The following is a 56,985-nucleotide window of genomic DNA, read 5'->3' on the forward strand; positions in this document are numbered from 1 at the left end:
GCATCGACAACGCCCTCAAGAACACCGACGGCACCCCCGCCCTCACCATCCACGCCACCACCGCCTACGGCGACATCACCGCCCGCAGCCTCTGATCCCGCAGCCTTCGAAGGAGAACCCCTCATGACCAACCTGGCCATCGTGGCGAACGGGCTGCGCAAGTCCTACGGCGACAAGACCGTCCTCGACGGCGTCGACCTGGCCGTCCCCGAAGGAACGATCTTCTCCCTGCTCGGCCCGAACGGCGCCGGCAAGACCACCGCCGTCAAGATCCTCTCGACCCTCATCACGGCCGACGGCGGACAGGCCCAGGTCGCGGGCCACACCCTCGCCGTCGACCCGCAGGCGGTCCGCGCCGCGATCGGCGTCACCGGCCAGTTCTCCGCCGTCGACGGCCTGATCACCGGCGAGGAGAACATGCTCCTCATGGCGGACCTGCACCACCTCTCCAGGCGCGAGGGCCGCCGCGTCGCCGCCGAGCTGCTGGAACGCTTCGACCTCACCGACGCCGCGAAGAAGCCCGCCTCCACCTACTCCGGCGGCATGAAGCGCCGTCTGGACATCGCCATGACCCTGGTCGGCAACCCGCGGATCATCTTCCTCGACGAGCCGACCACCGGCCTCGACCCGCGCTCCCGCCACACCATGTGGGGGATCATCCGCGAGCTCGTCGCCGACGGCGTCACCGTCTTCCTCACCACCCAGTACCTGGACGAGGCCGACGAACTCGCCGACCGGATCGCCGTACTCAACAACGGCAAGATCGCCGCCGAAGGCACCGCCGAGGAGCTCAAGCGGCTGATCCCCGGCGGACACGTCCGGCTCCGCTTCACCGACCCGGCCACCTACCGCGGCGCCGCCACCGCCCTGCCCGACGCCACCCACGACGACCAGGCACTGACCCTGCGAATCCCCAGCGACGGCAGCCAGCGCGACCTGCGCACCATCCTCGACTCGCTGGACTCCGCCGGCATCGAGGCCGACGAACTCACCGTCCACACCCCCGACCTCGACGACGTGTTCTTCGCCCTCACGGACGCCGGCACCAACGCCGGCACCGACGCCGGCACCATCCCCCACCAGACCGAGGAGACCGTCCGATGAGCACCCTCTCCCTCGCCGTGCGCGACTCCACCACGATGCTGCGCCGCAACCTCCTGCACGCCCGGCGCTACCCCTCCCTCACGCTGAACCTGCTGCTCACCCCGATCATGCTGCTGCTGCTCTTCGTCTACGTCTTCGGCGACACGATGAGCGCCGGCATCGGCGACGGCAGTGCGGGCCGCTCCGCCTACATCGCGTACCTCGTCCCGGGCCTGCTGCTGATGACCATCGGCAGCACCACGATCGGCACCGCGGTGTCCGTCTCCAACGACATGACCGAGGGCATCATCGCCCGCTTCCGCACCATGGCGATCCACCGCCCCTCGGTGCTCATCGGACACGTCGTCGGCAGCGTGCTGCAGTCGGTCGTGAGCGTGGTCCTCGTCGGCGCCGTCGGCGTGGCGATCGGCTTCCGCTCCACGGACGCCACCGCCCTGGAATGGCTGGCGGCGTTCGGACTGCTCGTGCTCTTCGCCCTGGCGCTCACCTGGATCGCGGTCGGCATGGGCCTGATCAGCCCGAACGCCGAGGCCGCCAGCAACAACGCGATGCCGCTGATCTTCCTGCCGCTGATCTCCAGCGCCTTCGTCCCGGTCCACTCCATGCCGGGCTGGTTCCAGCCGATCGCCGAGTACCAGCCCTTCACCCCCGCCATCGAGACCCTGCGGGGCCTGCTGCTCGGCACCGGCATCGGCCACAACGGCTGGCTGGCCGTCGCCTGGTGCCTGGGCCTCGCGGTGCTCGGCTACTTCTGGTCGACCTCCACGTTCAACCGCGACCCGAAGTAACCGCCGTGACCGCGCGGGCAGCGGCCCGCAACCCGCCCTGGGGCGGCGTGACTCCGACACCGTGTCGGTCCACGCCGCCCCGTCGGCGTTCCCGGCCCCCGCGGGCGAGCGCTCAGCGCACGCGACGGACCCACAGGGCGCAGAACCCGACCAGGAGGACGGTGACCGCCAGGCTCAGACCGGTCTGCGTCCAGTGCATCACCCACTCGTCGGCCGGCGGGTGGTACGTCGCGTAGGCCTGCACGACGGTGTCGTGGTGGGCCAGGCACTCGGGCGACGGGCACTGACCCGTGCCGTCCGGAAACCGGCTCATCCAGTCGCCCGGCAGCGGGATCCGCAGGCCGTCGCTGGTGAGCAGGCCGTTCCCCACCACGTCCGATTCGATCGGCGTGTTCGTCGGCAGGTGCCCGGTGGAGACCGTGCGCATCTGATCCATCGACAGCGGCCCGGCCATCTTGACGTCGGCGAACACCTCCCGCGCCGGCGCGAACAGGTACCGCCCGGCGTCCACCGCGAACCGCACCGCGAGGGTGAGGACGGCCGTGACGACGATCGAGGCCACGACCCGGCGCACCACCAGCCCGACCGCCGCCCCCAGCGCGACGGAGAGCAGGCAGAACCCGACCATCGACGGCCCCGAGGCGGTACGGCTCATCCAGGTGAACCAGTGGTAGTAGCCGGGGACGGCGAACCGCCCCTCGACCACCCCGGTCCACCAGGTGGCGACGGCCGCGAGAACGGACGACCCCAGCAGGGTGAGGAGCAGCGGCGCCCCCAGCCGGGCGGCCAGCCACCGCTGCCGCGACACGGACTGCGTCCAGGCCAGGGCGTACGTCCCGGTCTCGAACTCGCGCGCCAGCAGGGGCGCGGCGAAGAAGACGCCGAAGGCGACCGGCAGGGCCGCCAGCAGCCAGCCGGTGACCAGGACGGCGACGCCCCACCGCTCATCCAGGGCGATCGCCTGCCGGCTCAGCGTCTCGCACTCCGGGGGGAAGTAGACGACGTTGCAGCCCTGGATGTGCTCGGCCTCCACGATGCCCTGGAGCTGACCGCCCAGGATGAGCATCCAGCCGCAGAGCAGCACGAGGACGGCACCGGCGGTCAGGAGCGGGGTCCGCTCCTGGCGCAGGCCCAGCCAGACGGCGCCGCGCACGATGCGCCGCTTCGACGGCCGCGAACCCGACCGGGCGGACAGCTGGTTCACCTCCGCGACGCTCATCGGGCCGCCACCTGCCCACGTCCGGCGGTGCGCTCGCCGACTCCGGCCAGGGGCCGGTCCTGCGGGGCGGGGGTCCGTAGGTACGCCATCAGAATGTCCTCCAGGTTCGGCCGGCTGACGTCCCAGTCCGGGTCGATCTCGCCCAAGGGCTTGAGCAGCGCCGTCGCCTGACGGCCGGTGCGCCGCAGCTCGACGATCTCGTGGTGCGCCAGCGAGGCCGGCGAGGAGTCACCGGCATCGGCGGCACCGACCACCAGGCGGTGGTCGTCCAGCAGTTCCTCGACGTCGCCGGAGAGCCGGATCCGCCCGTCCCGCAGCACGGTGACGTGGTCGCAGACCCCGTCCAGCTCCGCGAGGACGTGGGAGGAGATGAGGATGGTGGTGCCGTGCTCCGCCGCCTCGGCCATCAGGATGCCGGTGAGCTCCTGGCGGGCCACCGGGTCCACGTCGGCGAGCGGCTCGTCGAGCATCAGCAGGTCGGGGCGCTTGCCCAGGACCAGCGCGAGGGCGACCCGGGTGCGCTGGCCGGCGGTGAGCGTGCCCACCCGGGCGTCCGACGGGAGGTCGCCCAGCCGCACGATCCGCTCCGCGACCTCCTGGTCCCAGCCCGGGTTGAGCTCCCGGCCGGCCCGCAGGGTCTCCGCGACGGTGAACCGCGGGTAGAGGGGCTTGTCCTGCCGCAGGTAGGCCGTGCGCCGGAGGGCACCGGGCTCCTGCGGCCCGCTTCCGAAGACCGTGACGGCGCCCTCGGTCGGCGTGAGCAGTCCGGCGGCGAGCGCCATCAGCGTGCTCTTGCCGGCGCCGTTCGGGCCGACGAGCGCGCAGACGCGGCCGGCCGGGAGCCGGAGTTCGCAGTCGCGCAGGGCCCAGCGCCGGCGGTACTTCAGGCCGAGCCCGACCACCTCCAGGGCGGGGGCGTCGTCGGTCGGTCGGTGCTGCACTGCGGGGTGGTTCACCCGGACTCCTCGGGGGCCTCGGTGCTGACGGGGTAGGCGCGGTCCAGGGCGGTGTCGACGAGCGCGGCGACGTCCTCGCGTTCCAGACCGGCCTCCCGGGCTCGGGTGATCCACGCGGTCAGGTCCGCGTGGATCGCCGAGGCCTCGACGGTCTGTGGTTTCGCCAGGGACTTCCGGACGAAGGTCCCGACGCCTCTTCGGCTCTCGACCAGGCCCTCGCGTTCGAGCTCCCGGTAGGCCTTGAGCACGGTGTTCGGGTTGATCGCCGTCGCCTCCACCACCGCGCGGGCGGTGGGGAGTTGGTCGCCGGGCTGGAGCACTCCGAGCCGGAGCGCCCGCTTCGTCTGCTCGATGATCTGCAGATACGGCGACAGCCCGCCGCGACGGTCGATGAGGTATTCGACGATGAGATCCCTCATTCCACTAGTTAACTAGTGGAATGGTGCCCCGATCATGACCTGCCGTCAACTCCGCCGATCGTGGGCCGCGGCGGCGGCCGTCGGCCTGGCGCTCGGGGCGCCCCGGGGCATCGCCCCGGCGGCGGGGGCAACCTCCACCGCTTCCGAGCCCGCCCGACCGACCGACGCCGACCCCGACCCCGGCACCGACCGCGCCGCACGGGAAGTCGGCCGGTCCGACTTCCCACTCCTGCGCAGGCGAACCTCCGGGGCGCCCCCGAGGGAAACCCCGAGGTCGGGTCCTCCTCACCACCGAGAAAGGCCGGGGTCGGGATCGCCGTCGAGGCTGAGGATTCGGGGGCCGACGCGGCGGAGCATGGAAGTACGCCCACCGGAGAGCCCGGCCCGGGCCGCCAGGAACACGGAGACCGCCATGAGCCGCCTCGCCCGCCCCCGCCACAACCGCGTCATCGCCGGCGTCTGCGCCGGGATCGCCGAGCGCTTCGGCCTGACCCCGTGGACCGTCCGGATCATCTTCCTCGCCTCCTGCCTGCTCCCCGGCCCGCAGTTCCTGATCTACCTGGCGCTCTGGCTGCTGCTCCCGCAGGAGCCGTGAGCCCTGAGGCGCAAGCCGTGAACCCTGAGCTGTGAGCCGTGAGCCCCCGAGGCGTGAACCCCGGGCCGTGAACAACGCGGCACGGATACCGGCCCGGACGCTCCTGAACGCCGAAACGGGCCGCCCGCGCCCCCGGGATCACCGGGGTGCGGGCGGCCCGTCGGCCGTGGCGGGGAGCGTCAGCCGCCGAGGCCGGGCAGCGGGAGGGCACCGGTCAGGCCGCCGAGCGGGGTGCTGCCCAGGCCCGGGACGCTCGGCACGCCGGCGCGGGGGGCGCCGTCCGCCGCCGGGGCCACGGCCTGGCCGGCGCTCGGGGCCAGGGTGCCGAGGGTGCCGGCGACCTTGTCACCGCCGGGCAGCTTGCTCGCGGTGTCGGTGACGGCGCCGGTCACGGCGGGGTTGGTCACCGCACCGGTGGGAAGGCCGAGGCCACCGGCGGCGACCGGGTCGGCGGACGCACTGCCGGCGCCGATCGCCGCGATGGCGATGCCGAGCGCGGCGGTGCCGGCGGCCTTGAGAGTGGCCTGCTTCATGTTCGTCCCCTTGGATCCTCGTCGGTGGCCGACATTCACGGCAGGGCAGCGGGTTCCGCCACCTCCGCCGGTCGGCGTTGACTGCCACACCGTAGTGATCGGATCGCACGAGGATCAAAAGCCGTTAACCCACAAGAGTGGGTAGTCAGATGAACGCCAACACCCAGGGGTGACAAGGGCGTTCATCCGACCGTCCACTGCCTCAGGAGCCGGCGCTGAACAGCCACTCCGCCTTGAGCTCGGCGTAGCCCGGCTTGATCACGTCGTTGATCATCGCCAGCCGCTCGTCGAACGGCAGGAACGCCGACTTCATCGCGTTCACGGTGAACCACTCCATGTCGCCCAGCGTGTAGCCGAACGCCTCCACCAGGTGCCCGAACTCGCGGCTCATGCTGGTGCCGCTCATCAGCCGGTTGTCGGTGTTCACCGTCACCCGGAACTTCAGCCGGCTGAGCAGCCCGATCGGGTGCTCGGCGTACGAAGTGGCCGCCGCCGTCTGGAGGTTGGAGGTCGGGCACATCTCCAGCGGGACGCGCTTGTCGCGCACGTACGCGGCCAGCCGGCCGAGCTCGACGCTGCCGTCCTCGTTCACCGTGATGTCGTCGACGATCCGCACGCCGTGGCCGAGCCGGTCGGCGCCGCAGCACTGCAGGGCCTCCCAGATCGACGGCAGGCCGAAGGCCTCGCCCGCGTGGATGGTGAAGTGGTTGTTCTCGCCCTTGAGGTAGTCGAAGGCGGCCTGGTGGCGGGTGGGGGGGTACCCCGCCTCGGCGCCGGCGATGTCGAAGCCGACCACGCCGCGGTCGCGGTGGCGGTTGGCCAGCTCGGCGATCTCGGAGGAGCGGGCCGCGTGCCGCATCGCGGTGATCAGGGTGCCGACGCGGATGCGGTGACCGGCCGTGCGGGCGTTCGCCTCGCCGAGGCGGAAGCCCTCGTTGACGGCCTCGACGACCTCGTCGAGGGTGAGGCCGGCCTCCAGGTGCTGCTCCGGGGCGTAGCGGACCTCGGCGTACACGACGCCGTCGGCGGCCAGGTCCTCGGCGCAGTCCGCGGCGACCTTGATCAGGGCCTCGCGGGTCTGCATCACGGCGCAGGTGTGCGCGAAGGTCTCCAGGTAGCGGACCAGCGAGCCGGAGTCGGCGGCCTCGCGGAACCACTCGCCGAGTTCCTTCGGGTCCGTGGTGGGCAGGCCCTCGTAGCCGACCGCGGCGGCCAGCTCGACGATGGTCTCGGGCCGCAGCCCGCCGTCGAGGTGGTCGTGCAGGAGCACCTTCGGGGCGCGGGCGATCTGCTCGGGGGTGGGGATCCGGGGGCCGGTGCCCGCGGTGGTGACAGGGATCTGGTTCTCCATTGCGGGAGTGTAGCTCCTACGCGCGTAGACAGGCCACACCCACGCGACCGGTTCGGCCAATGTGCACCGGGAATTCCCCCGAAGGGCCGAGCGGCGCGCCGCGGGCGGTGGCCGCACGGGTCACCGGCACGCCCCGGCACCGGCGCGCGCCGTCAGTCGTGCTGCAACAGCCGCCCCCGGCGCGCCAGCACGAAGTCCCGGAACGCCGCCACCGGCGGGGTCGGCGGCCGGCCCGCCGCCCAGGCCAGACCGATCGCCCGCCGGGTGCGCGGCGCCGTCACCTCCAGCTCGACCACCCCCGGCCGGGGCACCAGCGCGGGCGGCAGCAGTGCCACGCCCAGCCCGGCCGCGACCAGGCCGCGCAGGGTCTCCGCGTCCTCCCCCTCGAAGGCGATCCGCGGCGCGAAGCCGGCCTCCGCGCAGAAGCCGTCGGTGATCGCGCGCAGCCCGTACCCGCGCTCCAGCCCGACGAACGGCTCCCGGGCCACCTCCGCCAGCCGGATCCGGCGCCGCCCGGCCAGCCGGTGGTCGGCCGGCACCACCAGGTGCAGCCGCTGCTCGTCCAGCGGGCGGGCCACCAGGGCGGGGTGGTCCGGCATCGGCGAGACCAGGCAGAGGTCCAGTTCACCGGCCAGCAGCCGCTCCAGCATCGCGCCGACGTAGTCCTGCACCAGCTGGAACCGCACCTGCGTGTGCGCCGCCCGGAACCCCCGCAGCAGCGCCGGCACCGCGTCCGTCCCCATGGTGTGGAGGAACCCGAAGACCACCCGCCCGGCCGCCGGGTCCGCCTCCGCACGGGCCGCCTCCGCGCCGCGTTCGACCTCGGCCAGCGCCCGCTCCACCGAGGCCAGCAGCAGCCGGCCGGCCCTGGTCAGCCGGACGGTCCGGCCCTGACGGGCCAGCAGGTCCACCCCCAGCTCCGCCTCCAGCCGGGCCACCGCCCGGGACAGCGTCGGCTGCGGCACGCCCAGCAGCGCGGCCGCCTGCGTCATGTGCTCCAGCCGGGCGACCGCCGCGAACTGCGCCAGCCGGGGCGCCAGTTGGACGGCCGGCAAGTCCGGCCCCAACTCGGCCGGCCGATGCGGGCGATCGACGCCCTCCGTGCTGTCCACCACTCCCGTACCGCCCTCACCGCTTCGACCTCGGCTCATACCCTGAGGTATCGATTGTCCGCCAATCATGCATTGGACGCATCAGCGCGACCACCCCTAACGTCGACGCCATGCAGCCCGCCAGTACCGGGGCATCCGCGACCGTGCCGGATGCCCTCACCCAGCCGTCCCCGCTCGCCGCCGCCGACTCCCGCCACCGCCCCGGACAGCGCGCCTTCCGCCGCGCCAACCTGGCCCTGTTCGCCGCCGGCATCGCGACCTTCGTCCTCCTCTACTCCACCCAGGGCCTGCTGCCGGTCCTCTCGACCGACCTCGACCTCACCCCCGGCCAGGCCAGTTGGACGGCCTCCGCCGCCACCCTCGGCCTGGCCCTCGCCCTGCTCCCGGCCAGCGCCCTGTCCGACCGGTACGGGCGCACCGCGGTGATGACGGCCTCCGTGCTCGCCGCCTCCGCACTCGCGCTGGTCCTGCCGTTCGCCCCGGACCTCACCACCCTGGTCGTACTGCGCGTCCTCCAGGGCGCCGCCCTCGCCGGACTGCCCGCCACCGCGATGGCGTACCTCGCCGAGGAGGTCCACCCCAGCGCCCTGGCCTCCGCGATGGGCCTGTACGTGGCCGGCAACAGCATCGGCGGCATGGGCGGGCGGCTGATCTCCGGCTGGACGGCCGCCGGCTTCGGCTGGCGCTGGGGCCTGGCCGCCTCCGCCGCCCTCGCCCTGCTGGCCGCCCTCGCCTTCCGGCTGCTGATCCCGGCCGCCCGCCACTTCACGCCCACCCCGGTGGACGCCCGCGCGCTGGCCCGTACCGTCGGCCGCCACCTGGGCAACCCGCTGCTGGTCCGGCTGTACGCGCTCGGACTGCTGTTCATGGCCGTGTTCGGCGCGGTCTACAACACCGTCGGCTACCGCCTGATCGCCGCGCCGTTCCACCTGCCGGAGTCGGTGGCCGCCTCGATCTTCGTGGTCTACCTGGTCGGCACCGGCACCTCGGCCGCCGCCGGGCGCCTCTCCGGCCGCCTCGGCCGGCGCGGCGCGCTGTACGTGTCGATCGGGGTGACCGCCACGGGGCTGCTGCTGTCGCTCGCCGACTCGCTGCTCTGCGCCCTGCTCGGCCTGGTCCTGATCACCGCCGGCTTCTTCGCCGGCCACGCCACCGCGTCCTCGGCCGTCGGCCGCACCGCCACCGAGGGCCGCGCCCAGGCCTCCGCGCTCTACCTGATCGCCTACTACCTGGGCAACAGCCTCGGCGGCACGATCGGCGCCGACGCCTACCACTCCACCGGCTGGCCCGGCGCGGCCGCCGTCGGCCTCACCGCCATGGCCCTCGCCGCCGGCGTCACCCTCTACGCCACCCGCCGGGCCCTGAGCGCCCGCCGGGCCGGAAGCGGTCTGCCGGGTGGGCTCTCCGCCCGATAGGTTCCGCGCGGCAGACCCCGAGCGCCGCCGCCCCCAGGCCGAGGAGGCCGTTGCCCCGAAGCGAGCACGGCAAGGATTCCGAGAACGCCGGGGATTCCCGCGGTCCCTCGTCGACATCGCGAGGAGTCGGCCGGCCCGCGCAGGAAGTCGGCTCGGCCGACTTCCTGCGCGGGGGTGCGGTCGGCTCGGGTGCCCGGTGACCGGGTCAGCACGGCAGGACCTCCCGACCTACTTGGACTTCACCCAGTCCTGGCACCCCTGCGTCTTGAACACCTTGTCCGTGCTCTTGATCGTGACGACGCCCTGGCCGGTCAGGTTCTCGTTGGCGATGATCGACTCGAAGCCTCCGGTGGCATCCTTGCCCCGCTCCCAGTAGCAGAGGCCGCCGCGCGCCGGCCCGGCCGTCTTGTAGGTGCCGGCCTTGATGTCGTCGCCCACCAGATACGTTCCGCTCCCCGGGACGGTGTCGCCGGGGGCGGCAACAGGGGTCTCCTTGGGTGAGAGCGGGGTCTCGGCGGGCTGCGTCACGACCACCGTGGCAGTCACGGCGGGCGCCGCCGGAGCGGGCGGTGCGGCGGCGGCCGTCACGGTCCGGGTGACGGTGACCGTGGTGGTGGGTGCCGGGGCCGACGTGCGGTCGGTGTCCTTCCCCCCGGCGATGAGGGCATTGCACCCACCGACGAGGATCAGGCCGCCGAGGACCCCTCCCGCGATCTTCACACCCTTCGGCAGGCCCGGCTTCGGGGCTGCGGGCTGCTTCCACTCGGGCGGCACGGCGGAGTTCGGCGGCACCCAGGAGGGGCCGAGGGGCTGCTGCTGGTCGGGGCTGCTCATACGCGGGGAATCCTCCGGATCGTGGTGTCAAGAGGCTGGTCTACCGGCGTACTTGTGGGTATGTCGGCCGTTTGCGGAATTGTTGTCCAGCCGGCCCGGAGCCCGACGGCGGGAACGGACCGGGCGGGAGGTGTGTGGCCGCAGCCGCACCGACCCGACGCGGCGGATCCGGGCGATGACCGCCTTCTCCCGCACCGCACCCAGGCGGTCCGGACCTCGCGGCGGATACCTGACGCAGGCTGTCAGGTATCCGCCGTAGCTTTCCTCTCGTCCCGCCCGCGCGACCAGAGGAAGACGCCATGGCCACCTTCGTTCTCATCCCCGGCATGCTGCACGGCGCCTGGTGGTACCGGCCGCTCACCGAGGGGCTCCGCGCCGCCGGGCACGAGGTGTACCCGGTGACGCTGACCGGGGTCTCCGAGCGCGGGCACCTGAACAACGCGGCGGTCAACCTGGACACCCACGTCCAGGACGTGATCGGGCTGCTGGAGGCCGAGCGGCTCACCGACGTGGTGCTGGTCGGGCACAGCTACGGCGGGATGGTCCTCTCCGGGGTCGCCGACCGGGCGCCGGAGCGGATCGGGGCGCTGGTGTACGCGGACGCCTTCGTGCCCCGTGACGGCGAGTCGGCCTACCGGATCGTCAACGAGGTCTGGAAGCAGCGCTACCTGGCCGGCGCCGCCGCGGGCGGCGGCCTCGCGGTGGTCGGCTCGAACCCCGCCCTCGACCCGCGCGCCACCGTCCACCCGACGGCCAGCCTGCTCCAGCCGATCGCCCTCACCGGCGCGGCCGACGCCGTCACCCGCCGCGTCTACATCCACGCCGAGCGCTTCGAGGACAGCCCGCTCCTGGAGACCTTCGACCGCCTGCGCGACGACCCGGCGTGGACCGTGCACACCCTCCCGGTCGGCCACGACCTGATCCACGAGGCCCCGGAGGAGTTCCTGAAGATCGCGCTCACCGCGGCCTCCTGACCGCCGTCCGGGCGTCGGCGGTCGCCGATACACTCCGGACTATGAGCATCGATCCTGCTGTGTACGCCCGGTTGCGCGAGATCGCCGATCAGCTACCGCAGGTGCCGGGGATAGGGAAGATCGAGATCGCCGGCGGCGAGATCGTCATGATGATGTCGCCGGTGAAACGGCACGAGCTGGCCGTGATCCGCCTTGCCCGGCAACTGAACGCCCAACTCCCGAACACCCACCCCGGCTACATCGCTCACGGTGGCGCGGATCTGGAGGACGTCGGATTGGGGCGGCTGCGCAATCCCGACCTGATGGTGTTCCCCGAAGCCGCTCTGGATGACGAGGAACGAGCTCTACTCCCTCACGAAATCCTCCTCGTGGTGGAGATCGTGTCCAAGTCGAACCCCGAGAACGACTACCACGACAAGGTCCGCGACTACGCGGCCATGGGCATCCCGCTCTACCTGCTGGTCGATCCCCGCAAGGGCACCGGCATCGTGCACGACGAGCCCGGCTACCCGTCCCGCAAGGAGTTCGCCTTCGGTGACACGATCACCGTCGGCCCGTGGTCGATCGACACCGGCGTCCTGCGCACGTACGCCTGACCGGCCGTACGTGCGCAGGACCGGTGGTCACGCGATGCGGTCCAGCACGATCGGGTTCGGGGTGAACGCGGTGCCCGCCGGGGAGACCTCGATGCCGCCGGCCAGGGCCTCGATCGCGTACTCGTAGCGCTCGGGGGTGTCGGTGTGCAGGGTCAGCAGGGGCTGGCCGGCCACCACGGTGTCGCCGGGCTTGGCGTGCATCTCGACGCCGGCGCCCGCCTGCACCGGGTCCTCCTTGCGGGCCCGGCCGGCGCCGAGGCGCCAGGCGCAGACGCCCACCGCGTACGCGTCCAGCGTGGTGAGCACGCCGGAGGCCGGGGCCGGGATGACGTGCTGCTCGCGGGCGACGGGCAGCGGGGCGTCGACGTCGCCGCCCTGGGCGGAGATCATGCGGCGCCAGTGGTCCATCGCGGAGCCGTCGCGCAGCGCGTCGGCCGGGTCCTTGCCGTGCACGCCGGCCGCGGCGAGCATCTCGCGGGCCAGCGCGAGGGTCAGCTCGACGACGTCGGCCGGGCCGCCGCCGGCCAGCACCTCGACCGACTCGCGGACCTCCAGCGCGTTGCCGGCGGTGAGGCCGAGCGGGGTGGACATGTCGGTGAGCAGCGCGACGGTGTTGACGCCGGCCGAGGTGCCCAGGCCGACCATGGTGCGGGCCAGCTCGCGGGCGTCGTCCAGGTTCTTCATGAAGGCGCCGGAGCCGACCTTCACGTCGAGGACGAGGGCGCCGGTGCCCTCGGCGATCTTCTTGGACATGATCGAGGAGGCGATCAGCGGGATCGCCTCGACCGTGCCGGTGACGTCGCGCAGCGCGTACAGCTTCTTGTCGGCGGGGGCGAGGCCGTCGCCGGCCGCACAGATCACCGCGCCGGCGTCGTGCAGCACCTTCATCATCTCGTCGTTGGAGAGCAGGGCGCGCCAGCCGGGGATGGACTCCAGCTTGTCCAGGGTGCCGCCGGTGTGGCCGAGGCCACGGCCGGAGAGCTGCGGCACGGAGGCGCCGCAGGCGGCGACCAGCGGGGCGAGCGGCAGGGTGATCTTGTCGCCGACGCCGCCGGTGGAGTGCTTGTCGCTGGTGGGCTGCGCGAGCGAGGAGAAGTCCATCCGGACGCCGGAGCGGATCATCGCGTCGGTCCAGCGGCTGATCTCGCGCGCCTTCATGCCGTTCAGCAGGATGGCCATGGCCAGGGCGGACATCTGCTCGTCGGCGACGTCGCCGCGGGTGTAGGCGTCGATGACCCAGTCGATCTGAGCGTCGCTCAGCTCTCCGCGGTCGCGCTTGGTCCTGATGACGGAGATGGCGTCCATGGCTGCTCCAAGAGGGGTTCAAAATGCGAAGAGTGTCGCGAGCTGGCCGGATTGCGGCCCCACTCGCGACACTCTACGCGCGTAACAGAAACAAAGACTAGAGCCGCTCCGGCCCGAACGCGTCGGGGAGGACCTCGCTCATCGGCTTCACGCCGGACGGCAGCTCGACCAGCAGGTCGGGCCCGCCGTGCTCGTAGAGCAGCTGGCGACAGCGCCCGCACGGCATCAGCAGACCGCCGTCCCCGTCCACACAGGTGAACGCGGTCAGCCGGCCGCCACCGGTCGCGTACAGCGCGGAGACCAGGCCGCACTCGGCGCAGAGCGCGAGCCCGTACGAGGCGTTCTCCACGTTGCAGCCGGTGACCACCCGCCCGTCGTCCACCAGCGCGGCCGCGCCGACCCGGAAGCGGCTGTACGGGGCGTAGGCGTGGGTCATCGCCTCCCGCGCCGCCGCGCGCAGTGCCTCCCAGTCGATCGCCGCCGCCGGGGCCGTCACTTGCCCTGGCCCTTGCGGTAGATCTGGCCGTCGGCCTTCGGCGGCCGCAGCCGCTGCGAGGCCAGCGAGAGCACCACCAGGGTGATCACGTACGGCGTCGCCACGATCAGCGGACGCTGCACCTCCTCGGTGGTGGCGTACCAGGTCGCCAGGCCGCCGGCCACCACGAAGGTGATCAGCGCGGCCGGGATCTTGCGGCGGTAGAGGTTCCAGAGCGCCAGCAGGAACATCGCGATGGCGACCACCAGGATCAGCACGTGCACCGACCCCGGGTCACGCAGCTGGAGGCTGTCGGTGAAGCCGAACAGGCCGGCGCCCATGGCGAGGCCGCCCGGCATCCAGTTGCCGAAGATCATCGCCGCGAGGCCGATGAAGCCTCGGCCGTTGGTCTGGCCGTCCTTGTAGAAGTGCGCCGCGACCAGCGAGAGGTACGCGCCGCCGAGGCCCGCGAAGGCGCCGGAGGTGATGACCGCGAGGTACTTGTACTTGTAGACGTTGACGCCCAGCGACTCGGCCGCGGTCGGGTTCTCACCGCAGGAGCGCAGACGCAGGCCGAACACCGTGCGCCACAGGGCGAAGTAGCTGACCACGATCAGCGCGCCGGCCAGCAGCACGACCACCGAGATGTTGGTGACCAGGCCGCCGAGCACGCCCGCGACGTCGGAGACCAGGAACCAGTGGTGGAGCTCGATGTCCTTCAGTCCGGAGGACAGGCCCGGGATGGTGATGTACGGCAGCGGATCGGCCGGCGGGGACTGGTTCGCCCCGGCACCGACGGAGATGTAGTCCTTGTAGTAGATCCGGTTGACGTAGGCGCAGATGCCGGGGATCAGCAGGTTGACGCCGACACCGGAGACGATGTGGTCGACGCCGAAGGTCACCGTGATGACGGCGTGCAGCAGACCGCCGAGCGCGCCACCGAGCATGCCGGCCACCAGGCCGAACCAGGGGCTGACCAGGTAGCCGCCCCAGGCACCGGCGAAGGTGCCGGCGACCATCATGCCTTCGAGGCCGATGTTGACCACGCCGGCCCGCTCGGACCAGAGACCGCCCAGACCGGCCATGCCGATCGGCACGGCGGCGCTGAGCGCGGCGGTGACCTGGCCGGAGGAGGTCAGCGAGTGGTTGCCGGTGGCCATGCCCACGGCGGAGAAGAGGACCAGGGCGCCCGCGATCAGCAGCAGCACCACCGGCCAGGACAACTTGCGCTTCTTGGCGGGAGCGCCCGGCGCCTTCGCGCGGGCAGCGGTGGCCGTGCTCATGCGGACACCTCCTTCTTCTCGTTGGCGGCCGCGGCCTGGGCGGCGAGCTGGGCGCCGACCTTCTGCTGCTGGCGCTTGAGGCCGTAGCGGCGCACCAGCTCGTAGGCGACGACGACGCAGATGACGATGGTGCCCTGCATGACCGGGACGATCTCGAACGGGAAGCCGCCCTGGAGCGGCAGCTGGGAGCCCGTGGCGTCCAGGAAGGCGAACAGCACGGCGGCGAAGGCCATGCCGATCGGGCTGTTGCGGCCCAGCAGGGCGACCGAGATGCCCAGGAAGCCGAGGCCGCCCTGGAAGCTCTGGCCGAAGTTGTACGAGTTCTGCAGCAGCTCGGGCATGCCGATCAGGCCGGCCAGCGCACCGGAGACCACCATCGAGGTGACGACCATGCGCTTGACGTTCACACCGGACGCGGTGGCGGCGGTCTCCGAGCGGCCGGTGGCGCGCAGGTCGAAGCCGAAGCGGGTGCGGGTCAGGGTGAACTGGAAGGCCACGCCGACCAGGATCGCGATGAAGAGGAAGCCGTAGAGCGGGCCGCCGTCGGTGTTGATCGCGAAGAAGTGGCTGGACTCCGAGACCGGAGAGGTCTGGATGGAGTTGCTGGTGGAGCTCTTCTCCGGCGCGAAGATGCCGGGGACGAGCAGCAGACCGACGATGGCGACCGCGATGGCGTTCAGCATGATGGTCGAGATGACCTCGCTGACGCCGCGGAAGACCTTCAGCAGACCGGCGATGCTCGCGTACAGGCCACCGACCAGCATGGCGGTGATCAGCAGCAGCGGGATCTGGATGAACGACGGCAGGTCGAGCCGGCTGCCGACGAAGGCCGCGAACAGCGCCGCGACCTTGTACTGGCCCTCGACACCGATGTTGAAGAGGTTCATCCGGAAGCCGAAGGCGGCGGCCGCGGCGGCCAGGTAGTACGTGGTGGACCGGTTGAGGATGGCCACCTGGCCGTCCGACTTGGTGGCGTACGTGATCATCACGTTCCAGGCGTCGAACGGGTTCTTGCCCGAGGTCGCCAGGAGCACCGAACAGATCGCGACGGAGAGCAGCACCGCGAGCACCGGCGCTGCCAGTGCGAGCACGATCTTCTCGATGTCGAACCGCTGCGCCAGCTTGCTCTTGGCGGCGGGGGTGGGACTGGTCATGTGGCTACTCCCCCGCCTGCGGGTCGGCGGTGTCGGTGGGGGTGTCGGACGAGGGGGCGTCCCCGGTCCCGGCGGCCTCGGCCTCGGTGCCCTCCGCGCTGACCGCGTGGAACTCCTCCACGGCCTCCGCGTCGGACTCGATGTGGCCGCGGGCGGCACCGGTCATCGCGGTACCCAGGTCCTCGGCGGTGACGGTCGCCGGATCGGCGTCGGCCACCAGACGGCCGCGGTAGATCACCCGGATGGTGTCGGAGAGGCCGATCAGCTCGTCCAGGTCGGCGGAGATCAGCAGCACGGCGAGGCCGGCCCGCTGGGCCACCCGGATGTGCTCCCAGATCTGCGCCTGCGCGCCGACGTCGACGCCGCGGGTGGGGTGGGCGGCGATCAGCAGCTTGGGATCGTGGCTCATCTCGCGGCCGATGATCAGCTTCTGCTGGTTGCCGCCGGAGAGGGAGGCCGCGGTGACCTCGATCCCGGGGGTGCGGACGTCGTACTGCTCGACGATCCGCTCGGTGTCCTTGCGGGCGCCGGCCGGGTCGAGCAGCACGCCCTTGGAGTTCGGGCTCTCGGTGACGTGACCGAGGATCCGGTTCTCCCAGAGCGGGGCCTCCAGCAGCAGGCCGTGGCGGTGGCGGTCCTCGGGGATGTAGCCGATGCCGGCCTCGCGGCGGCTGCGGGTGAGCGAGCCGGAGAGGTCCTTGCCGTCCAGGGTGATGACGCCGCCGTCCAGCGGCAGCATGCCCATGATGGCCTCGACCAGCTCGGCCTGGCCGTTGCCCTCGACGCCGGCGATGCCGAGGATCTCGCCCTTGTGGATGCGCAGCGAGATGTCGTCGAGCACCACGCGCTCGATGCCCTCGGCGTCGGTCTTGGCGATCCGCAGGTCCCGGACGTCGAGCATCTCGTCGGTGGTGACGGTCGACTCGCGGCTCTCCGGGGAGGGCAGCTCGGCGCCGACCATCAGCTCGGCCAGCTGGCGCGCGGTGACGTGCGCCGGGTCGGCGTCGCCGACCGTGGTGCCGCGCCGGATGACGCTGATCGCGTCGGCCACCGACAGCACCTCGTGCAGCTTGTGCGAGATGAAGATGACGGTGACGCCCTCGGCCTTGAGCTCGCGCAGGTTGTCGAAGAGCGCCTCGACCTCCTGCGGGACGAGCACGGCGGTCGGCTCGTCGAGGATCAGGATCTTGGCGCCGCGGTAGAGCACCTTGAGGATCTCGACCCGCTGACGGTCGGCGACGCCGAGGTCCTCGACCAGCGCGTCCGGTCGCACGCCCAGGCCGTACTGGTCGGAGATCTCCTTGATCTTCGCCTTGGCCTTGGTGCCGATGCCGTGGAGCTTCTCGCCGCCGAGGACGACGTTCTCCCAGACGGTCAGGTTGTCGGCGAGCATGAAGTGCTGGTGCACCATGCCGATGCCGCGCGCGATCGCGTCGCCCGGGGTGTTGAACTCGCAGCTCTCACCGTTGATCGCGATGGTGCCCTCGTCCGGCTTCTGCATGCCGTAGAGGATCTTCATCAGCGTCGACTTGCCGGCGCCGTTCTCGCCCATGAGGGCGTGCACGGTGCCGGTGCGGACGGTGAGGTTGATGTCGTGATTGGCCACGACGCCGGGAAAGCGCTTGGTGATTCCGCGCAGTTCGACGGCCGGTGTCGCCGTCCCCGCGCTGGGGGTACCGCCCTTGCTGAGGGCGGGGTCGGATGCGGTGATGGCGATCTCCTGGTGGTCTGGAGGCGCGTCGTTGCGCTGGAGGGCCAAGAAAAAACGGTGGGGTACGGGACGGGGCCCGGGGGTACGCACTGAGCGCACCCTTCCGGGCCCCTCCCTGATGCTGCGTCAATCATTGCGCTGCCGGGCAGACGGCAGCGGCAGCGACGTCCGGGCGCGCCTTACGGAGCGGTCGGGACGGTGGTGGCGCCGCTCTTGATGGCGGTGGCCGCGTCGTTGAGCTTGCCCTGGATGTCGTCGATCTTGCCGCCGGTGGTGGCGAGCGAGACGCCGTCCGCCTTCAGGTCGAAGTTCTTCACACCGGTGAAGACACTGCCCTTCTTGGCGGAGTCGATGTAGGCGAAGACGGCCTTGTCGACGTTCTTCACCATCGAGGTGAGGATGCTGTTCTTGTACTTCGCCAGGGCCGGCTGGGCGGCCTGGTCGGAGTCGACGCCGATGGCCAGCTTGCCGGCGTTGGCGACGGCCTCGATGGCACCGTTGCCGGAGGAACCGGCGGCGGTGTAGATGACGTCCGCGCCCTTGTCGAGCTGGCCCTGCGCGGCCTCCTTGCCCTTGTCGGGCGAGTTGAAGCCGGAGAAGTCCGGGGGCGTGGTCAGGTAGGTGGTCTCGACCGCGATGCTCGGGTCGACCGACTTCACACCCGCCTTGTAACCGGCCTCGAACTTCTTGATCAGCTCGGACTGCACACCGCCGATGAAGCCGACGTGCTTGCTCTTCGACTTGTTGGCGGCGGCCACACCGGCGAGGTACGAGCCCTCCTGCTCCGAGAACGTCAGCGAGGTGACGTTGCTCGGCTGGGTGTCGGACGCCGAGTCGATGATCGCGAACTTGGTGTTCGGGTTCTCCTTGGCGACCTTCTCGACCGCGCCCTGGTAGACGAAGCCCACCGCGATGATCGGGTTGTAGCCGGCGGTGACCAGGTTCTTGAGCCGGGTCTCCTTGTCGGCCTCGGCCTCACCGGTCTTGGCGTCGGCCTCGGTGACGGCGACGCCCAGGTCGGCCTTGGCCTTGTCCAGGCCACGGGCGGCGGAGTCGTTGAACGACTGGTCGCCACGGCCGCCGATGTCGTAGGCCATACCGACCTTGAGGCCGCCCTCGGAGGAGCCGGAGGAAGCAGTGTCGTTGCTCTTTGCGCCGCAAGCGGCGAGCGAGGCGATGCCCAGGGAACCCGAGAGCACAACCGCAGCGAGCTTAGTAGAACGGCGCAAGGGAATATCTCCTTCTCACACGCACCCGTTTAGCGTGGTCGGACGCCACCGTAACGCGCGTAGAACACGGTTGGGTCACAGGCTGCCGGAGCAATCGGGTTGTTATCAAACCGTGGTCTCACGGCCTTCCCGAGGCTCCTTCCCCGTACGCGGAGGGTGGTCGGAACTGGTGCCGCCCAGTGTACGTAACCGAGCAAAGACCCCCGAAGCCGACAACTCGGGCACGACGCCTACTGGGCCCCCTCGGCCTCCAGTGCCAGCGCCGCGAACAGCTCCACGCCGATCCCGATCGCCCGCTCGTCCACGTCGAAGCGACCCTGGTGCAGATCGCGGACGGTGGTGTCACCGGGGGTGCGGACGCCGAGCCGGGCCAGCGCGCCCGGGGCGTGCTCCAGGTACCAGGAGAAGTCCTCACCGCCGAGGCTCTGCTCGGTGTCCTCCACCACCTGGCGGCCGTCCTGGCCGAACCGGGCCGTCATGGCGGCCTCCAGCAGGCTCACCGAGACCGCCTCGTTGACCACCGGCGGCACCCCGCGGTGGTAGTCGAGCGTCCACTTCGCCCGGTAGGTCTCGGCCAGCTTGGCGATCAGCTCGTGCAGCAGGTCCGGCGCCTCGCGCCAGCCCGCCGGCTCCAGGCAGCGGACGGTGCCCTCCAGCTCGGCGTGCTGCGGGATGACGTTGGGGGCCGAGCCGGAGGCGATCCGGCCCCAGACCAGGCTGACGCCCCAGCGCGGGTCCATCCGGCGCGACAGCGCGGCCGGGAGATCGGCGGCCATCCGGGCGATCGCGGTCACCAGGTCGGTGGTCAGGTGCGGGCGGGCGGTGTGGCCGCCGGGGCCGTCCAGGTGCAGCACCAGCCGGTCGCAGGCCGAGGTGATCGCCCCGGTGCGCAGCGCGATCCGGCCGGCCTCCACCTTCGGGTCGCAGTGCACCGCGAAGATCCGGCCCACGCCGTCCATCCCGCCGGCCTTGATCACGTCCAGCGCCCCGCCCGGCATGACCTCCTCGGCGGGCTGGAAGACCAGCCGGACCGGGCGGCGCAGCTCGCCGGCGGCGGCCGCCTCGGCCAGCACCAGGGCGGTGCCCAGCACCACCGAGGTGTGCACGTCGTGACCGCAGGCGTGGGCCCGGCCGGGGACGGTCGAGCGGTAGGGCACGTCCGTCTTGGCGTCGTCGATCGGCAGCGCGTCGATGTCGGCGCGGAAGGCCAGGAACTCGGCGCCGCGCGGGGCGGCGTCCGGGACGATGTCGACGATCATCCCGGTGCCGCCGGGCAGCACCCGGGGGGCCAGACCGGCCGCCGTCAGCCGGTCGCGCAGCAGGCCGGTGGTGCGGAACTCCTGGCGGCCCAGCTCCGGGTGGCGGTGCAGATCACGGCGGAAGGCGATCAGCTCTGGCTCCAACGCCGCGACCCGGTCACGCAGACCGGCGACGGGGCGGGCAGCGGTGAGCGTGATGGCCGGCTGGGCGGACTCAGGACGGTTCATCTCAACAAGGGTAGGCCTGTTGGGGGGATTTGGCCCGACTTCCGGAAAAGAAGTCCCCGTATGGGCGCATAGTGGCCGAGCAGGTGGGTATGACATCTCGTTCACTCGCCTTCCCCGGGGTGCGTGCCCTGTGCAACGACCGCCCGGGCCGGCGGTCACGGGCCACTCCGACGGCGGATCGACGGTGGATTTGACGGTGGATTGACGGGCGCTCAGAACCGCTCGGTGGGCGTGTACGTCCCCCACACCCCGCGCAGCGCGTCGCACACCTCTCCCACCGTGGCGCGGGCGGCCAGCGCCTCCCTCATCGGGTACAGCACGTTGTCCCGGCCCTCGGCCGCCCGGCGCAGGTCGCCGAGCGCGCGGCCCACCGCCGAGGAGTCGCGCCCGGCCCGCAGCGCGGCGAGCCGCTCGGCCTGCCGCGCCTCGATCGCCGGATCCACCCGCAGCGGCTCGTAGCGCTCCTCCGCGTCCAGCCGGAAGCGGTTGACGCCGACCACCGTGCGCTCGCCGGAGTCGGTCTCCTGCTGGACGCGGTAGGCGGTGCGCTCGATCTCGGCCTTCTGGTGCCCCGCCTCGATCGCCGCCACCGCCCCGCCCAACTCCTCGATCCGGTCCATCAGTTCCAGGGCCGCGGCCTCCACCCCGTCGGTCAGCGCCTCGACCGCGTACGAGCCGGCGAACGGGTCGACGGTGGCGGTGACGTCGGTCTCGTGGGCGAGCACCTGCTGGGTGCGCAGCGCCAGCCGGGCGGACTTCTCGGTGGGCAGCGCGAGCGCCTCGTCGAAGCTGTTGGTGTGCAGCGACTGGGTGCCGCCGAGCACCGCCGCCAGCGCCTGCACCGAGACCCGGACCAGGTTGACCTCGGGCTGCTGCGCGGTGAGCTGCACCCCGGCGGTCTGGGTGTGGAAGCGCAGCATCTGTGACCTGGGGTCGCGCGCGCCGAACTCCTCGCGCATCACGCGGGCCCAGATCCGCCGGGCGGCCCGGAACTTCGCCACCTCCTCCAGCAGGGTGGTGCGGGCCACGAAGAAGAAGGAGAGCCGCGGCGCGAAGTCGTCCACCGCCATGCCCGCGGCGATCGCGGTGCGCACGTACTCGATGCCGTTGGCCAGGGTGAAGGCGATCTCCTGCGCGGGGTTCGCCCCGGCCTCGGCCATGTGGTAGCCGGAGATCGAGATGGTGTTCCAGCGGGGGATCTCGGCCCGGCAGTACCGGAACACGTCCGCGACCAGCCGCAGCGAGGGCTTCGGCGGGAAGATGTAGGTGCCGCGGGCGATGTACTCCTTCAGCACGTCGTTCTGGACGGTGCCGGTCAGCCGGGCCGCCGGTACGCCCTGGGCCTCGCCGACCAGTTGGTAGAGGAGCAGCAGCAGTCCGGCCGGCGCGTTGATGGTCATCGAGGTGGAGACCTCGCCCAGCGGGATGCCGTCGAACAGGACGCCCATGTCCTCCACGCTGTCGATCGCCACGCCGACCTTGCCGACCTCGCCGGCCGCGATCCGGGCGTCCGAGTCGTAGCCCATCTGGGTGGGCAGGTCGAAGGCGACGGAGAGGCCGGTGGTGCCGTTGGCGATCAGCTGCCGGTAGCGGGCGTTGGACTCGGCGGCCGTCCCGAAGCCGGCGTACTGGCGCATCGTCCAGGGCCGGCCGGTGTACATCGACGGATAGACGCCCCGGGTGTACGGGTACTCCCCCGGGCCGCCGCCCAGGCGCTCGCGCGGATCCCAGCCGTCCAGCGTCTCGGGGCCGTACAGCGGCTCGACGGGGAAGCCCGACTCGGTGCGGCGCGGCTCGACTGCCATGGGTCCCTCCACGGGATCGGCGGGCGGGTGCACTCCCTTCGCAATGTAACGGCGCCGGGACCGGCTTGGGCGGAGCACCGGCCCTCGCGCTGCACCGGCCTTGGCGCTGCAGCGGTTCTCGCGGGGCCGCGCACTTTGCAAAGTCATCAGCCTTCGCCGACGCGCCCGCTTTCGCCGACCCACCGGCCCTCGCCGCCGCGCCCGCTTTCACGAAGGGCCGCGCACTTTGCAAAGGTCACTTCTTTGCAAAGTGCACCCGGCGCCCGACCCCGCGTGGGCGGAGCCGGCGCCATTGAGATGATCGGGTGAGCGACCGAAGTACTTCCCAGCCGACGCGTTCCTCCAGGGAGTGGCAATGACCGAGCAGAAGGTGGCCGTGGTCACCGGAGCCAGCAGTGGAATCGGCGCGGCGACCGCCCGCCGACTCGCGGCCGAGGGCTTCGAGGTGGTGCTGACCGCCCGCCGCACCGAGCGGATCGAGGAGCTCGCCAAGGAGCTCGGCGGCCGCGCCCACACCCTCGACGTCACCGACCGGGCGGCCGTGGACGCCTTCGCGGCCGAGGTCGGCCGGGTGGACGTCCTGGTCAACAACGCCGGCGGGGCGATCGGCGCGGAGTCGGTCGAGGCCGGCGACCCGGCCGACTGGCTGGCGATGTACCAGGTGAACGTGCTCGGCGTGCTGCACATGACGCAGGCGCTGCTGCCCGCGCTGCGGGCGAGCGGCGACGGCACCGTGCTGGTGCTCTCCTCCACCGCGGCGCTGACCGCGTACGAGGGCGGCGGCGGCTACGTGGCGGCCAAGCACGCGGCGCACACCATCGCGGCCACGCTGCGGCTGGAGCTCTGCGGGGAGCCGATCCGGGTGATCGAGATCGCCCCGGGCATGGTGAAGTCCGAGGGCTTCGCCGTCACCCGCTTCCGGGGTGACGAGGAGAAGGCCGCGGCCGTGTACGCGGGCGTCGCCGAGCCGCTGACCTCCCAGGACGTGGCGGACACCGTCGCCTGGGCGGTCACCCGGCCCTCGCACGTCAACATCGACCTGCTGGTGGTGCGCCCGCGCGCCCAGGCCGCCAACCACAAGGTGCACCGGGCCTGACACCGGCCGCGCGGGGCGGGCGGCCCCCCGGCCGGGGGGCATGATCGAACGTGTCACCCAATAGTGATACATACGTGCGATGAGATCTCTTCGGGCCGCCCGCCCGCGCTTTCTGCTGACCGCGTTCGCGGCCGGCACCCTGCTCCTCGGTTCCGCCTGCGACGACAGCACCAAGCCCGCCCAGGACCAGGCCGTCGCGACCCCGCCGGCCGCCCCGGCCGCTCCGACGGCCACCGCGACGCCGACGCCGACCCCCAAGCCCACCGGCGCCGACGACCCGGCCCTCAAGCCGTTCTACGGCCAGCAGATCGCCTGGGCCGCCTGCCCGGCCGACCCGCAGGCCGCCAAGGCCAAGATCGACATATCCGGGCTGCTCTGCGGCAAGCTGCACGTCCCGCTCGACTACGCCAACCCCGCCACCGACGCCCTCGACATCGCGCTGATCAAGCTGCCGGCCGCCAAGCCGGACCAGCGGATCGGCTCGCTCATGGTCAACCCGGGCGGCCCGGGCGCCTCCGGCATCGAGATGGTCAAGTACGGCGCCAAGCAGTACGACGGCACCCTGCACAACCGCTTCGACGTGGTCGGCTTCGACCCCCGCGGCACCGGCGAGAGCTCCCCGGTGGTCTGCTACGACGACAAGCAGCACGACGAGGCCAACCAGCGCGACTCCTCGCTGGATCCGGCGACCCGCAAGGCCGAGCACGTCAAGTTCGCCACCGAGCACGCCGCCGCCTGCCAGGCGAAGTCCGGCAAGCTGCTGCCCTTCGTCGGCACCCGCAACACCGCCCGTGACCTGGACGTGCTGCGCGCCGCCGTCGGCGACAAGAAGCTCAACTACCTCGGCATCTCCTACGGCACCTACCTCGGCGCGCTCTACGCCGAGCAGTTCCCGCAGAACACCGGCCGGCTGATCCTGGACGGCGCCGTCGACCCCGCCCAGGACGGGCTGGACCACGGCATCGACCAGCAGGTGGGCTTCGAGAAGTCCTTCGAGCGTTTCGCCGCGGACTGCGTGCAGAACCACGCGGCCGAGTGCCCGCTCGGCAAGGACCCGGCCAAGGCCGCCCAGAAGGCCGCCGACTTCCTCGACGGGCTGCGCGACCACCCGATGACCACCAAGGACGGCCGCAAGCTCGGCGCCGACCTCGCCTGGACCGGCACCACCGAGATGCTCTACGGCGACGAGAAGACGACCTGGACGCCACTGCGCAACGCGCTCGGCTGGGCGATGCTCGGCAAGAAGGCCGACTACCTGCTGGCCTTCGCCGACGAGTACAACGGCCGCGACGAGAACGGCCACTACAGCCCGATGGAGGAGGCCAACAGCGCGATCAGCTGCGCCGACCGCGTCCGGCCGGCGCCGACCCCCGAGCGCGCCCAGCAGGCGGTGGCCAGGCTCCAGGCCGAGGCCCCGCTGCTGTCCAAGGGCGTCTCGGTGGAGGACTACAGCGAGCCGTCCTGCGCCTACTGGCCGTTCAAGACGACCGAGCAGCCGCACACCATCCGCGCCGAGGGCAGCGCGCCGATCCTGGTGGTCGGCAGCACCGGCGACCCGGCCACCCCGTACGCCTCCTCCGAGGCGCTCGCCAAGGGCTTCGCCAACGCCGGCCTGCTGACCCGGGTCGGCGAGGGCCACGGCGCGTTCGGCAAGGGCAACGCCTGCGTCGACGCCGCGCTGGAGGCGTACCTCGTCGAGGGCACGATGCCGGCGGCCGGGACGCGCTGCTCCTGAAGGGCACCGCCCCCGAAGGCCTGGACCATTAGCAGATGAGCGTGGGGAGGGCGCTGACACCGAGGTGTCAACGTCACAACTTGATAGCTCGATCGGATGAATTCCGCGTGCGCCCTCCCCAACTGATGACTGCTCAACTACCGTTGAGCCGCTGCCCGGCGGGTCTCGCGACACCGCCCCGCAGCCTCATACTTCACCTGCTTCACCACCCCCCTTCACCGGCATCTTCCCGCCCTCACGAGGAGGACCCGCTGGCCAGCGACATCCCGTCACCGCGGCTCGATCCCAGCTCCGAGCCGACCCTCCTCGGGTTGCACCGCTTCAACGAAGCCGACGCCGGCGCGGCCGAGGAGGCCCTCCTGGCCTGCTGCGGCAGCCACCGCTGGGCCCTGCGGCTCACCGCCCACCGGCCCTACCCCGACATAGAGTCCCTGCTGGCCGCGGCCAGCGAGGCCTCCTACGACCTGCGACCGGCCGACCTGGCCGAGGCGCTGGCGGACGAGAGCTGGATGCCGCAGCCCCTCCTGGGCATGCGCGCACCCGGCAGCCAGGCGGCACACACCGCCCTGCGCGCCGCCCACGCCGCGTACGAGGCCCGGTTCGGGCACGTCTTCGTGGTCTGCCTGGAAGGCGTGGCCCCCGAGGAGATGCTCGACACCGTGCTCAGCTCGATCCGCACGCGACTGGCGCACGACCCGGACGAGGAGCGGCTGATCGCCTCGGACGAGCTGCGCCGGATCGCCCTGACCCGCCTGGAGCACCTGGTCGCCACCCATTCCGAGGCCGGAGCACGCTGAGCCGACCCCGCCCTCACCCGCGCGCCTGCGCGGCGCGGAGCTTCGCCACCTGCTGCCGGACGATCCGATCGTCCGGCGCGGGGGCGGGCTCCGCGCCGACGCCGACCGTGGTCAGGACCGCCAGCACCGGGCCGACCCGGGCCACCACGGCACGCTGGGCGAGCACCACGCTGCCCGACTCACTCGTCAGGGTGAACCCGGTCACCGCGTCGGCTCCCCCGGGCGTGGGCGTGTCGTCCCGGATCAGCCGGTGCCTGGTCCGCACCGGCTTGCGGCCCTTCTCCGCCGGCGGCGGCGGTGCGCTGGAGACGAACGAGGCGCACGGACCGAACAGCTTCTCCAGCTCCGACTGCAGCTGCGCCGCCCGCCCGGCCCGGTAGCCGAGCAGCCCTCCGTACACGCCGCCCTTGGGGTCGGCCGCCCGCGCCACGCTCAGATCGGTCTCCGCGTACGGATCCCCCGGGCCCGGCGAGGGCGTGGTGCCGCCCGCCGCCACCGCCGGGGTGACCGCGTCCAGCAGCGGCTGGCAGGCGGGCAGGTCGGAGACCTCCCGGCCGCCGCCCGAGCCCGTCTCGCCGTGACCGGGCGTCATCACCGTCACCGTGTACCCGGCCCCCAGATCGCCGTCGGCCACGGCGGCCGCCCGCAGCTCCGCGGCGGACAGCTCGCGGGCCGGCGCGGCCCGGTCGGCGGAGCCGCCGACCGTGGTGCAGCCCGCGGCGAACAGCAGGGCGCAGACCGCGGCGGCGGCGGACGGGCGGGGCGGGCTGAGCGGCACGGGGGCCTCGGCAGGGTGTCGGCGACGGAGCGGGCCGCCACGGTAGCGCAATCGAGCCGTCACCCTGAGTGGCGAACGGCGCCCGGGTTCCCGTCGCACTAGGCCAGTCGTGCCTGATTGATCACACCTCGGGCCCCCGGAGGCGGTTCGCAATAACGCGTCGATAGGATGCTGGCGGCCGGTGGACCGTACCCGGCCGGGCTGACCGACACCGAAGCCGGCCGAGCCCCCAATCGCTTCCGGAGGGTTTTTCCGTGCCGGCTGGAACGCTGTACCGCGGCCGGGAAGGCATGTGGAGCTGGGTGGCTCATCGAGTCACCGGCGTCCTCATCTTCTTCTTCCTGTTCGCTCATGTCCTGGACACCGCACTGGTGCGAGTGTCGCCCGAGGCGTACGACTCTGTGATTCAGACGTACAAGACGCCCCTGGTGAACCTGATGGAGTACGGCCTGGTGGCCGCCATCCTGTTCCACGCCCTCAACGGCCTTCGGGTCGTCGCCGTCGACTTCTGGTCGAAGGGTCCGAAGTTCCAGAAGCAGATGCTCTGGACCGTGGTCGGGGTGTGGGTCGTCCTGATGGCGGGCGCCTTCTACCCGATCCTTCAGCACACGCTGACCTCTTGGTTCGGGAAGTGATCTGAGACATGACCACGGAATACTCCGACGCCCTGGTGGTCCCCTCCGCCCAGGCGCACACCGGCAAGGGTCTCGGCACCGGTAACCCGGCCGACGCCTTTGTGGTCGAGCCGGCCCGCCAGCGGACCAAGAAGACCCCGCGCCGCACCCGGACCAACTTCGAGATGCTGGCCTGGCTCTTCATGCGCCTGTCCGGCATCGTCCTGGTGGTCCTGATCCTCGGCCACCTGCTGATCATGCTGGTGCTCGACGGCGGCGTCTCCAAGATCGGCTTCGCCTTCGTGGCCGGCCGCTGGGCCTCGCCGTTCTGGCAGGGCTGGGACCTCCTGATGCTCTGGCTCGCCATGCTCCACGGCGCCAACGGCATGCGGACGGTCATCAACGACTACGCCGAGAAGGACTCCACCCGGCTCTGGCTGAAGGGCCTCATGGGCGCCGCCACGGTCTTCACCGTGCTGCTCGGCACCCTGGTGATCTTCACCTTCGACCCCAACATCTGACGACTCAGCATTTAATCGGCAATCGGCAGAGGCCAGAGGCGAGTTAACCCCCCATGCAGATTCACCAGTACGACACCGTCATCGTCGGCGCCGGTGGCGCCGGCATGCGCGCGGCCATCGAGTCGACCCAGCGCAGCCGCACCGCGGTGCTCACCAAGCTCTACCCCACCCGGTCCCACACCGGCGCGGCCCAGGGCGGCATGTGCGCCGCCCTCGCCAACGTCGAGGAGGACAACTGGGAGTGGCACACCTTCGACACGGTCAAGGGTGGTGACTACCTGGTCGACCAGGACGCCGCCGAGATCATGTGCAAGGAGGCCATCGACGCCGTCCTCGACCTGGAGAAGATGGGCCTGCCCTTCTCCCGCACCGAGCAGGGCCGGATCGACCAGCGCCGCTTCGGCGGCCACTCCCGCAACCACGGCGAGGCCCCGGTCCGCCGGTCCTGCTACGCGGCGGACCGCACCGGTCACATGATCCTCCAGACGCTGTTCCAGAACTGCGTCAAGCACGGCGTCGAGTTCTTCAACGAGTTCTACGTCCTCGACCTGCTGATCAACGAGGGCAAGACGGCCGGCGTCGTCGCCTACGAGCTGGCCACCGGCGAGATCCATGTCTTCCAGGCCAAGTCGGTCGTGTTCGCCTCCGGCGGCACCGGCAAGTTCTTCAAGGTCTCCTCCAACGCCCACACCCTCACCGGTGACGGCCAGGCCCTGGTGTACCGCCGCGGCCTGCCGCTGGAGGACATGGAGTTCTTCCAGTTCCACCCGACGGGCATCTGGCGCATGGGCATCCTGCTCACCGAGGGCGCCCGCGGCGAGGGCGGCATCCTGCGCAACAAGGACGGCGAGCGCTTCATGGAGCGCTACGCCCCCGTCATGAAGGACCTCGCGTCCCGTGACGTCTGCTCCCGCGCGATCTACACCGAGATCCGCGAAGGCCGCGGCTGCGGTCCGGACGGCGACCACGTCTACCTGGACCTCACCCACCTGCCGCCGGAGCAGCTGGACGCCAAGCTCCCGGACATCACCGAGTTCGCGCGCACCTACCTCGGCATCGAGCCCTACACGGACCCGATCCCGATCCAGCCCACCGCGCACTACGCCATGGGCGGCATCCCGACCAACGTCGAGGGTGAGGTCCTGCGCAACAACACGGACGTCGTCCCGGGCCTGTACGCGGCCGGCGAGGTCGCCTGCGTCTCGGTCCACGGCGCCAACCGCCTGGGCACCAACTCGCTGCTGGACATCAACGTGTTCGGCAAGCGCGCGGGCATCGCCGCCGCCGACTACGCGCAGACGGTGGACTACACCGAGCTGCCCGAGAACCCGGCCGAGAAGGTGCAGGCGCTGGTCGACGGCCTGCGCGAGTCCACCGGCACCGAGTCCGTGGCGCAGATCCGCAAGGAGCTGCAGGAGACCATGGACACCAACGCCATGGTCTACCGCACCGGCGCGACCCTGAAGCAGGCGGTCGAGGACATCGCCGGCCTGCGCGAGCGCTACAAGCACGTCGCCATCCAGGACAAGGGCTACCGCTACAACACGGACCTCCTGGAGGCCGTCGAGCTGGGCAACCTGCTCGACCTGGCCGAGGTGCTGGCCGTCTCCGCGCTCGCCCGCGAGGAGTCGCGCGGCGGTCACTACCGCGAGGACTTCCCGACCCGTGACGACGTGAAGTTCATGCAGCACACCATGGCGTACCAGGAGGTTGCCGAGGACGGCACCACCTCCATCCGCCTCGACTACAAGCCGGTCGTCACGACCCGCTACCAGCCGATGGAGCGTAAGTACTGATGAGCACTCCTACCGTGGAGAAGCACTCGGCCGCTCTGGACGCGGTCGAGGCGGGCGGCGTCGAGCTGATCACCGTCACCTTCCGGATCCGCCGGTTCAACCCGGAGGAGCACCCGGACCCGGTGTGGGTCGACTACCAGCTGACCCTGGACCCGAAGGAGCGCGTCCTGGACGCGCTCAACAAGATCAAGTGGGAGCAGGACGGCACCCTCACCTACCGCCGTTCCTGCGCGCACGGCATCTGCGGCTCCGACGCGATGCGGATCAACGGCCGCAACCGGCTGGCGTGCAAGACCCTGATCAAGGACGTCAACCCGGAGAAGCCGATCACGATCGAGGCCATCAAGGGCCTCACGGTCCTCAAGGACCTGGTCGTGGACATGGACCCGTTCTTCCAGGCGTACAAGGACGTCATGCCGTTCCTCATCACCAAGGGGAACGACCCGACCCGCGAGCGCCTGCAGTCCGCCGAGGACCGCGAGCGGTTCGACGACACCACCAAGTGCATCCTGTGCGCCGCGTGCACGTCGTCCTGCCCGGTCTTCTGGAACGACGGCCAGTACTTCGGCCCGGCCGCGATCGTCAACGCGCACCGCTTCATCTTCGACTCGCGCGACGAGGGTGCGGAGCAGCGGCTGGAGATCCTGAACGACCGTGAGGGCGTCTGGCGCTGCCGGACCACCTTCAACTGCTCGGAGGCCTGCCCGCGTGGCATCGAGGTCACCAAGGCGATCCAGGAAGTGAAGCGGGCGCTGGTCACCCGCCGCTTCTGAGCCCTGCCGCACGACGGAGGCCCCGCCCGATCCGATGATCGGGCGGGGCCTCCTCGCATGCCGTTCGGCAACAGGAGCGGCCGATCAGTCGGCGACGGGCTCGCGGCGGGTCGCGCGCAGGCCGCGGACGCCCACCGCGCCGACGGCGACGCCGAGGACGAAGGAGGTCACGGCGAGCAGGAGGTGGATCCAGAAGAAGGCGGTCGGCTGCGCGTGGTCGCCGTCGGTGAAGGCCTGGCCGCCCGAGTCCTTCCAGAGGTTCTTGACGAAGGTGATCCAGATGATCATGGACCAGACGCCGAAGGCGGTCAGGAACCAGGAGGTGCGGCGGCTGAGCTTCATGGACGGTCCTCGGCGGCTGACGTGAAGATGGTGTGCGGCTCCAGTATGCGCGGGCGTCCGTTCGGCGTACGGCGGCCCCCTCCTGCGGAGGACGGGCCCGGAGGGGCGGACGGCGGAGCCCCGGACTGGGTACGGTCTGCTGGTGCCCACACGCCGTAAGCTCGCACACCTGCTCGCCGCGTACGCCGCGGCGCTCCCCGTCCTCCTCGCCGCCCCGGCGGCCGTCGCGGCCCCGCACGAGCCGCCTCCCCCGCCGGCCGCGATCGGCGGCGAGCGGCTGGGGCTCTCGGGTGTCCAGGTGGCCCCGCTGGCCGGTGCGCCGGCCCTGCCGGGGGATCTCACCGGGCAGTCCTGGATAGTCGCCGACGCGGCGTCGGGGGAGGTGCTGGCGGCCAGCAATCCGCATCGCCGGCTCGCGCCGGCCAGCACCCTGAAGATCCTCTTCGCGGACACCGTGCTGCCCAAGTTCGACCGCAACCTGGTGCACAAGGTCGCGGACGCCGAGATCCAGGGGATCGGTGCCGGCAGCAGCCTGGTCGGCATCAAGGAGGACCTGGAGTACAAGGTCGAGGACCTCTGGCGCGGGGTGTTCCTCAGCTCCGGCAACGACGCGGTGCACGTCCTGTCGCACATGAACGGCGGGATCCAGCAGACCGTCACCGAGATGCAGGCCCGCGCGAACGCGCTGCAGGCCCGGGACACCACGGTGATCTCGCCGGACGGCTACGACATGGACGGCCAGGTCTCCTCGGCCTACGACCTGACCCTGTTCGCCCGGGCCGGGCTGCGCAATCCCGACTTCCGGATGTACTGCGCCACCCGGGACGCCGTGTTCCCCGGCGCGGTGGACAAGAACACCGGCCAGCGGGGCAGCTTCGGGATCGCCAACACCGACCGGCTGCTCGGCAAGTACCCGGGCCTGATCGGCGTGAAGAACGGTTTCACCACCGAGGCCGGCTCGACCTTCGTCGGCGCCGCCGAACGGAACGGCCGCACGCTGCTGGTGACGGTGATGCACCCGTCGACGTACCAGAAGGTCTACGACGAGACGGCGGCGTTGCTGGACTGGGGGTTCGCGGCCGCCGACAAGGTCACGCCGGTGGGCCGGCTGGTGGACGAGGCACCGGCCGGTGAGCCGACGCCGACCGGGCAGGCGGGCGGCACCGCCGGTGCGCCCGCGCCGCCGCCCCACCCGTCGCCGGCCGCCACGGCGCCCGCCCAGGCCGCACCGGGCGGCGACGGCGGCGAGGGCGACGGGCTCGGCCCGGTCGGCTGGGTGGGGATCGGGCTCGCCCTCGCGGTGGGCGGCGCCGGTGCGCTGTTCCTGCTGCGGCGGCGCCGGCCCTCCTGAACCGGCACCGCCCCGCCCGCCGGGCCCGGCCTCACTCCTGGGGCCGGGCCTTCCGCTCGCCGTCCCCGCCGTCCTCGCCGTTGCCACCATTGCCGCCCTTGCCGCCCTTGCCGCCCTTGCCGCCCTTGCCGCCCGCGTCGCCGACGCGCTCCGCCGCCTCCTCCGCCGCCTCGGCCTCGTCCGCGGCCTCCACCATGGCCGCGGCGCGCTCGCGGGCCCGGTCCCGGGCGGCGGCCGGATCGGCCGTCGCCGTCCAGGCGACGCAGTACATCAGCAGCCGGGAGACGAAGTTGATCCAGAGCAGCAGCGCCACCGGGACGCCGAAGGCCCCGTAGAGGCTCTTCCCGGCGACCGAGCCGAGGTAGGAGGCGAGCAGGATCTTCAGCAGCTCGAAGCCGACCCCGCCGATCAGCGCGCCCCGCAGCACGTCCCGCCGGTGCTGGCCGCCGATCCGGGGGAAGGGCGCCAGCAGGTAGGCGAAGAGCACCATGTCGGAGGCGACCGCGATCAGCAGGCCGACGCCGGTCAGCAGATAGCCGCCGGGCCCGCCCGTCCCGAGGCCGATCCAGCCGGCGATCCGGCCGGCCAGCGTCGTCCCGGCGGCCGAGGCCGCCAGCGAGAAGAGCGAGACCAGGCCGAGGCCGCCCAGCACCACGCAGTCCCAGACCTTGCGCAGGACGGGGTTGCCCTCCTCCTCGGGCAGCTGCCAGACGTCCCGGATCGAGGTGCGCATGGTGTCCACCCAGCCGAGGCCGGAGATCAGCAGCAGCACGCCGCTGACCAGTCCGACGGCCCCGGCGTTGGCCACCAGCGAGGGCAGGTTGAGCGCGTCCGAGATCCCCGGCAGCTGGTCGGAGATGTGCTTCTGGATCTCGTCGACCCGGGAGTCGGTCAGGGTGGCGACCGCGATCGCCAGCGCCACGGTGAGCAGCGGGAAGAGCGCCAGGAAGCCGAAGAAGGTGACCGCGCCGGCCAGCCGGTTGCCGCGCGCGGCGGTGAAGTGCTCGTAGGCGCGGTACGGGCGGCTGCGCAGGACCCACGCCACGAGCGGGCCGATGACCGGGAGGCGGGTGAGGAAGTCCACCTGTCCGGTTATACCGGCCGTTCGCCCGAACGGCCGTCAGGCTCGGCGGGCGGCAAGGGGGTCGGGGGCGCCGTCGGGGCCTGCGGGGCCGGCCGTGCGACGGGCCGGCGGCGGGGTCAGCGCTTCAGCAGCCGACGGGCCCGGGCCAGCACGCGCACGGTCCGGTAGGCGCCGTAGCGGCCGTGGCTCAGCAGCTCGGTGCGCACGCCCTGCGCCCCGGCGGGCGGCGTGTAGCCGGCCGGGCGCAGCCGGGCGCAGTGCTCGGCGGCCCGGCGGAAGTACGCGCGGCGGTCGGCGGGCGGAACCCGGCCGGGCTTGGAGACCACGGTGTTGAGGTGGTGCAGCATCCGGCCGTAGACCACCGGGCGCCAGCGGTCGAGGTCGGGGCGGCCGTCCAGGAAGGCGAAGACCAGGTCGTACTGGGCGAAGACGTCGAAGTGCTTGCGGGAGGCGGTGGCGAGGATGTTGCCGCCCTCCTGGCGCTGGCGGTAGTGCACGCCGACCTGGTCGAGCAGGGTGATGCTCGCCGCGGCGAGCAGCGCCGGGTAGGTCCAGGGGGTGTCCTCGTAGTAGCCCGCGGGGAAGGTGAGGCCCTGCTCGGCGATGAAGCCGCGGCGGTAGGCCTTGTTCCAGACCACCTGCAGCAGGTCCAGCAGGTCGGGGCGGCGGTCGAGGTCGAAGACGTCCGGGGAGTCGGCGCCGAAGACGTGCGCCGAGGCGGCCCGGGTGATCCGGCCGTCGGCGTAGGTGCGGGCGTAGTCGTAGACCAGGACGTCCGGGTCGCCGCCGGTCGCCAGCCGGTCGTCGACGGCCTTGAGCAGGCCGGGGGTCAGTGTGTCGTCGCTGTCCAGGAAGATCACGTAGTCGCCGGTGGCGACCGCCAGGCCGGCGTTGCGGGCCCGGCCGAGGCCGACGTTCTCCGCCAGGTGCAGCACCCGTACCCGCGGGTCGCGGGCGGCGGCCTGGTCGAGGATCGCGCCGCAGCCGTCCGGGGAGCGGTCGTCCACCGCGATCAGTTCGAAGTCCGGGCCGCTCTGGCCGAGCACCGAGTCGAGGCACTCGGGGAGGTACTCCTCGACCTTGTGAACGGGGACGATGACGCTGAAGCGGGGCATGGGCACAGAGTAGTGGCCCCCCGCCCGGCCGGACCCACCGTGCCCGGGGCGGCCGCGGCGGCCCGGAGACCCCGGGGACCCCCCGGAGCCGGACGGTAGGATCGTCGGGCACGTGCGCACCGGTTCAAAGTGCGGCCAGACCCCACCGGGCTGCCACGCTCCTTCCCAAGAAAGGCCTGCGTAGCCGATGGCTCCCCGCCTCTCCATCGTCGTTCCGATCTACAACGTCGAGCGTTACCTCGTGGAATGCCTCGACTCGATCGCCGCCCAGACCTTCACGGACTTCGAGTGCGTCATGGTCGACGACGGTTCGAAGGACGGCAGCGCGGCGCTCGCCGAGGCGTACGCCGCCAAGGACTCCCGGTTCCGGCTGGTCCGCCAGGTGAACAAGGGCCTCGGCGCGGCCCGCAACACCGGCATCCGGCACATCGACCCGGACGCCGAGTTCCTCTGCTTCGTCGACTCCGACGACTCGATGCCGCCGAGCGCCTACGAGCTGATGATCAACACGCTCGACGAGACCGGCTCGGACTTCGCCACCGGCAACGTGCTGCGGTTCCGCGCGGTGGGCTACTACCAGTCCGGCGGGCACTCGCGGCCGTTCAAGGAGACCAGGCTCAAGACCCACATCACCGAGATCCCCGCGCTGGTCACCGACCGCACGGCGTGGAACAAGGTGTACCGCCGCTCCTTCTTCGACGCGGCCGGCATCCTCTACCCCGAGGGCATCCTGTACGAGGACGCCCCGGTCAGCGTGCCGCACCACTACCTCGCCACGAGCGTGGACGTGCTCTCCGAGCCGATCTACCACTGGCGCGAGCGCGAGGTCGGCGAGATGTCGATCACGCAGATGCGCACCAACCCCAAGGGCCTGGTCGACCGCGTCACCTCGGTGGAGCTGGTCCGCACCTGGCTGAAGAAGCAGACCGACCCGCGCTTCGCCGAGTACCTGCACTCCTACGACGAGAACACCCTCGTCGAGGAGATCCCGATGTTCTTCTGGTCCGTCGTGGACGGCGACAAGGAGTACCGGGACGCCTACCAGAAGAACGTCAGCCGGCTGCTCCGGGCGATCGGCCCCGAGCAGGTCCGCAAGCTGCGCGCGCCGCTGCGGCTGAAGTACCACCTGACCCTGGCGGGCCGGATCGACGAGTTCGTCGAGCAGATCAAGTACGAGGGCGAGAGCAACGGCGGCGTCGCCGCCCGCGGCCTGCTGCGCCCGTACGCCGACTACCCGTTCCTGCGCGGCGGGCGCAAGAGCGTGCCGGCCGGCATCCTCAAGCTCGACAACTCGCTGGTGATGCGCAGCCGGCTGTACGAGTCGGCCTGGGAGGGCGGCAAGCTCCACCTGACCGGGCACGCGTACCCGGAGCAGATGGGTGCCGAGAACCGGCACGACATGGTCCGGGTGCTGGTGCTGCGCGAGGCCAAGGGCCGCCGCGTGCTGGCCGTGCCGACCAGGACGCAGTACAGCCCGGAGGCCACCGCCAGCTGCCACCACGACCTCTACAACTGCGACTGGGCCGGCTTCACCGCCGCCATCGACCCCAAGCGGCTCAAGCACCGGGGCCAGTGGAAGGACGGCAACTGGCGCGTCCTGGTGGCCGGCGCCGGCAAGGGCGGCGTCTACAAGGGCCGGATCTGGGCGGGCTGGAGCGACACCGCCCAGTACCTCCCCGCGCACTGGGTCGAGCCGGACGTCCGGATCGTGCCGTGGGTCCGCGACGGCAGCGTCTACCTGCGGGTGGAGACGGTCCGGACCCGGGTGACCGGGCTGGCCGTGCGGGACGGCCGGCTGGAGGTCTCCGGCGCGGCCCGTTCCGGCCCGAACCTCGCCGGGGCCCGCTTCAAGCTGACCCACGTCGAGTCGGACCGCGAGCTGGTGTACCCGCTTGAGCTCACCGCCCCGGTCGGCACGCTCCAGCCGTTCACCGTGTCCTGCCCGGTCGACGAGCTGACCGCCGTCCGCGAGGCCTGGGCCGAGCTCGACCCGATCGCCCCGGAGCGGGCCCGGGACCGCTGGGACACCGCCATACTGCTCGCCGACGGCAGCACCGTGTCGGTGGCCTGGGACGACCGCAACGCGCCCGAGCAGCTGCACCTGGCGCTGAACCCGGACGCCCCGGTCGACGAGCGCCGCGCGCTGTACTCGAAGCCCTCCCCCGGCGGCTACCTCCAGCTCTCCGACCAGCTGCTGCAGCCGGTGGTCACCGAGGTCGCCTCGCGCGGCGCGGACGGCTTCCTGCTCACCGGCACCTTCCCGCTGGCCGGCACGCACCGCTGGGAGCTGGTCGTGCGGCACAACTGGCGCGAGGAGGAGCACGTCTACCCCGTGGAGATCGCGGACGGCGGGTTCCGGGCCGCGCTGCCGGCGGTGCCGACGGCCTCCTTCGCCGGCCGGGTGCCGCTCGCGCAGGGCACCTGGGACGTCTTCTTCCGCCCGCTCGGCGAGCCGGTCGACACGCTCGCGACCCGGTACGCGCTGATCGCGCCGGGGTGCTTCGGCGCCCTGCCGCTGGAGGTGGAGTCGCGCGGCAAGCGGATCGTGCTGGAGCGCCGCCACTACGACGGCCTCTCGCTGGAGTCGCACTCCGCGCTGCTGCCCGAGGAGCGCAGCGGCTACCGCCAGCGCCAGCTGCGCACCACCGACTACCCGTCGGCCCGCCGGCTCCCGCTGCGCGACACCGTGCTCTACAACGTCGCGCTCGGCGGCCTCTACGCGGACTCGCCGCGGGCGATCCACGAGGAGCTGGTCCGCCGCGGCCTGCCGCTGGAGCACCTGTGGGGCAGCGACGACCTGCAGGCCGAACTGCCGCAGACGGCGGGCGCGATCCGGCTCTGGAGCCCCGAGTGGTTCGAGACGCTGGCCACCGCCAAGTACATCGTGACCAGCGCGCACCTGCCGGACTTCTTCGTCCGCCGCCCCGGCCAGGTGGTCGTGCAGACCTGGCACGGCACCCCCCTGAAGCAGATCGGGTACGACTTCGAGAAGGTCTGGTTCACCGACGCCAACTACCTGAAGGGCGTCGCCAAGGAGGTCCCGAACTGGAGCATGCTGGTGGCCGGCAACAGCTGGTCGGCACCGGTGCTGCGCCGCGCGTTCGATTTCAAGGGCGAGATCCTGGAGAGCGGCGCGCCGCGCAACGACCTGCTGTTCGCCCCGGACCGGGAGAAGACCGCCGAGCAGGTCCGCGAGCGGCTCGGCCTGCCCGAGGGCAAGAAGGTCGTGCTCTACGCGCCGACCTTCCGTGAGGACCGCCGCCGGCCGAACGGCGGCTACCAGATCGACCTGCGGATCGACCTGGAGGCGGCCAAGGCGGCGCTCGGCGACGACCAGGTGCTGCTGGTCCGCCGGCACAGCGTGATGTGCGGCCAGATCCCCGACGCCGGCAACGGCTACGTCTGGGACGTCGGCAGCTACCCCGACATGGCCGAGCTGCTGCTGATCGCGGACGTCCTGGTCACCGACTACTCGGCGACCCTGTTCGACTTCGCCGCGACCGGCAAGCCCGTGCTGTTCTTCACGCACGACCTGGAGCACTACCGAGACAACCTGCGCGGCTTCAGCTTCGACTACGAGGCGGAGGTGCCCGGCCCGCTGCTGGCCACCTCCGAGGAGCTCGTCGCCGCCCTGGGCCGGGTGGACGAGCTGACCGGTGAGTACGCCGAGAAGTACACGGCGTTCCGCGAGGCGTACTGCGACCTGGACGACGGCCAGGCCGCGGCCCGCGTGGTGGACGGGATGCTCCGCCAGCAGTGACCGGCGCCGCCCGAAGGCGCCCGACGCGAATTCCGCGTCGGGCGCCTTCGCGTTTTCTGGGAGTTGTCCGAGCGGAATCTGTCCTTTGCGTGAACATTGCAGTCGAACGCATGTTTCGCGAACGAATTTCTCATCAATTTCACCAGACCGTTCAGTTGACCCCGGGTGTCATTTCGGTATTCGATATCGAATCGGCCCCCGTCCGCTCCCCCTCGGCACGAAGGGCCCCCGGACCACCGCCATGGATCGGGATCCCGTTCCGAAGGGCCACCCCATGCCTGTCCTCACGCGGTTCGTCCTCCCGCACGCCGCCCCCGACACGCACGACCACCTGCCGTCCGCCGACGAGGGCGTCGCCTTCGGCCTGCTGCGCGCCCGCTGGACGGCCCGCGGCCTCGAACTCACCGGTTTCGCCCGCCCCGACGACCTGGACACCGCCCGCCCCGGGTCCGCCTGGACCTGGCTGACCCTGCTCCGCGACGACGACGAACCGCCCGTCCATCTGCGGTCCCGGCCGCGCCGGCTGCCCGAGGTCACCGACGACAGCGCCCAGCCCGACCACAACCACGACTGGTCCGGCTTCACCGCCCTGGTCGAACCGCGCCGGCTCCGGCGCGGCGAACAGTGGCTGCTCGGCGACTGGCGGATCGGGGCGACCCTCTTCACCCGCCCCCGGCCCACCCGGCTGCGCCGCCAGTACGGCGCCCTCGCCCCGCACTGGTGCGGCTCCGGCGAGTACCCGCCGGCCCGCTGGGTCGACCACGACGTCCGCCTCCAACCGCACTTCGCCGACGGCCGGCTGCGGCTGCGGCTCGAACGCCCCGGCGTCCGGCTCACCCACGCCGCCCCCGCCCCGGACGGCCTCGACCTGCGCGGCACCGCCGAGCACTGCCCGCCCGGCACCGCGCTGCGGCTGCGCCACCGGGAGAGCGACGCCGTCCTGCTGCGGCCGGTCGCCCGGACCGGCAACACCTTCGCCCTCCACCTGCCGTACCGGCCGTTCACCGCCAACGGGCGCGGCACCGGACACCTGGAGCACTGGGACGCCGAACTGCTGCGCCCGGACGGCTCCACCGAGCAGCTCACCCTGGACGAGCGGGGCGGCCCGGTGGCCGGCCAGCACGCCCTGCCCGGCGCCCCGGACCGGGCGCTCTACCTGAAGCACCTGGCCGACGGCCGGCTCCAGCTCTGCGTCCAGCCCGCCGCCGGCTACGTCGAGCGGATCGCCGTCCGGGCCGGCGGCTTCGAACTCACCGGACACTGCCCGGGCAGCGGTCCGCTCGAACTCGTCCTGCGGCACACCGGGACCGCCGGCGAGGTCCGCCACCCGGTCGACCGCGGTGCGGACGGCCGCTTCCTGGTCCGGCTGCCCGCCACCCGCACCGGCTCCGACGGCACCGCACTGCCCCTGCGCAAGGGCGTCTGGGAGGCCTCGCTGCACCCGGCCGGCCGGTCCGGACCGCCGCGGCCGCTGATCGCCGCCCCCGCGGCGCTCCCCGCGCTGCCCGCCGCCACCGGGGCCGGCGGAAAGCGGATCCTGCTCCAACGGCGCTGGCACGACACCCTGCTGGTGGACTCCACCCCCGTCCTCTCCCCCGCCGAGCGCAGCGCCTGGACGCAGGCCCGCCAGCGCGCCGGCGCCTACCCGGCCGCCCGCCGGGAGCCGCTGCGCGAGGCCGTGCTGTACGACGTGTTCGGCGGCCGCGGGTACGCCGACTCACCGCGCGCCCTGCATGCCGAACTCGCCCGGCGCGGTGAGCCGTTGGAGCACCTCTGGGTGGTCGACGACGCCCAGGCGGAGCTGCCCGCCGGAGTCCGCGCGGTGCGGATCTGGAGCCCCGAGTGGTACCGCGCGCTGGCCACCAGCCGCTACCTGGTCGGCAACACGCACTTCCCCGACTTCCTGGCCCGCCGGGCCGGCCAGGTGGTCGTCCAGACCTGGCACGGCTCGCTGCTCAAGCGGATCGCGCACGACGTCGAGAACCCCTGGCTCGCCGACCACGGCTACCTGGAGGCGCTCGACCGGGAGACCCCGCAGTGGAGCCTGCTGCTCTCCCCCAGCCCGTTCGCGACCCCGATCCTGCGCCGGGCGTTCCGCTACGGCGGCGAGATCCTGGAGTCCGGCTACCCCCGCAACGACGTGCTGGCCCGGCCGGACACCGGGCGGGCCGCGGCCGTCCGCCGCCGGCTCGGCATCCCCGACGGCCGGCGCGTCGTGCTCTACGCCCCGACCTGGCGCGAGGACCAGCAGCGCGGCGGCGGCGACGGGTTCCGGCTCGACCTGCGGATCGACCTCGCCCACGCCCGGCGCGCCCTCGGCCGCGACCACGTCCTGCTGATCCGCCCGCACGCGCACGTCCGCGAGCCGCTGCCCGGCGCCGGGGACGGCTTCGTGGTCGACTGCGGGGACTACCCCGACGTGCAGGAACTGCTCCTGATCGCGGACGTGTTGGTCACCGACTACTCGTCGATCATGTTCGACTTCGCGATCACCGGCCGCCCGGTGCTCTTCTTCACCTACGACCTGGAGCACTACCGCGACACGCTGCGCGGCTTCTCCTTCGACTTCGAGGCGCAGGCCCCCGGCCCGCTCGTCCGCACCTCGGCCGCACTGCTCGACGCACTGCGCGGTCTCGCCGACGACGGCGCCGGCCCGCCGGCCGGGCACCGGGAGCGCTACCGCGCCTTCCGTGCGACGCACTGCGGGCTGGAGGACGGCGGCGCCGCCCGCCGGGTGGTCGACCGGATGCTCGACCTCGGCCTGGCGGGCGCCCGGGAGACGACGTGACCCGGCGGCGGCGCGGGGCCCGGTGCTCCGGCGCGGGTCAGGCGAAGGTGTAGGAGCGCCAGGGGCGCCAGACCTCGTCGACGTCGAACCGGGAGAGGCCGAAGCCCGGCACCGCGAAGGACGCCCGGAAGCCGCGGGACTGCTCGTACGCCTGGTCCAGCGCGTCCTCGGACAGCCCGTGCGCCACCGTGACGTGCGGGTGGTACGGGAAGGCCAGCTCCCGGGCCAGCGGGCCGGAGCGAATGTCCGCCTCCAGCAGCCGGCACTCCTGGGCGCCCTCCTCGACCCGGACGAAGACCACCGGCGAGACCGGGCGGAACGTACCGCTGCCGCGCAGCAGCATCCGGAACGGGCGGTGCGTCCGGGCCACCGCCGCCAGGTGCTCCTCGATCTTCGGCAGTTCGGCCGCCGCCACCTCGGTCGGCGGCAGCAGGGTGACGTGCGTGGGTATCGACCGGGCCAGCGGATCGCCGTACCCGGCCCGCGCGTCCTGGATCGCCGAGCCGTACGGATCCGGAACGCTCACGGACACGCCGATGGTGACGACCTCGCCGCCCCCGGCCGAGGAGCGCGCCGGGGCCGGGCGCCCGGAGGCGAAGGGCGAGTCGCTGCCGCCACCATCGGGCAGGCTCGTCGGCGGCGTCACCGCTTGGCGGCCTGGAGGAAGCCGATCCGGTCGTACACCGTCTCCAGCGTCTGCGACGCCACCGCGCGGGCCTTCTCCGCACCGATCGCCAGCACCCGGTCCAGCTCGGCCGGGTCGTCCAGGAAGGTGCGGGTGCGCTCCTGGAAGGGCGTCACCCACTCGGTGAACAGCTCGGCCAGCTCGGTCTTCAGGGCGCCGTACATCCGGCCCTCGAAGTGCGCGACCAGCTGCTCGATCGACTGACCGCTGAGCGCGGAGTGGATGCGCAGCAGGTTGGAGACGCCGGCCTTCTCCTCCTCGTCGTAGGAGACGACGGTGCCGGTGTCGGTGACGGCGCTCTTGAACTTCTTGGCGCTCGCCTTCGGCTCGTCGAGCAGGTTGACCAGACCCTTGGCCGAGGAGGCGGATTTGCTCATCTTGGCGGACGGGTCCTGGAGGTCCAGGATCTTCGCCGTCTCCTTGAGGATGTACGGCTTGGGCATGGTGAAGGTCGGGCTGTACCGGGTGTTGAACCGCTCCGCGAGGTCCCGGGTGAGCTCCAGGTGCTGGCGCTGGTCCTCGCCGACCGGCACCGCGTCCGCCTGGTAGAGCAGGATGTCGGCGATCTGCAGGACCGGGTAGGTGAACAGGCCGACCGAGGTGCGGTCACTGCCCTGCTTGGCGGACTTGTCCTTGAACTGGGTCATCCGGGCGGCCTCGCCGAAGCCGGTGAGGCAGTTCATCACCCAGCCGAGCTGCGCGTGCTCGGGCACGTGGGACTGGATGAACAGGGTGCAGCGCTCCGGGTCCAGGCCCGCACCGAGCAGCTGGGCGGCGGAGATCCGGGTGTTCTGGCGCAGCGTCGCCGGATCCTGCTCCACGGTGATCGCGTGCAGGTCGACCACCATGTAGAAGGCGTCGTTGGCCTCCTGGAGATCGACCCACTGGCGGACGGCACCGAGGTAGTTGCCGAGGTGGAACGAGCCGGAGGTGGGCTGGATGCCGGAGAGCACCCGGGGACGGTCCTTGACCGGACCAGTGACCGCTGCGTTGACCATGCGGGCCATTGTTCCAGTTCCACCGACCGGTCAGGAAACCTCTTCCCCCGCAGGTTCCGCCAGTGTGACCGCACTCACCCCGACCCGGGCGATCCGCCGGCCCTCCAGCTTCGTCACCGTCAGCCGCACCTCCTCGGCCCCGATCGGGATCCTGACCTGGTCACCGTCGACGGGCAGCCGGCCGAGCGCCGCCACCAGACAGCCGGCCACCGTCTCGTACGGGCCCTCCGGCAGGGTGACGCCGGTCTCCTCGGTGAAGTCGCCGAGGTTCAGCAGGCCGTCCAGCTCCATGCCGCCGCCGGCCAGCCGGCGGGTGGTGCTCGGCTCCTGGGAGTCGTACTCGTCGCGGATCTCGCCGATCACCTCCTCGACCAGGTCCTCCAGGGTGACGATGCCGGCGGTGCCGCCGTACTCGTCCACCACGATGGCCAGGTGGTGGCCCTCGCGGCGCATCTCGCCCATCGCCGCCAGCACCCGCAGGGTGGCGGGCAGCAGCTTGATCGGGCGGGCCAGGTCGCGCACCTTCACCGCCTGCTCGCCGCGGGCGCCGTACAGGTCGCGGACGTGGACGAAGCCGGTGACCGCGTCGTAGCTGCCCTCGACCACCGGATAGCGCGAGTGCGGCGAGGAGTCCGCCTGCTCGCGGACCTCGGCGAGCGGGCGTTCGGCGTCGAGGAAGGTCACCTCGGTGCGCGGGACCATCACCTCGCGCAGCTGGCGCTCCCCGGCGGCGAACACATCGGCGATCAACGCCCGTTCGTCACTGCCGAGTTCGGTGTTGGTCGCGACCAGGCCGCGGAGCTCCTCGGAGCTCATCGAGCCGCGCCCGGCCGCCGGGTCGCCGCCGAGCAGGCGGACCATCAGGTTGGTGGAGTGGCCGAGCAGCCAGATCACCGGCCGCAGCGCCACCGACATCACGTCCACCACGGGGGCGGCGAGGACGGCGATGGAGTCGGCGCGCTGGAGGCCGATCCGCTTGGGGGTGAGTTCGCCGAGCACCAGCGAGGCGTAGCTGATCAGCAGGGTGAGGCCGACCAGGGCGAGCGCGTCGGCGACGCCCTCGGAGAGTCCGGCCCGGACGAACAGCGGCGCCGCCTTGCCGGCCAGGGTGTCCGCGCCGAAGGCGGCGGAGAGGAAGCCCATGCAGGTCACCCCGACCTGCACGGCGGCCAGGAAGCGGTTCGGGTCGGCGGCCAGGTGTGCGGCCCGCGCCGCGCGCCGGGTACCGCGCGCCTCCAGCGACCTGATCTGGCCCTCGCGCAGCGAGATCAGCGAGATCTCGGCGACGTTGAACAGGCCACCCAACATGATGAAGACGAGGACGAGGGCCGCGTCCTCCAGGGTTTCGTTCACAGCGGGTCAGTGTAGGGCGACGGCCCGCCGCCTCCGGTGAAGGAGGCGGCGGGCCGTCGAAGGTCCTGCCGGGGTCGGGCCCGGACGTCGGGCCCGGACGGCTCAGATGAGGCCGAGCTCGGTGACCGCGTCGCGCTCCTCGACCAGCTCCTGGACCGAGGCGTCGATGCGGCCGCGGGAGAAGTCGGAGATCTCCAGGCCCTGGACGATCTCGAACTTGCCGTCCTTGGTGGTGACCGGGAAGGAGGAGATCAGGCCGGCCGGGACGCCGTAGGAGCCGTCGGAGACGACGCCCATGGAGGTCCAGTCGCCCTCGGCGGTGCCGTTGACCCAGGTGTACACGTGGTCGATGGCGGCGTTGGCGGCCGAGGCGGCCGAGGACGCGCCACGGGCCTCGATGATCGCCGCGCCGCGCTTGGCGACGGTCGGGATGAAGTCGCCCTCCAGCCAGGACTGGTCGGCGCCGACGGCCTCGAAGGCCGGCTTGCCGGCGATCTCGGCCTGGAAGATGTCCGGGTACTGGGTCGCCGAGTGGTTGCCCCAGATGGTGACCTTCTTGATCTCCGACACGGCGGCGCCGGTCTTGAGGGCCAGCTGGCCGAGCGCGCGGTTGTGGTCCAGGCGGGTCATCGCGGTGAAGCGCTCGGCCGGCACGTCCGGGGCGTTGCGCTGGGCGATCAGGGCGTTGGTGTTGGCCGGGTTGCCGACGACCAGGACCTTGATGTCGTCCGCGGCGTGGTCGTTGATGGCCTTGCCCTGCGGACCGAAGATGCCGCCGTTGGCCTGCAGCAGGTCACCGCGCTCCATGCCCGCGGTGCGCGGACGGGCGCCGACCAGCAGGGCGACGTTGGCGCCGTCGAAGGCCTCGTCGGCGTTGGCGGTGATCTTGATGTCGCGCAGCAGCGGGAAGGCGCAGTCGACAAGCTCCATCGCGGTGCCCTCGGCGGCCTTCAGGCCCTGCGGGATCTCCAGGAGGCGCAGGTTCACCGGCACGTCGGCGCCGAGCAGGTGGCCCGAGGCGATGCGGAAGAGCAGCGCGTAGCCGATCTGGCCGGCCGCTCCGGTGATGGTGACGTTGACGGGGGTGCGGGTCATTTCTACCTTCTCCAGCAAATCGCCAGGTGCCCCAGGCACACCGGCGCACTGGAGCCGAGGATGATCTCTCGACGTCGAGAGACCGGCGTCAGGTTATCGCAAAGCGAAGCGTACGCCGCGGGTTCGGTCGTGGCTGATTGGTCACAGACGATGACGGCCCCCGCCCGGTGCGGGGCGGGGGCCGGTCGGACGGCTCGGACGGTCGGGTGCCGGGCGGTCAGTGCTTCGGTCGCCCGATCAGCTGGCCGACGTTGTCCAGCAGCGGGAACTCCAGCCACGGATTGGGCTGGGCCACCAGGGTCAGCAGCACGATCGAGAGGCCCAGGAAGGTCAGCACGATCACGTCGGTGAACCGGCTGCGCACCGCCAGCATGCCGACCTCGGGCAGGACCAGCCGCAGCACCGCGCCGAGCAGGACGCCGCCGCCGAGGATCAGCAGCCCGTACTTGAAGCCGTCCTTGAAGTCGGCGAACCAGGTGACGGCGAGCCCGGCGCCGACCACCAGCAGGACGAGCGTTATCGGCCACTGGCGCACCGGCAGGGCGTGCTCACGCCCCAGCGCCGCCGCCGACCCCTCGGGGGGCAGCGTCCCGGTGGTCTTCACCGGCCTGCGCCGGGAACGCGCCGGCCGCGGGCCGCTCATGCGCCCACCCCGCCGCACTCGGCCGCCGCTCCGCGAAACGCGCAGCTGCCCGCCGTTCGCTCGGTCCGCCCGTTCATAGCTCGCCGTCCCTCTGGTGTCGGATCGCTGGTGCTCAGATGCCGGCGCGGCGCTCGGCCGCCTCGACGATGTTGTTCAGCAGCATGGCGCGGGTCATCGGGCCGACGCCGCCCGGGTTCGGGGAGATCCAGCCGGCCACCTCGGCCACGCCCGGGTGCACGTCGCCGACGATCTTGCCCTCGCTGCGGCTGACACCGACGTCCAGCACGGCCGCGCCGGGCTTGATGTCCTCCGGCTTGACCAGGTGCGGCACTCCGGCGGCGGCCACCACGATGTCGGCCTTGCGCAGGTGGTAGGCGAGGTCCCGGGTGCCGGTGTGGCAGAGGGTCACGGTGGCGTTCTCGCTGCGGCGGGTGAGCAGCAGGCCGATCGAGCGGCCGACGGTGACGCCGCGGCCGATCACGACGACCTCGGCGCCGTTGATCTCGACGCCGTGGCGGCGCAGCAGCTCGACGATGCCGAGCGGGGTGCAGGGCAGCGGGCCCTCGATGCCCAGCGCGAGGCGGCCGAGCGAGGTGGGGTGCAGGCCGTCGGCGTCCTTGTCCGGGTCCATCAGCTCCAGGACGGGGTTCTGGTCGAGGCCCTTGGGCAGCGGGAGCTGGACGATGTAGCCGGTGCAGGCCGGGTCGGCGTTGAGCTCGCGGACGACGTTCTCGACGTCCTCCTGGGTGGCGGTGGCGGGCAGTTCGCGCTGGATCGAGGCGATGCCGACCTCGGCGCAGTCCTTGTGCTTGCCGTTGACGTACCAGCGGCTGCCCGGGTCGTCGCCGACCAGGACAGTGCCGAGACCGGGCGTGACGCCCTTGGCGCGAAGGGCCGCGACGCGGGCGGCGAGTTCGGACTTGATCGCGGCGGCGGTGGCCTTGCCATCGAGAATCTGCGCAGTCATGACCCCATTCTCCCGGATCCCGGAGGCGGACCGCGCCAGCCCCCGTGGTACCGGTCCCGGGATCCGGGGCCGGTCCGGAATCGTTCGGACCACGTTGCGGTTGCGCCACAGTCCGGTCCGCCACGCGGGCGCGGCTGGACAGCGCCGGGCAGTCCGGTTGACGATAAGCGGGCATTCCCTGCCGCCCCCGGCCCGGTGACGGGCCGACGGACACCCCGGCGGGGGCGTACCCGGGGGAAGAACAGAGTGAGCCGACCACACCACACCGTGCCGCCCGACCGCCACGGCCGCGTGCTGCCAGGACCGCAGCCGTCGATGCTCCCGTTCGCGCCGGACCGGCGCCACCCACGTTCCTGAGCCGTACCGGCGGGCGCCGGATCGTTCGCGCCCCCGTTGTCACCGCGCTCCGCTATCGTCCCGTCCGTCCGGTGGCCCGACCCGCCGGTGCGTTCCGGGCCCTGCGCTGACCCGTCCCATGTCCCCACATCCTGCCCGGAGGCATCGATGAGCTACCCGCCCGACCCGAACAACCCGTACGGCCAGCAGCCCCCGCCGCAGGGGTACGGCTACCCGCAGCAGGCCCCGCCGGCCGCCGGGTACGGCTACCCGCAGCAGCCGCCGCAGGCCCCGCAGTACGGCGTGCCGCAGCAGCCGGCGTACGGGTACGCGCCGATGCCGGGCACCATCCAGGCCAACAACGGCTACATCAACATCGCCCAGCTGGGCACGGTGAAGATCGCCACCATGGGTCAGCGGTTCCTGGCCCGCCTGATCGACGGCGCCGCGATCGGCGCGGTCGTCGCCCTGGTGATGGCGCTCGGCCTGGCCAGCGCGCTCGGCATCGCCAAGGACAGCCAGGACTGCAGCGCCAAGTACACCTACGGCGGCTCCAACTCCGCGTACTACGACTGCCTGAACGCCAACAACGACGCCGCCGCCGGCTTCTTCGTCACCATGATGATCATGGTCGGCGTGCTGTCGGTGTTCAACCTGCTCTACGAGTGGCTGATGGTCTCCTTCGCGGGCGCCACCCTCGGCAAGCTGGCCCTGGGCCTGCGCGTCGTCAAGGAGAGCAACGGCCAGGTCCCCGGCCTGGGCGGCGGCTTCATCCGCTTCATCATCCCGATCGTCGGCGCGTTCCTCTGCTACATCGGCGCCGCGCTGGTCTACCTGTCCCCGTTCTTCGACAACTCCGGGAAGCTGCAGGGCTGGCACGACCGTGCCGCCGGCACCCTGGTGATCAAGAAGTAACGCGCACCGGACGACGAACAGAGCGGCCCGGCCCCCCTTCACGGGGACCGGGCCGCTCTGTCGTGTCGTCACCTCACCGGTGCGGCCACCGGCTCCGGGCGTCGGTCCCGGTGCCGGCTCCGAGTGCCGGTGTCAGTGTCAGTGTCAGTGGAAGAAGTGGCGGGTGCCGGTGAGGTACATGGTCACGCCGGCCTCGGCGGCCGCCGCGACGACCTCCTCGTCCCGGATCGAACCGCCCGGCTGCACCACGGCCTTGACGCCGCCGTCGAGCAGGATCTGCAGACCGTCCGCGAACGGGAAGAAGGCGTCGGAGGCCGCGTACGAGCCCCGGGCCCGGTCGCCGGCCCGCTCCACCGCGAGCTTCGCCGAGTCGACCCGGTTGACCTGGCCCATGCCGACGCCCACCGAGGCACCGCCCTTGGCCAGCAGGATCGCGTTGGACTTGACGGCCCGGCAGGCCCGCCAGGCGAAGGCCAGCTCGGCCAGCTCGGCCTCGGAGAGCGCCTCACCGGTGGCCAGCGTCCAGCTCGCCGGGTCGTCGCCCTCGGCGTGGATCCGGTCGGCGTCCTGGAGCAGCACGCCGCCGGAGATCGGGCGCACCTCCTGGCGGTTGGCCGGCGCCTCGGGAGCGAGCAGCACCCGCAGGTTCTTCTTGCGGGCGAGCACCTCGACGGCGCCGTCCTCGTAGCCCGGGGCGACGACGACCTCGGTGAAGATCGGGGCGATCTGCTCGGCCAGCTCGACGGTGACCGGGCGGTTGACCGCGATCACACCGCCGTACGCGGAGACCGGGTCGCACTCGTGCGCCTTGCGGTGCGCCTCGGCGACGTCCGCGCCGGTGGCGATGCCGCACGGGTTGGCGTGCTTGATGATCGCGACGGCCGGCTCGGCGTGGTCGTACGCGGCGCGGCGGGCGGCATCGGTGTCGACGTAGTTGTTGTACGACATCTCCTTGCCGTGCAGCTGCTCGGCGCCGGCCAGGCCGCCGGTGCCGTCGCTGTAGAGCGCGGCGCCCTGGTGCGGGTTCTCGCCGTAGCGCAGCACGTTCTGGCGCTCGTAGGTGGCGCCCAGGAACTCCGGGAAGCCCTCGACGTCGCCGGCCGCGTAGCCGGCCTCGAACCAGGAGGCCACCGCGACGTCGTACGCGGCGGTGTGCGCGAACGCGGCGCCGGCCAGGCGCTTGCGGGTGGCCAGGTCGAAGCCGCCCTCCTGGACGGCCTTCAGCACGTCGCCGTAGCGGGCCGGGTCGACCACGACGGCGACCGACGGGTGGTTCTTGGCCGCGGCGCGGACCATGCTCGGGCCGCCGATGTCGATCTGCTCGACGCACTCGTCCGGGGTGGCGCCGGAGGCGACGGTGGCCTTGAACGGGTAGAGGTTCACCACGACCAGCTCGAAGGGCTCGACGCCCAGCTCGGCCAGCTGCGCGCGGTGCGACTCCAGCCGCAGGTCGGCGAGCACGCCGGCGTGCACGCGGGGGTGCAGCGTCTTCACGCGCCCGTCGAGGCACTCGGGGAATCCGGTCAGCTCGGAGACCTCGGTCACCGGGACGCCCGCGGCGGCGATCCGGCCGGCGGTGGAGCCGGTGGAGACGATGACGACCCCGGCGGCGTGCAGGCCCTGGGCCAGCTCCTCCAGACCGGTCTTGTCGTACACGCTGATCAGCGCGCGGCGGATCGGACGGACGTTCTCGGAGACAACGGGCGTGGTGGGGGCGGCGCTCATGCCGGAATCCATACCTTTCGGTCCTCGATGCGGTGACCCTCGCGGGCCAGCCGGCCCACGATGTCGACGAGCAGCTTTCGCTCGACAGTCTTGATGCGCTCGTGCAGCGCTTCGCCGCCATCGGCGTGGTCGGCGTCGGTGACCTCGACGACGCCCTGCGCGATGATCGGCCCGGTGTCCACGCCGGCGTCGACCAGGTGGACGGTGCAGCCGGTGACCTTCACCCCGTACGCGAGCGCGTCGGTGACGCCGTGGGCACCGGGGAAGGCGGGCAGCAGAGCGGGGTGGGTGTTGATGATCCGCCCGGCGAAGGCGGCGACGAACCCGGATCCGAGGATCTTCATGAAACCGGCCGTGACCACGAGGTCCGGCTCGTACGCCGCGACGGACGCGGTCAGCGCGCGGTCCCAGTCGGCGCGGTCGGCGAAGTCCTTCACCCGGTGCACGAAGACCGGCAGCGCGGCCCGCTCGGCACGCTCCAGGCCCGCGATGCCGGCACGGTCGGCGCCGACGGCGACGATCTCCGCGCCGAAGGCCGGGTCGGCCGCGGCATCGATCAGCGCCTGCAGGTTGGTGCCGGAACCGGAGACCAGCACCACCAGGCGGGCCGGGCCGGGTGTGCGGGGCGGGAAGAGCTGAGCGGGGGCGGCGGCCACTGCGCGATTCTCCGTAGGTCGGGCGCCGCCCGCTGGTACATCCACCGGCGGTGGGGCCACTACGAACGGCAGGTCGAGCGAGGGGGAACACCGGAGGAACCCGCCACGACGCGGGGCCCGGGGAACCTATCTGAGCTGCTGACCGTCACCACGATAACGGCTGGTCGGACGGCCCCTGAAACGCCCTGTCGGCGCTACGCGCGTAGTTGAGACGGGGATCTCCATCGGGGTGCCGTTCACCCGCCGTCCGCCCGCCGTCCGCCTGCGGACGGGTGCGGACGGGGCGTCGTCCGGGTGCGGACGGGGCGTCTGCGGGATGCGGGCGCCGGGCCTCCGGGCCTCCGGGCCGCCGGGCCGCCGGGCCGCCGTCGGGGCGCGGCCGGGGCGCGGCCGGGCCGTCGCGGGTTCGCCGGTGTGGCGGAACCCGCCCCGAAAGCAGGCCGCCGAAGGCCCCGCGGGCGACTGCGGGATCATAGGGTGGCGCGGGCGTCCGCCCCACCGATCGAGAAGGAATGGCTGAACCATGAGCAGCGGTGACAACACCGGCGAGCGCAACCCCTTCGCGCCGCCGCCGGCGGATGCCCCGGACCAGCCGTGGCAGCCGCGCAACCCCGGGCCCACCGAGGGCCCGGACGCGCCCGACGGCGACGGGAGCCCGGACGAGCGCCCGCAGGTCCCGCCGCCGCACCCGTGGAGCCCCGGCTACCAGGGCGGCGGCTGGCACCCCCGCCCGCCCGCCCCGCAGCCGCCCAAGCTCGACCCGGCCGACCCGGCGCAGCGCAAGGCCCGCAACGCCGCACTGGCCGGCATGGGCGCGCTGGTCTGCGCGTTCGCCTCGCTGCACTACGTCGCGCTGTTCGTCGGCGCGCTGGCCATCGTCTGGGGCATCACCGCGATGCGGGCCCCCAAGCCGGCCGCCACCACCGCCACCGCGACCGGCCCGGCCGCGCCGGCCGCCGTCGCCGGCGAGTCCGCCGCCCCGAACCCGCTGACCCCGGCCGCCCTGGCCGGGGTGCTCACCGGCGCGATGACGGTGGTCTTCGTGTCCTCGGTGATCGGCCTCAGCCTCTACTACAACGACTACGTGACCTGCGTGCGGGACTCGCTCACCTCGACCGGTGCGGACAACTGCGAGCGGCTCGCGCCGAAGTGGTACGTGGACATCACCAAGACCCGCGAGTAGCGGGAGCGGCGGGGCCGGTCAGTCCGTCCCGCCGACACCGTCCGAACCGTTCACGCGGTCCGCGCCCGCCGCGCCGCGGGCCGCCCCGCCCTGGCCCGCCGCGCCGTGAGCCGCAACGGCGTCGGCCGACCGGCCCAGCCGCAGCACCACCGCGTACGCACGGGCGCGCAGCAGCAGCGCGCCCCGGCGCGCGTAGCCGTTGAGCACGCCGCCTCCGGCCGCGTCGCCCGCCGGCGGGCCGACCGCCGCACCGCCCTGACCGCCGCCCAGTGCCCGGGCCCGCGTCAGCAGGGCGCCCGGGACGGCGACCACGGCGATCCAGCCCGCCGCCGCCAGCCCCGTCCGCCACGGCACCGGGCCCAGCTCCGCCATCCGGCCGCCGGCCAGCGCCCCGCCGGAGAGCCAGCCGAGCACCGCCACGGCCGCACCGGTCAGCAGGGCCGCCGCCAGCACCGCACCGACCGTCCCCGCCGGGTGCCAGGCGGTGGCCTCCGCCTCGGCCGACTGGTCCAGGTCGTCCGACCCGTCCGGGTCGTCCAGGTCGTCCGGGTCGTCCAGGTCGTCCGGGTACCGGTCCGTCCGGTCCGGGCCGACCGGTACCCGGGCCCCGCTCGCGGCCGCCCGGCCCAGCAGCACCGCCGGGACCACCCCGGCCAGGGCCGGCAACAGGCAGGCCAGCAGCCGCCAACCGCCCGCTCCGGGCTCGGCCACCAGCGCGAACAGCGGAAGCTCCGGCAGCGGCCCCAGCACCGTGCCGGCCGGTGCCACCAGCGTCCCCGCCCCCGCCGCGAACCCCGGGCCCAACGCGTAGGCCGTGCCCCAGAGCACCGCGTTCGGCAGCAGCACCACGCTGAGCAGCAGCAGTCCGGCCACGGCGGCCGGGCCCTGCGCGAGCGCCGCCGCGCCGTGCCCGGCACCGGTCACCGCGGCCAGCACCGCCGCCACCGCGACCACCGTCGCACCCGCCGCCAGCAGCCCCGCCCCGCCGGCCAGTGCCGCCGTCCGAACCGCCGCCGCGCCCCCCTCGAAGCAGGCCCACGCGGGCACCCGGTCCAGCGCCCGCCGCCGGAGCACCCGCCAGGACGCCTGCCAGGGCGCAGGCCAGGGCTCACGTGCCGGCCGGCCGCGCTCCGGCACCCGGCGGGCCGTCCGGGCACCGGCCGCCGTCGCGGCGGCGGCCAGCAGCGCCACCACCAGGACGTCCGGCAGCACCCGCGCCCGGAACGACCCGGCGTCAGAACACTGGGCGGCCACCGCCACGGCGACCGCGCAGTAGCCGGACCACACCGCCAACGGACCGCTCCACCGCGGTCGCAGCCGGCGCCGGACCGCCGCCCGGGCGCCCGCACGGTGCAACTGGCCCACCGCCAGCAGGCCGAGCAGCAGCGGAGTCACGGTCAGCGGGGCGTCCAGCGGGCCGCGGAGCACCGGTGCACCGTGCCCGAGCAGCCAGAGCACCCCGGCCAGCCGAACCGCGCCGGCCGCACCGTCGTCCGCGTCCGGGGTCACCACCCAGAGCCCCAGCACCGGCACGGCGACCGCCGCCAGGCCGAGCAGCGCCGTCCTCACCCCGGTGAGCAGATCGGCCAGAACGGGTCTGGCGCCCAGCTCGCCCGGCACTTCCAGGATCGGACGGCCCATCAGCTGCGTCATGCGCCTCATGGTGCCAAGGCGACTCGCCATGCTCCGTGAAGAGGCAAACCACCGTCGTGTCCCAGATTATTGGCTTATGCGCATTTTCAGACCCTGCCCTCATGCCGACGCCCCCGCTCCGGCCCGGAGCGTCTGATGACCACGCCGCCGACTGCCGAGCGCCCCGCCGGTGCCCCCGCCGCCGCCCACCCCACTGCCCACCCCACTGCCCGCCCCGCCGCCCCCGCCGACCCGCCCGCACCGCAGGGGCGCCCCGGAAAGGGCCGGTCCGGTCGCGGCCGGGCCGCGAAGGCCGCCAACGCCGCCCGGGCGGCGCGGACCCCCGAGCCCGGCGGACCCGCCGAAGGACCCACCGGCGGACCGCCCGGCGGCCAGGACGAGGCGCTCCGGCTGCTGCGACAGCTGACGCCCCGTGAAGCCCAGGCCCTGGCCCAGCTCGCGGCCGGGCGGGACCTCGCCCAGTCGGCGGCCGCGCTGGGCGTCACCCCGGCCACCGCACGGAGCTACCAGCACCGGGCCATGCGCAAGCTCGGCACCCGGACGCACGCCGAGATCGCCGCCTTCGCCGCCCTGCTGAGCCCCGCTCAGGCCGCCTCCGCGAGCACCGCCGGCCCACCGGACGGCCCCCGCCCCGGCACCCCGGCGAAGCCGCCGGCCGGGCGGGAACGACGCGGGCGCGCCAAGACCCGGCCGACCACCCCGGCCGCCCCGGCCACCGCCGCGCCGAAGGCCCCCGCCGCCCCGGCCACCGCCGCGCCCCACGGGAGCCCGCGCACCGGGGACGGCGCCCGACCGCAGTCCACCCACGCCACCCCGAAGGCCCCCGCCCGCCCGGACACTCCCACGAACACCACCACGGCGAGCACCCCCGCGGCGGCCGGCCCGGCGGCCGCGCCCGCCGGGGCGCCCCGGGCCAAGGGCGGCACCACGCCCCGCCCCGGCCCGGCCACCGCGCCGCCACCCCGGCCGAACGGCCGCGGGGCCGCCACCCCCGCCCCGACCGGCGCAGGCACGGCGAACGCGCCGGCGGAGCAGCGGGGCTCCGCCCGACCGGCGCCCGCGCCGGTGCCCGCCCCCGCCGCGCACGAGCAGGTGCCCGCGCCCGCACCCTCCTTCGAGGAGCTGTACGAGACCGCCCACACCCGTCTGGTCCAACAGGTGTTCCTGCTCACCGCCTGCAAGCACCGCGCCGTGCACTGCGTGCGACTGGCCTTCGGCGAGGCGGGGCGGCGCTGGGAGGACGTGGCGGCCGGGAGCGATCCGGAGGGGTGGGTACGGGCGCGGGCCTGCGAGGCGGCGCTCTCCCCGTGGCACCGGGGCGGTCCGCGCCGGGCCCACGTCTGGCGGCTGCCGCACCGGCGGATCAAGGTCCGCCCCGCCGACGAGTCGCAGGCCGTGCTGCCGGACCACGACCGCCTCACCGACCGTGACCGCGCGCTGCTCAAGGCGCTCAAACGGCTCTCCCGCCCGCAACGCCGGGCGCTGGTGCTGCACGACGGCCTGGGCCTGCCCGCCGCCGCCGTGGCCGTCGAGGTGGAGTCGACCCGGGCGGCCGCCGAGGGCCGGATCTGGGCGGCCCGGGCGGCGCTGGCGCAGTGGGTGCCGGAGCTGGTCGGGCCCGACCCGGCCGCCGAGGGCTTCGCCGACCGGCTCGCCGGGCTGCTGCACCGGGCCGCCGTCCGCGGCTGCCCGCAGCCGCACCGGCCGCCGGTCCCGCTGCTGCGCGCCCGTCACGGACTGGCGAACGCCACCCGGACCGGGGCGGCGATCCTGATCACGGTGGCGGTCGGCGGCGCGGCGGCGGCGACGCTGGCCGGCAGCGGCCCGGGGTCGCTGTTCCGCCGACCTCCCGAGCCGCCCGCGCAGACGGTCTGCGGCGCGGTCAACGGCTCCGCCGTCCCCCTCGTCCCCGACGGCCCGCTGACCGGGATCCGCAGCCTCTGGTGCAGTCCGGCGCCGGGCGTGGAGCCGGTCGTGATGGACCCTCCGCCGCCCCGGGCTCCCTTGTGGGAGCTGCCGGCCGCCGGGCGGACGACGGCGGCCCTGCCCCCGCCCGGCTCGGCGGCGGGGCCGTCGGCCTGCACCCGCTGGGCGCTCCACCCCTGCCCGGCGGACCACTAGGGCCTGCCCGGCGTCGCGCGCCCGGCAGGATCGGCCGGACGGGGCCCAGGGCCGGAGAGGCCGGAGAGGGCCGGGCCCCGGGAGCCGGCCGGGGCACAACGGCGAGCGCCCCCGCCCGGAGGTCCGGACGGGGGCGCTCGACAGCCGGGAGGCGTCAGCCGTTGATCAGCTCACGCGCCAGGCGGGCGGTCTCGGACGGCGTCTTGCCGACCTTGACACCGGCGGCCTCAAGGGCCTCCTTCTTGGCCTGCGCGGTGCCCGAGGAGCCGGAGACGATGGCGCCGGCGTGGCCCATGGTCTTGCCCTCGGGGGCGGTGAAGCCCGCGACGTAGCCGACGACCGGCTTGGTGACGTGCTCGGCGATGTAGGCCGCGGCACGCTCCTCGGCGTCGCCACCGATCTCACCGATCATGACGATGAGCTCGGTCTCCGGGTCCTCCTGGAAGGCCTTGAGAGCGTCGATGTGGGTGGTCCCGATGACCGGGTCACCGCCGATGCCCACGGCCGAGGAGAAGCCGATGTCCCGCAGCTCGTACATGAGCTGGTAGGTCAGGGTGCCGGACTTCGAGACCAGGCCGATCTTGCCGGAGCTGGTGATGTCGGCCGGGATGATGCCGGCGTTCGACTGTCCGGGGCTGATCAGGCCGGGGCAGTTCGGGCCGATGATCCGGGTCTTGTTGCCCTTCGAGCCCGCGTACGCCCAGAAGGCGGCGGTGTCGTGCACCGGGACGCCCTCGGTGATGACGACGGCCAGGCCGATCTCGGCGTCGATGGCCTCGACGACGGCGTCCTTGGTGAACTTCGGCGGCACGAAGATGACGGTGACGTCGGCACCGGTCTTCTCGATGGCCTCGGCGACGGAGCCGAAGACGGGGACCTCGGTGCCGTCGACGTCGACCGTGGTGCCGGCCTTGCGCGGGTTCACACCGCCGACGATCTGGGTGCCGGAGGCGAGCATGCGGCGGGTGTGCTTCATGCCCTCGGAGCCGGTCATGCCCTGGACGATGACCTTGCTGTCCTTGGTAAGGAAGATAGCCATGGTGAGAAGTCCCTTCCTTACTTGTTGGCCAGCTCGGCGGCGCGGTCGGCCGCACCGTCCATGGTGTCCACCTGCTGAACCAGCGGGTGGTTGGCGTCGGTCAGGATCTTGCGACCCAGCTCGGCGTTGTTGCCGTCCAGGCGGACGACCAGCGGCTTGGTGACCTCGTCGCCCTTGGTCTTCAGCAGCTCCAGGGCCTGCACGATGCCGTTCGCGACGGCGTCGCACGCGGTGATGCCACCGAAGACGTTGACGAAGACCGACTTGACGTCGGGGTCGCCCAGGATGATCTCCAGGCCGTTCGCCATCACCTCGGCGGACGCGCCGCCGCCGATGTCGAGGAAGTTGGCGGGCTTCACGCCGCCGTGCTTCTCGCCCGCGTAGGCGACCACGTCGAGGGTGCTCATGACGAGACCCGCGCCGTTGCCGATGATGCCGACCTGGCCGTCGAGCTTGACGTAGTTCAGGCCCTTGGCCTTCGCCGCCGCCTCGAGCGGGTTGGCGGCGGCCTTGTCCTCGAGCGCCTCGTGCTCGGGCTGGCGGAACTCGGCGTTCTCGTCCAGGGAGACCTTGCCGTCGAGCGCGATGATCTTGCCGTCGCCGGACTTGATCAGCGGGTTGACCTCGACGAGGAGGGCGTCCTCCTTGATGAAGACGACCCAGAGCTTCTGCAGGACATCGGCGACCTGGTCGGCGATCTCGGCCGGGAACTTCGCCGCGG

At 72.6% G+C, this 56,985-nt stretch carries 49 protein-coding genes (1 of these 49 only partly in view); 19 read left to right on the forward strand and 30 right to left on the reverse strand.

Annotated features, from left to right (window positions below; all coding sequences use genetic code 11):
- Positions 1-123 precede the first annotated feature (123 nt).
- Both ACFVYI_RS33705 and ACFVYI_RS33710 read left to right on the forward strand, forming a co-directional pair.
- Positions 124-1,104, forward strand: coding sequence for an ATP-binding cassette domain-containing protein (locus tag ACFVYI_RS33705; protein WP_387892628.1), 981 nt, complete (start codon positions 124-126; stop codon positions 1,102-1,104).
- Complete coding sequence (locus ACFVYI_RS33710) at positions 1,101-1,892, forward strand: ABC transporter permease (RefSeq protein ID WP_387892630.1); 792 nt, start codon at positions 1,101-1,103, stop codon at positions 1,890-1,892. Before ACFVYI_RS33705 ends, ACFVYI_RS33710 begins: the two co-directional genes overlap by 4 nt.
- A 112-nt stretch (positions 1,893-2,004) precedes the next feature.
- On the opposite strand, the gene ACFVYI_RS33715 is transcribed toward ACFVYI_RS33710, so the two are convergent.
- The 3 genes from ACFVYI_RS33715 to ACFVYI_RS33725 are packed head-to-tail and all read right to left on the reverse strand — an operon-like array spanning position 2,005 to position 4,486.
- Positions 2,005-3,111, reverse strand: coding sequence for a hypothetical protein (locus tag ACFVYI_RS33715; RefSeq protein WP_387892631.1), 1,107 nt, complete (start codon positions 3,109-3,111; stop codon positions 2,005-2,007).
- Positions 3,108-4,067: an ABC transporter ATP-binding protein gene (locus ACFVYI_RS33720; protein ID WP_387892633.1), complete on the reverse strand. Its 960-nt coding sequence runs from the start codon at positions 4,065-4,067 to the stop codon at positions 3,108-3,110. Before ACFVYI_RS33720 ends, ACFVYI_RS33715 begins: the two co-directional genes overlap by 4 nt.
- Entirely contained in the window at positions 4,064-4,486 is a 423-nt protein-coding gene (locus ACFVYI_RS33725; protein WP_387892634.1) for a GntR family transcriptional regulator, read from the reverse strand. Before ACFVYI_RS33725 ends, ACFVYI_RS33720 begins: the two co-directional genes overlap by 4 nt.
- Before the next feature lie 412 nt (positions 4,487-4,898).
- On the opposite strand from ACFVYI_RS33725, the gene ACFVYI_RS33730 reads away from it, so the two are divergent.
- Positions 4,899-5,081: a PspC domain-containing protein gene (locus ACFVYI_RS33730; protein WP_329488007.1), complete on the forward strand. Its 183-nt coding sequence runs from the start codon at positions 4,899-4,901 to the stop codon at positions 5,079-5,081.
- A gap of 179 nt (positions 5,082-5,260) precedes the next feature.
- On the opposite strand, the gene ACFVYI_RS33735 is transcribed toward ACFVYI_RS33730, so the two are convergent.
- The 3 genes from ACFVYI_RS33735 to ACFVYI_RS33745 form a co-directional block, all read right to left on the reverse strand.
- Entirely contained in the window at positions 5,261-5,614 is a 354-nt protein-coding gene (locus ACFVYI_RS33735) for a hypothetical protein (protein WP_387892635.1), read from the reverse strand.
- A gap of 202 nt (positions 5,615-5,816) precedes the next feature.
- Entirely contained in the window at positions 5,817-6,965 is a 1,149-nt protein-coding gene (locus ACFVYI_RS33740) for an adenosine deaminase (protein WP_387892637.1), read from the reverse strand.
- A 152-nt stretch (positions 6,966-7,117) separates the two neighbouring features.
- The gene (locus ACFVYI_RS33745) at positions 7,118-8,116 is read right to left on the reverse strand and encodes a LysR family transcriptional regulator (protein ID WP_387892639.1); all 999 of its coding nucleotides are present in this window, start codon (positions 8,114-8,116) and stop codon (positions 7,118-7,120) included.
- Positions 8,117-8,187: 71 nt separating this feature from the next.
- Here ACFVYI_RS33745 and ACFVYI_RS33750 point away from each other — a divergent pair, with 71 nt between their 5' ends.
- A complete protein-coding gene (locus ACFVYI_RS33750) occupies positions 8,188-9,492 on the forward strand; it encodes an MFS transporter (protein ID WP_387892640.1) in 1,305 nt (434 codons plus the stop codon).
- Between the two features lie 228 nt (positions 9,493-9,720).
- On the opposite strand, the gene ACFVYI_RS33755 is transcribed toward ACFVYI_RS33750, so the two are convergent.
- Positions 9,721-10,326 (reverse strand): hypothetical protein, encoded by a 606-nt coding sequence (locus tag ACFVYI_RS33755; protein ID WP_387892642.1) that lies wholly within the window; start codon positions 10,324-10,326, stop codon positions 9,721-9,723.
- A 299-nt stretch (positions 10,327-10,625) separates the two neighbouring features.
- Between ACFVYI_RS33755 and ACFVYI_RS33760 the strand changes: the two genes are divergently transcribed.
- Together ACFVYI_RS33760 and ACFVYI_RS33765 are read left to right on the forward strand one after the other, a co-directional pair.
- Positions 10,626-11,300 (forward strand): alpha/beta fold hydrolase, encoded by a 675-nt coding sequence (locus tag ACFVYI_RS33760; RefSeq protein ID WP_387892643.1) that lies wholly within the window; start codon positions 10,626-10,628, stop codon positions 11,298-11,300.
- Positions 11,301-11,341: 41 nt separating this feature from the next.
- Entirely contained in the window at positions 11,342-11,896 is a 555-nt protein-coding gene (locus ACFVYI_RS33765) for a Uma2 family endonuclease (RefSeq protein WP_387892645.1), read from the forward strand.
- A 27-nt stretch (positions 11,897-11,923) separates the two neighbouring features.
- Here the strand turns inward: ACFVYI_RS33765 and ACFVYI_RS33770 are convergent, their stop codons facing one another.
- The 8 genes from ACFVYI_RS33770 to ACFVYI_RS33805 all read right to left on the reverse strand — a co-directional run bounded on the left by ACFVYI_RS33770 (position 11,924) and on the right by ACFVYI_RS33805 (position 22,345).
- The gene (locus ACFVYI_RS33770; protein ID WP_387892647.1) at positions 11,924-13,201 is read right to left on the reverse strand and encodes a thymidine phosphorylase; all 1,278 of its coding nucleotides are present in this window, start codon (positions 13,199-13,201) and stop codon (positions 11,924-11,926) included.
- A 97-nt stretch (positions 13,202-13,298) separates the two neighbouring features.
- Positions 13,299-13,697, reverse strand: a complete 399-nt coding sequence (locus ACFVYI_RS33775; protein ID WP_387892649.1) for a cytidine deaminase — start codon at positions 13,695-13,697, stop codon at positions 13,299-13,301.
- Positions 13,694-14,959, reverse strand: a complete 1,266-nt coding sequence (locus ACFVYI_RS33780; protein WP_387892651.1) for an ABC transporter permease — start codon at positions 14,957-14,959, stop codon at positions 13,694-13,696. Before ACFVYI_RS33780 ends, ACFVYI_RS33775 begins: the two co-directional genes overlap by 4 nt.
- Positions 14,956-16,113: an ABC transporter permease gene (locus tag ACFVYI_RS33785; protein ID WP_360631397.1), complete on the reverse strand. Its 1,158-nt coding sequence runs from the start codon at positions 16,111-16,113 to the stop codon at positions 14,956-14,958. The genes ACFVYI_RS33780 and ACFVYI_RS33785 overlap by 4 nt, the downstream gene beginning before the upstream one ends.
- Positions 16,114-16,117: 4 nt before the next feature.
- A complete protein-coding gene (locus ACFVYI_RS33790) occupies positions 16,118-17,665 on the reverse strand; it encodes an ABC transporter ATP-binding protein (RefSeq protein WP_387892706.1) in 1,548 nt (515 codons plus the stop codon).
- Positions 17,666-18,003: 338 nt separating this feature from the next.
- Positions 18,004-19,053, reverse strand: coding sequence for a BMP family protein (locus ACFVYI_RS33795; protein WP_387892653.1), 1,050 nt, complete (start codon positions 19,051-19,053; stop codon positions 18,004-18,006).
- 230 nt (positions 19,054-19,283) lie between these two features.
- Positions 19,284-20,540, reverse strand: a complete 1,257-nt coding sequence (locus tag ACFVYI_RS33800) for an amidohydrolase (RefSeq protein WP_387892655.1) — start codon at positions 20,538-20,540, stop codon at positions 19,284-19,286.
- 212 nt (positions 20,541-20,752) lie between these two features.
- Complete coding sequence (locus tag ACFVYI_RS33805; protein WP_387892657.1) at positions 20,753-22,345, reverse strand: methylmalonyl-CoA mutase; 1,593 nt, start codon at positions 22,343-22,345, stop codon at positions 20,753-20,755.
- 355 nt (positions 22,346-22,700) lie between these two features.
- Between ACFVYI_RS33805 and ACFVYI_RS33810 the strand changes: the two genes are divergently transcribed.
- From ACFVYI_RS33810 to ACFVYI_RS33820, 3 genes are all read left to right on the forward strand, one after another.
- The gene (locus ACFVYI_RS33810) at positions 22,701-23,441 is read left to right on the forward strand and encodes an SDR family oxidoreductase (RefSeq protein ID WP_387892659.1); all 741 of its coding nucleotides are present in this window, start codon (positions 22,701-22,703) and stop codon (positions 23,439-23,441) included.
- Positions 23,442-23,520: 79 nt separating this feature from the next.
- Positions 23,521-25,176, forward strand: a complete 1,656-nt coding sequence (locus tag ACFVYI_RS33815) for an alpha/beta hydrolase (RefSeq protein WP_387892661.1) — start codon at positions 23,521-23,523, stop codon at positions 25,174-25,176.
- 311 nt (positions 25,177-25,487) lie between these two features.
- Complete coding sequence (locus ACFVYI_RS33820; protein WP_329488020.1) at positions 25,488-25,973, forward strand: 2-oxo-4-hydroxy-4-carboxy-5-ureidoimidazoline decarboxylase; 486 nt, start codon at positions 25,488-25,490, stop codon at positions 25,971-25,973.
- Between the two features lie 13 nt (positions 25,974-25,986).
- On the opposite strand, the gene ACFVYI_RS33825 is transcribed toward ACFVYI_RS33820, so the two are convergent.
- Complete coding sequence (locus ACFVYI_RS33825; RefSeq protein ID WP_387892662.1) at positions 25,987-26,751, reverse strand: hypothetical protein; 765 nt, start codon at positions 26,749-26,751, stop codon at positions 25,987-25,989.
- Positions 26,752-27,005: 254 nt separating this feature from the next.
- Here ACFVYI_RS33825 and sdhC point away from each other — a divergent pair, with 254 nt between their 5' ends.
- The 4 genes from sdhC to ACFVYI_RS33845 are packed head-to-tail and all read left to right on the forward strand — an operon-like array spanning position 27,006 to position 30,455.
- Complete coding sequence (gene sdhC, locus ACFVYI_RS33830) at positions 27,006-27,386, forward strand: succinate dehydrogenase, cytochrome b556 subunit (RefSeq protein ID WP_360631421.1); 381 nt, start codon at positions 27,006-27,008, stop codon at positions 27,384-27,386.
- 8 nt (positions 27,387-27,394) lie between these two features.
- Entirely contained in the window at positions 27,395-27,886 is a 492-nt protein-coding gene (locus ACFVYI_RS33835; protein ID WP_360631424.1) for a succinate dehydrogenase hydrophobic membrane anchor subunit, read from the forward strand.
- Positions 27,887-27,939: 53 nt separating this feature from the next.
- Complete coding sequence (gene sdhA / locus ACFVYI_RS33840) at positions 27,940-29,682, forward strand: succinate dehydrogenase flavoprotein subunit (protein ID WP_387892664.1); 1,743 nt, start codon at positions 27,940-27,942, stop codon at positions 29,680-29,682.
- A complete protein-coding gene (locus tag ACFVYI_RS33845) occupies positions 29,682-30,455 on the forward strand; it encodes a succinate dehydrogenase iron-sulfur subunit (RefSeq protein WP_371518497.1) in 774 nt (257 codons plus the stop codon). The genes sdhA and ACFVYI_RS33845 overlap by 1 nt, the downstream gene beginning before the upstream one ends.
- Before the next feature lie 84 nt (positions 30,456-30,539).
- Here ACFVYI_RS33845 and ACFVYI_RS33850 read toward each other — a convergent pair whose 3' ends face one another.
- Positions 30,540-30,797, reverse strand: a complete 258-nt coding sequence (locus tag ACFVYI_RS33850) for an SCO4848 family membrane protein (protein WP_387892666.1) — start codon at positions 30,795-30,797, stop codon at positions 30,540-30,542.
- Between the two features lie 142 nt (positions 30,798-30,939).
- On the opposite strand from ACFVYI_RS33850, the gene ACFVYI_RS33855 reads away from it, so the two are divergent.
- Positions 30,940-32,148, forward strand: coding sequence for a D-alanyl-D-alanine carboxypeptidase family protein (locus ACFVYI_RS33855; protein ID WP_387892668.1), 1,209 nt, complete (start codon positions 30,940-30,942; stop codon positions 32,146-32,148).
- Positions 32,149-32,179: 31 nt separating this feature from the next.
- Here the strand turns inward: ACFVYI_RS33855 and ACFVYI_RS33860 are convergent, their stop codons facing one another.
- Positions 32,180-33,232, reverse strand: a complete 1,053-nt coding sequence (locus ACFVYI_RS33860) for a YihY/virulence factor BrkB family protein (RefSeq protein WP_387892670.1) — start codon at positions 33,230-33,232, stop codon at positions 32,180-32,182.
- A gap of 116 nt (positions 33,233-33,348) precedes the next feature.
- On the reverse strand, positions 33,349-34,347 hold the full coding sequence (locus ACFVYI_RS33865; RefSeq protein WP_387892672.1) for a glycosyltransferase family 2 protein: 999 nt from the start codon (positions 34,345-34,347) through the stop codon (positions 33,349-33,351).
- A 187-nt stretch (positions 34,348-34,534) separates the two neighbouring features.
- Here ACFVYI_RS33865 and ACFVYI_RS33870 point away from each other — a divergent pair, with 187 nt between their 5' ends.
- Together ACFVYI_RS33870 and ACFVYI_RS33875 are read left to right on the forward strand one after the other, a co-directional pair.
- Positions 34,535-38,107 (forward strand): CDP-glycerol glycerophosphotransferase family protein, encoded by a 3,573-nt coding sequence (locus tag ACFVYI_RS33870; protein ID WP_387892674.1) that lies wholly within the window; start codon positions 34,535-34,537, stop codon positions 38,105-38,107.
- 274 nt (positions 38,108-38,381) lie between these two features.
- A complete protein-coding gene (locus ACFVYI_RS33875; protein ID WP_387892676.1) occupies positions 38,382-40,895 on the forward strand; it encodes a CDP-glycerol glycerophosphotransferase family protein in 2,514 nt (837 codons plus the stop codon).
- 37 nt (positions 40,896-40,932) lie between these two features.
- Here the strand turns inward: ACFVYI_RS33875 and ACFVYI_RS33880 are convergent, their stop codons facing one another.
- The 6 genes from ACFVYI_RS33880 to ACFVYI_RS33905 form a co-directional block, all read right to left on the reverse strand.
- Positions 40,933-41,421 (reverse strand): 2'-5' RNA ligase family protein, encoded by a 489-nt coding sequence (locus tag ACFVYI_RS33880; RefSeq protein ID WP_387892677.1) that lies wholly within the window; start codon positions 41,419-41,421, stop codon positions 40,933-40,935.
- A gap of 116 nt (positions 41,422-41,537) precedes the next feature.
- Positions 41,538-42,578, reverse strand: coding sequence for a tryptophan--tRNA ligase (gene trpS, locus ACFVYI_RS33885; protein ID WP_387892679.1), 1,041 nt, complete (start codon positions 42,576-42,578; stop codon positions 41,538-41,540).
- Positions 42,579-42,608: 30 nt separating this feature from the next.
- The gene (locus tag ACFVYI_RS33890) at positions 42,609-43,931 is read right to left on the reverse strand and encodes a hemolysin family protein (protein WP_387892681.1); all 1,323 of its coding nucleotides are present in this window, start codon (positions 43,929-43,931) and stop codon (positions 42,609-42,611) included.
- Positions 43,932-44,033: 102 nt separating this feature from the next.
- The gene (locus ACFVYI_RS33895; RefSeq protein ID WP_387892683.1) at positions 44,034-45,026 is read right to left on the reverse strand and encodes a malate dehydrogenase; all 993 of its coding nucleotides are present in this window, start codon (positions 45,024-45,026) and stop codon (positions 44,034-44,036) included.
- Between the two features lie 217 nt (positions 45,027-45,243).
- Positions 45,244-45,669 (reverse strand): DUF3017 domain-containing protein, encoded by a 426-nt coding sequence (locus ACFVYI_RS33900; RefSeq protein ID WP_387892685.1) that lies wholly within the window; start codon positions 45,667-45,669, stop codon positions 45,244-45,246.
- 112 nt (positions 45,670-45,781) lie between these two features.
- Complete coding sequence (locus tag ACFVYI_RS33905) at positions 45,782-46,636, reverse strand: bifunctional methylenetetrahydrofolate dehydrogenase/methenyltetrahydrofolate cyclohydrolase (RefSeq protein ID WP_387892687.1); 855 nt, start codon at positions 46,634-46,636, stop codon at positions 45,782-45,784.
- Positions 46,637-47,140: 504 nt separating this feature from the next.
- Here ACFVYI_RS33905 and ACFVYI_RS33910 point away from each other — a divergent pair.
- On the forward strand, positions 47,141-47,887 hold the full coding sequence (locus ACFVYI_RS33910; RefSeq protein WP_387892689.1) for an RDD family protein: 747 nt from the start codon (positions 47,141-47,143) through the stop codon (positions 47,885-47,887).
- A 144-nt stretch (positions 47,888-48,031) separates the two neighbouring features.
- Here the strand turns inward: ACFVYI_RS33910 and purH are convergent, their stop codons facing one another.
- A complete protein-coding gene (gene purH / locus ACFVYI_RS33915) occupies positions 48,032-49,612 on the reverse strand; it encodes a bifunctional phosphoribosylaminoimidazolecarboxamide formyltransferase/IMP cyclohydrolase (RefSeq protein ID WP_387892690.1) in 1,581 nt (526 codons plus the stop codon).
- The gene (gene purN, locus ACFVYI_RS33920) at positions 49,609-50,268 is read right to left on the reverse strand and encodes a phosphoribosylglycinamide formyltransferase (RefSeq protein ID WP_387892692.1); all 660 of its coding nucleotides are present in this window, start codon (positions 50,266-50,268) and stop codon (positions 49,609-49,611) included. Before purN ends, purH begins: the two co-directional genes overlap by 4 nt.
- A gap of 523 nt (positions 50,269-50,791) precedes the next feature.
- Here purN and ACFVYI_RS33925 point away from each other — a divergent pair.
- The gene (locus ACFVYI_RS33925) at positions 50,792-51,451 is read left to right on the forward strand and encodes a hypothetical protein (RefSeq protein ID WP_387892693.1); all 660 of its coding nucleotides are present in this window, start codon (positions 50,792-50,794) and stop codon (positions 51,449-51,451) included.
- Between the two features lie 18 nt (positions 51,452-51,469).
- On the opposite strand, the gene ACFVYI_RS33930 is transcribed toward ACFVYI_RS33925, so the two are convergent.
- Entirely contained in the window at positions 51,470-53,104 is a 1,635-nt protein-coding gene (locus tag ACFVYI_RS33930; RefSeq protein WP_387892695.1) for a DUF6350 family protein, read from the reverse strand.
- Positions 53,105-53,239: 135 nt separating this feature from the next.
- Between ACFVYI_RS33930 and ACFVYI_RS33935 the strand changes: the two genes are divergently transcribed.
- Entirely contained in the window at positions 53,240-55,225 is a 1,986-nt protein-coding gene (locus ACFVYI_RS33935) for a LuxR C-terminal-related transcriptional regulator (RefSeq protein ID WP_387892697.1), read from the forward strand.
- A 154-nt stretch (positions 55,226-55,379) separates the two neighbouring features.
- On the opposite strand, the gene sucD is transcribed toward ACFVYI_RS33935, so the two are convergent.
- On the reverse strand, positions 55,380-56,264 hold the full coding sequence (sucD, locus tag ACFVYI_RS33940; protein ID WP_360631481.1) for a succinate--CoA ligase subunit alpha: 885 nt from the start codon (positions 56,262-56,264) through the stop codon (positions 55,380-55,382).
- A 17-nt stretch (positions 56,265-56,281) separates the two neighbouring features.
- Positions 56,282-56,985: the 3' portion of an ADP-forming succinate--CoA ligase subunit beta gene (sucC, locus tag ACFVYI_RS33945; RefSeq protein ID WP_360631484.1), read on the reverse strand. The gene runs 469 nt beyond the window's last position; the window shows 704 of its 1,173 coding nt (coding positions 470-1,173); its start codon lies off the right edge, out of view; its stop codon occupies positions 56,282-56,284.

This window comes from Kitasatospora sp. NPDC058218 (assembly GCF_042882445.1).
Lineage (GTDB): Bacteria > Actinomycetota > Actinomycetes > Streptomycetales > Streptomycetaceae > Kitasatospora.

Coding starts and splice junctions, on each gene's coding strand:
- ACFVYI_RS33705 (WP_387892628.1), top strand. CDS start 124: ATGACCAACCTGGCCATCGTGGCGAACGGGCTGCGCAAGTCCTACGGC.
- ACFVYI_RS33710 (WP_387892630.1), top strand. CDS start 1,101: ATGAGCACCCTCTCCCTCGCCGTGCGCGACTCCACCACGATGCTGCGC.
- ACFVYI_RS33715 (WP_387892631.1), bottom strand. CDS start 3,111: ATGAGCGTCGCGGAGGTGAACCAGCTGTCCGCCCGGTCGGGTTCGCGG.
- ACFVYI_RS33725 (WP_387892634.1), bottom strand. CDS start 4,486: ATGAGGGATCTCATCGTCGAATACCTCATCGACCGTCGCGGCGGGCTG.
- ACFVYI_RS33730 (WP_329488007.1), top strand. CDS start 4,899: ATGAGCCGCCTCGCCCGCCCCCGCCACAACCGCGTCATCGCCGGCGTC.
- ACFVYI_RS33735 (WP_387892635.1), bottom strand. CDS start 5,614: ATGAAGCAGGCCACTCTCAAGGCCGCCGGCACCGCCGCGCTCGGCATC.
- ACFVYI_RS33740 (WP_387892637.1), bottom strand. CDS start 6,965: ATGGAGAACCAGATCCCTGTCACCACCGCGGGCACCGGCCCCCGGATC.
- ACFVYI_RS33745 (WP_387892639.1), bottom strand. CDS start 8,116: ATGAGCCGAGGTCGAAGCGGTGAGGGCGGTACGGGAGTGGTGGACAGC.
- ACFVYI_RS33750 (WP_387892640.1), top strand. CDS start 8,188: ATGCAGCCCGCCAGTACCGGGGCATCCGCGACCGTGCCGGATGCCCTC.
- ACFVYI_RS33755 (WP_387892642.1), bottom strand. CDS start 10,326: ATGAGCAGCCCCGACCAGCAGCAGCCCCTCGGCCCCTCCTGGGTGCCG.
- ACFVYI_RS33760 (WP_387892643.1), top strand. CDS start 10,626: ATGGCCACCTTCGTTCTCATCCCCGGCATGCTGCACGGCGCCTGGTGG.
- ACFVYI_RS33765 (WP_387892645.1), top strand. CDS start 11,342: ATGAGCATCGATCCTGCTGTGTACGCCCGGTTGCGCGAGATCGCCGAT.
- ACFVYI_RS33770 (WP_387892647.1), bottom strand. CDS start 13,201: ATGGACGCCATCTCCGTCATCAGGACCAAGCGCGACCGCGGAGAGCTG.
- ACFVYI_RS33780 (WP_387892651.1), bottom strand. CDS start 14,959: ATGAGCACGGCCACCGCTGCCCGCGCGAAGGCGCCGGGCGCTCCCGCC.
- ACFVYI_RS33785 (WP_360631397.1), bottom strand. CDS start 16,113: ATGACCAGTCCCACCCCCGCCGCCAAGAGCAAGCTGGCGCAGCGGTTC.
- ACFVYI_RS33790 (WP_387892706.1), bottom strand. CDS start 17,665: ATGGGCGAGAACGGCGCCGGCAAGTCGACGCTGATGAAGATCCTCTAC.
- ACFVYI_RS33800 (WP_387892655.1), bottom strand. CDS start 20,540: ATGAACCGTCCTGAGTCCGCCCAGCCGGCCATCACGCTCACCGCTGCC.
- ACFVYI_RS33805 (WP_387892657.1), bottom strand. CDS start 22,345: ATGGCAGTCGAGCCGCGCCGCACCGAGTCGGGCTTCCCCGTCGAGCCG.
- ACFVYI_RS33810 (WP_387892659.1), top strand. CDS start 22,701: ATGACCGAGCAGAAGGTGGCCGTGGTCACCGGAGCCAGCAGTGGAATC.
- ACFVYI_RS33815 (WP_387892661.1), top strand. CDS start 23,521: ATGAGATCTCTTCGGGCCGCCCGCCCGCGCTTTCTGCTGACCGCGTTC.
- ACFVYI_RS33835 (WP_360631424.1), top strand. CDS start 27,395: ATGACCACGGAATACTCCGACGCCCTGGTGGTCCCCTCCGCCCAGGCG.
- sdhA (WP_387892664.1), top strand. CDS start 27,940: ATGCAGATTCACCAGTACGACACCGTCATCGTCGGCGCCGGTGGCGCC.
- ACFVYI_RS33845 (WP_371518497.1), top strand. CDS start 29,682: ATGAGCACTCCTACCGTGGAGAAGCACTCGGCCGCTCTGGACGCGGTC.
- ACFVYI_RS33850 (WP_387892666.1), bottom strand. CDS start 30,797: ATGAAGCTCAGCCGCCGCACCTCCTGGTTCCTGACCGCCTTCGGCGTC.
- ACFVYI_RS33865 (WP_387892672.1), bottom strand. CDS start 34,347: ATGCCCCGCTTCAGCGTCATCGTCCCCGTTCACAAGGTCGAGGAGTAC.
- ACFVYI_RS33870 (WP_387892674.1), top strand. CDS start 34,535: ATGGCTCCCCGCCTCTCCATCGTCGTTCCGATCTACAACGTCGAGCGT.
- ACFVYI_RS33875 (WP_387892676.1), top strand. CDS start 38,382: ATGCCTGTCCTCACGCGGTTCGTCCTCCCGCACGCCGCCCCCGACACG.
- trpS (WP_387892679.1), bottom strand. CDS start 42,578: ATGGTCAACGCAGCGGTCACTGGTCCGGTCAAGGACCGTCCCCGGGTG.
- ACFVYI_RS33895 (WP_387892683.1), bottom strand. CDS start 45,026: ATGACCCGCACCCCCGTCAACGTCACCATCACCGGAGCGGCCGGCCAG.
- ACFVYI_RS33900 (WP_387892685.1), bottom strand. CDS start 45,669: ATGAGCGGCCCGCGGCCGGCGCGTTCCCGGCGCAGGCCGGTGAAGACC.
- ACFVYI_RS33905 (WP_387892687.1), bottom strand. CDS start 46,636: ATGACTGCGCAGATTCTCGATGGCAAGGCCACCGCCGCCGCGATCAAG.
- ACFVYI_RS33910 (WP_387892689.1), top strand. CDS start 47,141: ATGAGCTACCCGCCCGACCCGAACAACCCGTACGGCCAGCAGCCCCCG.
- purH (WP_387892690.1), bottom strand. CDS start 49,612: ATGAGCGCCGCCCCCACCACGCCCGTTGTCTCCGAGAACGTCCGTCCG.
- ACFVYI_RS33925 (WP_387892693.1), top strand. CDS start 50,792: ATGAGCAGCGGTGACAACACCGGCGAGCGCAACCCCTTCGCGCCGCCG.
- ACFVYI_RS33930 (WP_387892695.1), bottom strand. CDS start 53,104: ATGACGCAGCTGATGGGCCGTCCGATCCTGGAAGTGCCGGGCGAGCTG.
- ACFVYI_RS33935 (WP_387892697.1), top strand. CDS start 53,240: ATGACCACGCCGCCGACTGCCGAGCGCCCCGCCGGTGCCCCCGCCGCC.
- sucD (WP_360631481.1), bottom strand. CDS start 56,264: ATGGCTATCTTCCTTACCAAGGACAGCAAGGTCATCGTCCAGGGCATG.